The 57671-nt window shown below is 42.2% G+C and carries 52 protein-coding genes (1 of these 52 running past the window's edge); 46 read left to right on the top strand and 6 right to left on the bottom strand.

Going from position 1 to position 57671, the window contains the following annotated elements; all coding sequences use genetic code 11:
- From nifJ to glmM, 4 genes are all read left to right on the top strand, one after another.
- Positions 1–898, top strand: the 3' end of a protein-coding gene (gene nifJ, locus IGK63_RS08560; RefSeq protein ID WP_429972478.1) for a pyruvate:ferredoxin (flavodoxin) oxidoreductase. It extends 2786 nt beyond the left edge of the window; the window shows 898 of its 3684 coding nt (coding positions 2787–3684); the start codon falls outside the window, past its left edge; it ends in the stop codon at positions 896–898.
- Between the two features lie 270 nt (positions 899–1168).
- Positions 1169–2050 carry a diadenylate cyclase CdaA gene (gene cdaA, locus IGK63_RS08555; RefSeq protein WP_005235688.1) on the top strand — a complete coding sequence of 294 codons (882 nt, stop codon included), beginning with the start codon at positions 1169–1171 and terminating at the stop codon, positions 2048–2050.
- On the top strand, positions 2047–3138 hold the full coding sequence (locus IGK63_RS08550; RefSeq protein ID WP_005235690.1) for a CdaR family protein: 1092 nt from the start codon (positions 2047–2049) through the stop codon (positions 3136–3138). The genes cdaA and IGK63_RS08550 overlap by 4 nt, the downstream gene beginning before the upstream one ends.
- A gap of 39 nt (positions 3139–3177) precedes the next feature.
- A complete protein-coding gene (glmM, locus tag IGK63_RS08545; protein WP_008382200.1) occupies positions 3178–4533 on the top strand; it encodes a phosphoglucosamine mutase in 1356 nt (451 codons plus the stop codon).
- A gap of 289 nt (positions 4534–4822) precedes the next feature.
- On the opposite strand, the gene glmS is transcribed toward glmM, so the two are convergent.
- Positions 4823–6634 carry a glutamine--fructose-6-phosphate transaminase (isomerizing) gene (gene glmS / locus IGK63_RS08540; RefSeq protein ID WP_008382201.1) on the bottom strand — a complete coding sequence of 604 codons (1812 nt, stop codon included), beginning with the start codon at positions 6632–6634 and terminating at the stop codon, positions 4823–4825.
- Between the two features lie 446 nt (positions 6635–7080).
- Between glmS and IGK63_RS08535 the strand changes: the two genes are divergently transcribed.
- The 8 genes from IGK63_RS08535 (at position 7081) to IGK63_RS08500 (ending at position 14834) form a co-directional block, all read left to right on the top strand.
- Positions 7081–7371: a hypothetical protein gene (locus IGK63_RS08535; protein WP_429972477.1), complete on the top strand. Its 291-nt coding sequence runs from the start codon at positions 7081–7083 to the stop codon at positions 7369–7371.
- Positions 7372–7403: 32 nt separating this feature from the next.
- A complete protein-coding gene (gene sppA / locus IGK63_RS08530; protein ID WP_429972476.1) occupies positions 7404–8435 on the top strand; it encodes a signal peptide peptidase SppA in 1032 nt (343 codons plus the stop codon).
- Positions 8436–8437: 2 nt separating this feature from the next.
- The gene (locus tag IGK63_RS08525) at positions 8438–9268 is read left to right on the top strand and encodes an RDD family protein (RefSeq protein ID WP_016611869.1); all 831 of its coding nucleotides are present in this window, start codon (positions 8438–8440) and stop codon (positions 9266–9268) included.
- A gap of 37 nt (positions 9269–9305) precedes the next feature.
- Complete coding sequence (locus IGK63_RS08520; protein ID WP_016611867.1) at positions 9306–10253, top strand: hypothetical protein; 948 nt, start codon at positions 9306–9308, stop codon at positions 10251–10253.
- Between the two features lie 119 nt (positions 10254–10372).
- Positions 10373–11656: a trigger factor gene (gene tig / locus IGK63_RS08515; RefSeq protein WP_005235710.1), complete on the top strand. Its 1284-nt coding sequence runs from the start codon at positions 10373–10375 to the stop codon at positions 11654–11656.
- A 226-nt stretch (positions 11657–11882) separates the two neighbouring features.
- Entirely contained in the window at positions 11883–13127 is a 1245-nt protein-coding gene (clpX, locus tag IGK63_RS08510) for an ATP-dependent Clp protease ATP-binding subunit ClpX (RefSeq protein WP_005235713.1), read from the top strand.
- Between the two features lie 70 nt (positions 13128–13197).
- Positions 13198–13782, top strand: coding sequence for a ribosome biogenesis GTP-binding protein YihA/YsxC (yihA, locus tag IGK63_RS08505; protein WP_008382206.1), 585 nt, complete (start codon positions 13198–13200; stop codon positions 13780–13782).
- A gap of 170 nt (positions 13783–13952) precedes the next feature.
- A complete protein-coding gene (locus tag IGK63_RS08500) occupies positions 13953–14834 on the top strand; it encodes a helix-turn-helix transcriptional regulator (protein WP_016611866.1) in 882 nt (293 codons plus the stop codon).
- Positions 14835–14945: 111 nt separating this feature from the next.
- On the opposite strand, the gene IGK63_RS08495 is transcribed toward IGK63_RS08500, so the two are convergent.
- The gene (locus tag IGK63_RS08495; protein WP_008380128.1) at positions 14946–15125 is read right to left on the bottom strand and encodes an SPJ_0845 family protein; all 180 of its coding nucleotides are present in this window, start codon (positions 15123–15125) and stop codon (positions 14946–14948) included.
- 130 nt (positions 15126–15255) lie between these two features.
- On the opposite strand from IGK63_RS08495, the gene IGK63_RS08490 reads away from it, so the two are divergent.
- Positions 15256–16587 (top strand): hypothetical protein, encoded by a 1332-nt coding sequence (locus IGK63_RS08490; RefSeq protein ID WP_016611865.1) that lies wholly within the window; start codon positions 15256–15258, stop codon positions 16585–16587.
- Between the two features lie 42 nt (positions 16588–16629).
- Here the strand turns inward: IGK63_RS08490 and IGK63_RS08485 are convergent, their stop codons facing one another.
- Genes IGK63_RS08485 through IGK63_RS08475 form a run of 3 tightly spaced genes read right to left on the bottom strand, consistent with a single transcriptional unit; the run spans position 16630 to position 20238 of the window.
- Positions 16630–18555: a PTS fructose transporter subunit IIABC gene (locus IGK63_RS08485; RefSeq protein ID WP_034872678.1), complete on the bottom strand. Its 1926-nt coding sequence runs from the start codon at positions 18553–18555 to the stop codon at positions 16630–16632.
- Between the two features lie 13 nt (positions 18556–18568).
- A complete protein-coding gene (gene pfkB, locus IGK63_RS08480; RefSeq protein WP_008380122.1) occupies positions 18569–19486 on the bottom strand; it encodes a 1-phosphofructokinase in 918 nt (305 codons plus the stop codon).
- Positions 19483–20238 (bottom strand): DeoR/GlpR family DNA-binding transcription regulator, encoded by a 756-nt coding sequence (locus tag IGK63_RS08475; RefSeq protein ID WP_008380120.1) that lies wholly within the window; start codon positions 20236–20238, stop codon positions 19483–19485. The genes pfkB and IGK63_RS08475 overlap by 4 nt, the downstream gene beginning before the upstream one ends.
- A gap of 205 nt (positions 20239–20443) precedes the next feature.
- On the opposite strand from IGK63_RS08475, the gene IGK63_RS08470 reads away from it, so the two are divergent.
- The 27 genes from IGK63_RS08470 to coaE all read left to right on the top strand — a co-directional run bounded on the left by IGK63_RS08470 (position 20444) and on the right by coaE (position 51800).
- On the top strand, positions 20444–21910 hold the full coding sequence (locus tag IGK63_RS08470) for an alpha-amylase (RefSeq protein WP_016611862.1): 1467 nt from the start codon (positions 20444–20446) through the stop codon (positions 21908–21910).
- A gap of 214 nt (positions 21911–22124) precedes the next feature.
- Entirely contained in the window at positions 22125–24368 is a 2244-nt protein-coding gene (pcrA, locus tag IGK63_RS08465; protein WP_429972475.1) for a DNA helicase PcrA, read from the top strand.
- A 13-nt stretch (positions 24369–24381) separates the two neighbouring features.
- On the top strand, positions 24382–26412 hold the full coding sequence (ligA, locus tag IGK63_RS08460; protein ID WP_034872674.1) for an NAD-dependent DNA ligase LigA: 2031 nt from the start codon (positions 24382–24384) through the stop codon (positions 26410–26412).
- A gap of 215 nt (positions 26413–26627) precedes the next feature.
- The gene (gatC, locus tag IGK63_RS08455; RefSeq protein WP_005225977.1) at positions 26628–26933 is read left to right on the top strand and encodes an Asp-tRNA(Asn)/Glu-tRNA(Gln) amidotransferase subunit GatC; all 306 of its coding nucleotides are present in this window, start codon (positions 26628–26630) and stop codon (positions 26931–26933) included.
- Positions 26933–28405, top strand: a complete 1473-nt coding sequence (gene gatA / locus IGK63_RS08450) for an Asp-tRNA(Asn)/Glu-tRNA(Gln) amidotransferase subunit GatA (RefSeq protein WP_016611859.1) — start codon at positions 26933–26935, stop codon at positions 28403–28405. Before gatC ends, gatA begins: the two co-directional genes overlap by 1 nt.
- Complete coding sequence (gene gatB, locus IGK63_RS08445; protein ID WP_005225979.1) at positions 28402–29832, top strand: Asp-tRNA(Asn)/Glu-tRNA(Gln) amidotransferase subunit GatB; 1431 nt, start codon at positions 28402–28404, stop codon at positions 29830–29832. The genes gatA and gatB overlap by 4 nt, the downstream gene beginning before the upstream one ends.
- A gap of 10 nt (positions 29833–29842) precedes the next feature.
- On the top strand, positions 29843–30877 hold the full coding sequence (locus tag IGK63_RS08440) for a diacylglycerol kinase (RefSeq protein ID WP_005235735.1): 1035 nt from the start codon (positions 29843–29845) through the stop codon (positions 30875–30877).
- A 371-nt stretch (positions 30878–31248) separates the two neighbouring features.
- Complete coding sequence (locus IGK63_RS08435; protein ID WP_008380108.1) at positions 31249–31548, top strand: YlaN family protein; 300 nt, start codon at positions 31249–31251, stop codon at positions 31546–31548.
- A 2-nt stretch (positions 31549–31550) separates the two neighbouring features.
- A complete protein-coding gene (locus IGK63_RS08430) occupies positions 31551–32714 on the top strand; it encodes an FtsW/RodA/SpoVE family cell cycle protein (protein WP_005235746.1) in 1164 nt (387 codons plus the stop codon).
- A gap of 22 nt (positions 32715–32736) precedes the next feature.
- Positions 32737–36165: a pyruvate carboxylase gene (locus IGK63_RS08425; RefSeq protein ID WP_005235747.1), complete on the top strand. Its 3429-nt coding sequence runs from the start codon at positions 32737–32739 to the stop codon at positions 36163–36165.
- Between the two features lie 15 nt (positions 36166–36180).
- Positions 36181–37311, top strand: a complete 1131-nt coding sequence (locus tag IGK63_RS08420) for a CAP-associated domain-containing protein (RefSeq protein WP_005235750.1) — start codon at positions 36181–36183, stop codon at positions 37309–37311.
- Positions 37298–37726 carry a YlbF family regulator gene (locus tag IGK63_RS08415; protein ID WP_005235752.1) on the top strand — a complete coding sequence of 143 codons (429 nt, stop codon included), beginning with the start codon at positions 37298–37300 and terminating at the stop codon, positions 37724–37726. Before IGK63_RS08420 ends, IGK63_RS08415 begins: the two co-directional genes overlap by 14 nt.
- Complete coding sequence (locus IGK63_RS08410; RefSeq protein WP_005235753.1) at positions 37713–38057, top strand: YlbG family protein; 345 nt, start codon at positions 37713–37715, stop codon at positions 38055–38057. The genes IGK63_RS08415 and IGK63_RS08410 overlap by 14 nt, the downstream gene beginning before the upstream one ends.
- A gap of 100 nt (positions 38058–38157) precedes the next feature.
- The gene (gene rsmD / locus IGK63_RS08405) at positions 38158–38712 is read left to right on the top strand and encodes a 16S rRNA (guanine(966)-N(2))-methyltransferase RsmD (RefSeq protein ID WP_005235756.1); all 555 of its coding nucleotides are present in this window, start codon (positions 38158–38160) and stop codon (positions 38710–38712) included.
- A 1-nt stretch (position 38713) separates the two neighbouring features.
- Entirely contained in the window at positions 38714–39208 is a 495-nt protein-coding gene (coaD, locus tag IGK63_RS08400; RefSeq protein ID WP_005231326.1) for a pantetheine-phosphate adenylyltransferase, read from the top strand.
- Positions 39198–40250, top strand: coding sequence for a SepM family pheromone-processing serine protease (locus IGK63_RS08395; RefSeq protein WP_005235759.1), 1053 nt, complete (start codon positions 39198–39200; stop codon positions 40248–40250). The genes coaD and IGK63_RS08395 overlap by 11 nt, the downstream gene beginning before the upstream one ends.
- 92 nt (positions 40251–40342) lie before the next feature.
- Positions 40343–40756, top strand: coding sequence for a DUF1149 family protein (locus IGK63_RS08390; protein WP_008380094.1), 414 nt, complete (start codon positions 40343–40345; stop codon positions 40754–40756).
- Positions 40757–40778: 22 nt separating this feature from the next.
- Entirely contained in the window at positions 40779–41150 is a 372-nt protein-coding gene (locus tag IGK63_RS08385) for a VOC family protein (protein ID WP_034872671.1), read from the top strand.
- Between the two features lie 164 nt (positions 41151–41314).
- Positions 41315–42049 (top strand): metallophosphoesterase family protein, encoded by a 735-nt coding sequence (locus IGK63_RS08380; RefSeq protein ID WP_034872669.1) that lies wholly within the window; start codon positions 41315–41317, stop codon positions 42047–42049.
- Between the two features lie 135 nt (positions 42050–42184).
- Positions 42185–44371, top strand: coding sequence for a Tex family protein (locus IGK63_RS08375; RefSeq protein WP_016611851.1), 2187 nt, complete (start codon positions 42185–42187; stop codon positions 44369–44371).
- Positions 44368–44832: a SprT family protein gene (locus tag IGK63_RS08370; protein WP_008380085.1), complete on the top strand. Its 465-nt coding sequence runs from the start codon at positions 44368–44370 to the stop codon at positions 44830–44832. The genes IGK63_RS08375 and IGK63_RS08370 overlap by 4 nt, the downstream gene beginning before the upstream one ends.
- A 114-nt stretch (positions 44833–44946) precedes the next feature.
- A complete protein-coding gene (gene murC / locus IGK63_RS08365) occupies positions 44947–46281 on the top strand; it encodes a UDP-N-acetylmuramate--L-alanine ligase (RefSeq protein WP_005235767.1) in 1335 nt (444 codons plus the stop codon).
- A 141-nt stretch (positions 46282–46422) separates the two neighbouring features.
- Positions 46423–46896 (top strand): MaoC family dehydratase, encoded by a 474-nt coding sequence (locus tag IGK63_RS08360; protein WP_005235769.1) that lies wholly within the window; start codon positions 46423–46425, stop codon positions 46894–46896.
- A complete protein-coding gene (locus IGK63_RS08355; protein ID WP_005235771.1) occupies positions 46889–47581 on the top strand; it encodes a Bax inhibitor-1/YccA family protein in 693 nt (230 codons plus the stop codon). Before IGK63_RS08360 ends, IGK63_RS08355 begins: the two co-directional genes overlap by 8 nt.
- A gap of 125 nt (positions 47582–47706) precedes the next feature.
- Entirely contained in the window at positions 47707–50352 is a 2646-nt protein-coding gene (polA, locus tag IGK63_RS08350; RefSeq protein WP_016611849.1) for a DNA polymerase I, read from the top strand.
- A 15-nt stretch (positions 50353–50367) separates the two neighbouring features.
- Positions 50368–51210, top strand: a complete 843-nt coding sequence (gene mutM, locus IGK63_RS08345; RefSeq protein WP_016611848.1) for a DNA-formamidopyrimidine glycosylase — start codon at positions 50368–50370, stop codon at positions 51208–51210.
- Positions 51207–51800 (top strand): dephospho-CoA kinase, encoded by a 594-nt coding sequence (gene coaE, locus IGK63_RS08340; protein WP_016611847.1) that lies wholly within the window; start codon positions 51207–51209, stop codon positions 51798–51800. The genes mutM and coaE overlap by 4 nt, the downstream gene beginning before the upstream one ends.
- Positions 51801–51974: 174 nt before the next feature.
- Here coaE and IGK63_RS08335 read toward each other — a convergent pair whose 3' ends face one another.
- Entirely contained in the window at positions 51975–52754 is a 780-nt protein-coding gene (locus IGK63_RS08335) for an ABC transporter ATP-binding protein (protein WP_086332401.1), read from the bottom strand.
- 168 nt (positions 52755–52922) lie between these two features.
- Here IGK63_RS08335 and IGK63_RS08330 point away from each other — a divergent pair, with 168 nt between their 5' ends.
- From IGK63_RS08330 to IGK63_RS08305, 6 genes are all read left to right on the top strand, one after another.
- Entirely contained in the window at positions 52923–53261 is a 339-nt protein-coding gene (locus IGK63_RS08330) for a hypothetical protein (protein WP_016611845.1), read from the top strand.
- Positions 53262–53507: 246 nt separating this feature from the next.
- Positions 53508–54149 (top strand): FusB/FusC family EF-G-binding protein, encoded by a 642-nt coding sequence (locus IGK63_RS08325; protein ID WP_016611844.1) that lies wholly within the window; start codon positions 53508–53510, stop codon positions 54147–54149.
- 203 nt (positions 54150–54352) lie between these two features.
- Entirely contained in the window at positions 54353–54823 is a 471-nt protein-coding gene (nrdR, locus tag IGK63_RS08320; protein WP_005226004.1) for a transcriptional regulator NrdR, read from the top strand.
- Between the two features lie 13 nt (positions 54824–54836).
- On the top strand, positions 54837–56213 hold the full coding sequence (locus tag IGK63_RS08315) for a replication initiation and membrane attachment family protein (protein WP_016611843.1): 1377 nt from the start codon (positions 54837–54839) through the stop codon (positions 56211–56213).
- Positions 56213–57145, top strand: a complete 933-nt coding sequence (gene dnaI / locus IGK63_RS08310; protein WP_016611842.1) for a primosomal protein DnaI — start codon at positions 56213–56215, stop codon at positions 57143–57145. The genes IGK63_RS08315 and dnaI overlap by 1 nt, the downstream gene beginning before the upstream one ends.
- A 23-nt stretch (positions 57146–57168) precedes the next feature.
- Positions 57169–57627 (top strand): hypothetical protein, encoded by a 459-nt coding sequence (locus IGK63_RS08305; RefSeq protein WP_016611841.1) that lies wholly within the window; start codon positions 57169–57171, stop codon positions 57625–57627.
- Positions 57628–57671: the final 44 nt, after the last annotated feature.

The raw sequence follows: 57671 nt of genomic DNA, 5'->3' as shown, positions 1-57671 counted from the left end.
GATCGCCGCCTTAGAAGCTGAGGCTTCCACGACACCTCAGCTGAACAAAATCCTGCAGGAAAAAGATTTGTTTGTTAAGCCAAGCCAATGGATGATAGGTGGCGATGGCTGGGCATATGATATTGGGTTTGGCGGTATCGATCATGTTCTCGCTTCTGGTGCAGATGTCAATATTCTTGTGTTAGATAATGAAGTTTATTCCAATACGGGGGGGCAAGTCTCCAAAGCGACACCAACTTCGGCTATTGCTAAATTCGCTGCTAGTGGCAAGTTTGTTTCCAAAAAAGATTTAGGAATGATGGCGATGACCTACGGACATGTCTACGTCGCACAAATCGCATCTGGTGCTAATCAAATGCAAACGATCAAAGCCTTTGAAGAAGCCGAGCGGTTCCCGGGACCGTCAATCATCATTGCCTATACGCCATGTATCACTCACGGTCTTGCTGGCGGAATGCGTCAATCCTTGAAAGAAGCGCAAGAAGCAGTTGCATCAGGGTATTGGAGTCTCTACCGCTATAACCCGCTGTTGGCAGAAAATGGGAAACAGCCAATGACGCTCGATTTCAAAAAGCCAGCATTTGATCAAATGCCTGCCTTTATGCAGACCCAAGTCCGATTTGCTTCCTTGCAGTCTGCCAATCCCAATGCGGCGCAAGCCTTGTTTGAAAAAACCGTTTCAGATGCGAAAACTCGTTTCTATAACTATGCCCGCTTAGCAGGTCAAGAAGAAAAAATTCGAGCAAAGCTTGAAAAAAATGTAAGTACTGATACAGAACAACCAATGGCAGTAAAAACGGAGCGTGTGCGAAGAGAAAAACAGCCGTTAAGCGAAGAACAGCTCGCTGAAAGAGCAGCACGGCGTGCAGCGCGCGCAAAACGTCGTCAGCAAGAATAATCGCTAGCTGAGGAACGACCCTGGAAAAACGCTTTATCACGTTTTTTCAGGGTCGTTTGTTGTTTTTCCTATGAAATGCGTGCAAGAAGCTCTTTTAGATGAAATCTTCTAAGACCTTTGACAAACAATGATTTCATGATAATGGTAAACTAAATAAAAGAGCTGTTTATTTTTTCAAAACTTTTTCATAAATTTGTTTTTTTTCAAATCTTTGAAGAGGTCCTATGTTATACTATTATCTGAAGTCTTAAGAATAAAGGAAGGCTGTTTATGTTGATAAATTTCAGGGATTTTTTTAATTTAGATTATTGGAGAGAATTGCTCTCATTTGATATATTTTCTTGGTCTTTTTTAGTAAATGTTTTAGATGTGATCGTTGTTTGGTACTTGGTTTATAAGCTTATCCAGCTTGTGCGAGGGACAAAAGCGATCCAGTTGTTCAAAGGAGTCGGACTGTTCATTGTTCTAAGGTTTTTGGCTGGTATCGTAGGATTAAAGACGCTATCTTGGTTGATGGATCAAGTCATTACTTATGGGGTGATCGCCGCAATTGTTATTTTCCAACCAGAAATTCGACGGGGGCTAGAGCATCTTGGACGCAGCTCTTTCTTCAAGACTTCTAAAAACGAAAAACGGCGGGATGAAGTTTTGGTCCAAGCACTGGACAAAGCTGTTCAATATATGGCAAAACGAAAGATCGGTGCATTGATCACGATCGAGCGGACGACTGGTTTAGAAGAATACATCGAAACTGGGATTCCCTTAGATGCGGATGTGACGGGCGAACTACTGATCAATATTTTTATTCCTAATACACCGCTGCATGATGGTGCAGTCATTTTAAGAGATGATAAGATCGCTGTTGCTAGTGCCTACTTGCCATTGTCAGAAAGTCCACTGATTCCGAAAGAATTCGGGACACGTCATAGAGCAGCTGTTGGGATATCAGAAGTCAGTGACGCATTGACCATTATCGTCTCAGAAGAAACCGGCGACGTTAGTATTACGCTAAATAATCGCATGCTGACTGAACTTTCTCGCCAAGAGTATCTCGACGTGTTGAATCGCGAATTAGTTCCGGAAGAAAAACCTGGCAAACGCAACTTGCTGCAATCTTTCTTTGAAGGGGTCAACAAAGGAGGAAGAAAATGATCAAGAAAGAGCGTCGTCAAAACGTATTTTATGGTATACTAGCGCTGTTCTTTAGTCTGGTTTTGTTTTTCATCGCCAGCGGATCAAGCCTGCAAGTCAATCTTGCGGGAACATCAAATCCTTATGAGGAAGAGATCGAAAATGTACCGATTCAGACCACCTACGACACGGATGAATACTTCATCCAAGGATTTGAAACAACAGTGGATGTGACTTTATCTAGTCGAAATCGTGTACAATTGAATGCAGAACGTAGTGAGGAAACACGGAGCTTTCGAGTCGTAGCTGATTTGACTGGGCTCGATGAAGGAACCCATGAGGTCCCTTTAGAAGTAAAAAATCTTAGTTCAAGCGTCACAGCTGAAATCGAACCAAAAACAGTCACTGTGACGATCGAGAAAAAAGTGACCCAAACGTTTACCGTTGAACCCGTCATCTCCACTGACGGAGCAACGAGTGGTTACGGCGTCGATTCAATGAGTGTCGATCCGCAGAAAGTAGAAATCACAACTGGCGATCAAACATTAGCTGAAATCGACCGAGTGGTAGCGATCGTAAATCCAGATGATATCACTGGGGATTCGATCACTGTCAATGGAACCATCGAAGCCTGGGATAGCGACAACAATCCATTAGCGATCATCGCGGATCCTGATTCGGTAGATGTTGCATTGGTGATGGAGGCTCCAAGCAAAGAAATTGAATTGTTTGTTACACAACAAGGGACAACTCCAGACGGGATCTCCCATTACATTTATCGCATGAGCAGTATCAGTGCCGTTCTGACAGGACCACAAAGTATCTTGGATGAAACCCAACAGATCGGTGTGCCGGTGGACGTTAGTGAGATCACGACAACGACGGAACGGACAGTAACCATTCCAGTGCCTGAAGGGACAACAATCAATCCAACGGTCGTGACGATCCAAATCACACCGGTTGCAGAAGCTACTACGGAGAATCAATCAAACAATGATAGCAATGAAGCAGTGAATAGTGAGAATTCTCAAGACAACTCTTCAACAGTCGACACGACGAACGAACAAACAGAGAATTCCGCAAGCAGCACGACGACAAGTAGTTCTTAGTCGTTTGACTGTAGAGAATGAATAAGAGAGGTTATTAAAATGGGAAAATATTTTGGTACTGATGGTGTTAGAGGAGAAGCTAACAAGGAATTGACACCTGAGTTAGCATTTAAATTGGGGCGTTACGGCGGCTATGTACTAAGTCAACATGAAACCGGGGACCGTCGTCCTCGCGTATTGGTTGGGCGAGACACACGAATTTCTGGACAAATGCTAGAAAGCGCATTGATTGCTGGTTTGTTATCCGTTGGGATCGAGGTATTTCAATTAGGCGTTATTTCCACACCAGGAGTGGCATACTTGACGAAAGTACAAAAAGCAAGCGCAGGTGTGATGATCTCTGCCTCTCACAATCCTGCACAAGACAATGGGATCAAGTTCTTCGGAAATGATGGCTTTAAATTAGTCGATGAACAAGAAGCTGAAATTGAAGCATTGCTTGATGCGCCGGAAGATACACTTCCTCGACCTTCTGCCGATGGCTTAGGAACGGTGGATGAGTTCCCAGAAGGGTTATTGAAATACTCTCAATTTCTACGTCAAACGATTCCTGACGATTTAGAAGGGATCACGGTTTGTGTCGATGCAGCAAATGGCGCAACAGCTACAAGCGTTAATCGTTTGTTTGCCGATCTAGAAACAGAATTCTTCACAATGGGAACTTCCCCAGATGGGTTGAACATCAATGATGGTGTTGGTTCGACTCACCCCGAAACATTAGCCGAATTCGTCGTTGAAAAAGGGGCCGATGCTGGTCTTGCATTTGATGGAGATGGCGATCGGGTCATCGCAGTTGATGAACTAGGAAATATCGTTGATGGCGATAAGATCATGTATATCTGTGCAAAATATTTAGCAGAACAAAAACGCTTGAACCAAGGAACGATCGTTACAACAGTCATGAGCAATTTAGGGTTCCACAAAGCAGTGGAAGCAATTGGTCTGAAAGATGTGATCACACAAGTCGGTGACCGTTATGTCGTAGAAGAAATGCGTAAAAACGATTATAATTTCGGTGGCGAGCAATCAGGGCATATGATTTTCTTGGATTTCAATACGACAGGTGACGGTTTACTATCAGGAATTCAACTATTGAATATCATGAAACAAACGGGCAAGAAACTGTCGGAATTAGCAGGAGAGGTAACGATCTATCCACAAAAACTTGTCAACATTCGAGTGACAGATAAAAATGGTGCGATGGATGTTCCAGCTATCCGTAAAATCGTGGAAGAGACAGAAGCAGAAATGAACGGTGAAGGCCGGATCTTGGTTCGTCCTTCAGGAACAGAACCATTGCTTCGGGTGATGGCAGAAGCACCAACCATTGAAAAAGTCGATTACTATGTTGAAAAAATCGCAGCGGTCGTTCGAGAAGAAATCGGTGCGGAATAAATGAAGAAGTAAGACGATCAAAGATATTCTTTGGTCGTCTTTTTTGTCTACTTACCAGCAAGAAGCCAACTTGCGAACTAGAGAAACTTGTCAACGAATTTGTCGACAACGCTTAAAAGGGGACACGCCGTGGGCAAGCCTTGCGAAGTATAGTTGCTTTTAAAAGTCTTTTCGGATTTGTTGTGCATAAAACAAGAAAAAAGAACCCCTATGAACGATCGAGTCATCGAACGAGGAGTTCTTTTTATTAAACAGAAGATAACCAATTCGGTTTCAGTTTTTTAAAAAACTATTCAACGGTAACGGATTTTGCTAAGTTTCTTGGTTTATCAACATCGAATCCGCGTTGTAAAGTGGCAAAGTAAGCCAGCAGCTGTGTTGGAACGACTGCCACTAAGCTGGTTACCAATGGATGAACATTTGGCAAAATGATTTGATCAGTCGCTTTTGCTAACTCTTGACTAACGATCACAAGGGTGTGAGCCCCACGAGATTCGACTTCTTTCAAATTGCCTCGCGTATGAGAGCCAGTCACTTCTTCCGTGATCACACCGATCACTGGTGTACCTTCTTCGATCAACGCGATGGTGCCGTGTTTTAATTCACCAGCCGCAAAGCCTTCCGCTTGGATATAAGAAATTTCTTTTAATTTCAATGCCGCTTCCATTGATACATAGTAATCATTCCCACGACCAATGTAAAATGCATTACGGGTTTCGGAAAGAAAATCTTCAGCAAATTGACTGATAACAGCTTTTTCATCCACTAAAGCCTCCATTGCAGAAGCAACGATGCTTAGTTCATGGAACACGTCAAAATCCAATGCTTCAGGGACAGCTTTTTCATCACCAATGGCTTTTGCTAATAAGGTCATGACAGCGATCTGTCCGGTATATGCTTTTGTAGAGGCAACGGCGATTTCTGGACCAGCATGAAGCAATAAGGTATGGTTCGCTTCTCGAGAAAGAGTAGAACCAGCAACATTGGTAATCGTGAGACTAGGAAGACCTAACTGGTTGATCGTCACTAATACTTGACGGCTATCTGCCGTTTCACCACTTTGTGATAAGAACAAGAAGAAGGGTTTTGCTGACAACAATGGCATGTTGTAGCCAAACTCACTAGATAAGTGAACCTCAACAGGGATCTGTGTTAGCTTTTCTAAAATGGATTTTGCTGCCCAACCAGCATGATTACTGGTACCACATGCGATGATGTAGATTCGATCGCTCGCTAAAAGTTCGTTTTTTAACGCTGGATCGATTACTACTTCACCGGATTCTCCTTGATATTCTTGGATCAAGCGGCGCATCACGGTTGGTTGATCATCGATTTCTTTTAACATGTAGTAAGGGTACGTTCCTTTTTCGATGTCAGTCAGATCTAGTTGTGCTTCATAAGATTCACGGTACACAAGGTTTCCTTTTGGATCTTCGATTTCGATCGCATCGGCTGTTACGGTCACCATTTCGCCATCTTCGATCTCAACAAAATGAGTCGTTTGATCGAGCATTGCTAAGGCATCGCTGCAAATGACATTAAATCCATCTCCCAAACCGATCAATAAGGGACTTTTATTTTTAGCAACATAAATGGTTTCTGGATCTTTTTTTTCTACTAAAGCAAAGGCATAAGAGCCGCGAATCAAGGACAAAGCTTTTTTAAAGGCCGCTTTGGTCGTGCTGTTGTCTTGCTCTTTCAACACTTCAATCAAATGAACAACGATTTCGGTATCTGTTTGACCTTCAAACTGGTGGTTGCTTAAATATTCTTGATGAAGCTCTTCAAAGTTTTCGATCACACCATTATGAACCAAAACGAGTGCTTGGTTTGCCGAAGTGTGAGGATGAGCATTCATTTCTGATGGCTTGCCATGGGTCGCCCAACGGGTATGTCCGATACCGATCGTTCCTGTTACTTCAGAAGTCACTTTTTCTTCCAAGTTTTTGATTCTTCCTTGGGCTTTCACTAAATGATCCGAAGTCCGATCAGCGACATAAAGGCCTGCTGAGTCATAGCCCCGATACTCTAAGCGTTCCAATCCGTTTAAAATAATTCGTTCTGCATTTGATTTTCCTACGATTCCTACAATTCCACACATAATGATAATCCTACTTTCAAAAAAATTTAGTTTGGCATTATGTATTTCTATCTGCGCAGCAAGTCTTTGTCATCATCTTACGATGAGATTTGTTCTTGCCTGTAGAGTGCAGTCCCTAGAGTCATCCGCCGAATGTTTCGATAAACTCTTTCCTCGTCATCTGTTTCCAGATCAGGCGCTATCCATATTGGTCTATCTATCCTCCTTGTGAAATATTTTATAGAAATACAAGCAATATCATAATATTTATTCCTGTTTCTGTCAACTGTAAGTTATATGAAAATAATTGGTATAGTTATTGGTAAGGTTGATTTGAACCAGTCTAAAGGGAATCAAAATAGCTGACATAGCTTTGTCGAATAAGATTCCCAAGAAATTTCCTCATAAAGCTATGCTTTTTTTTTTAAGTTCGCTACAATAAAAAAGTAAGAAAGTGAGGGAATGAAATGCCAGAATTTGTAAATTGTATGACTTTTTCAGAGCTAAAGAAAATAGTAGCTGCGATAGAAAAAGATCCTAATGTCACAGATGAAACAAAGGTCATGTTGGATACGGGCTGGGACAGCTTGCAAGAAATTTTACCCGAATCAGTCACCGTGGAAACCGCGCAAACATTCAAAGTCCAGGATGAACTAACAAAGGAATTTTTTGGCGGCTACGTCTTAGCTGAAAAAAGCGAGAAATTTGATGCGGTTGGTGACGAAGAAGCAGTGATCGTCATCAAAAATCTATACTAAATTATGGGAAAGGCGAAAAGTTAGGTGGGAAAATGAATAAAAGAAGATGGATCGCAGCGGCGATCGCAGCAGGGTTATTTATCTGCTCGGGGGTTTTTTCAGTAATCACAAATCGTCCAGAGCAAGAGGAAACTCAAACGCTGCAAGGTTTAAATGCTTTGTTCTACGGAAGTAATGCGATCGAAGAGACAACGTTAGTTGCCGGAGATCAAGACAATCGCATTGTTCGCTTATCTTTAGAAGGAACGATCGCCAGCAGCTCCAGTGGCGGCTTATTCACAACAGAATCTTATGATCATCAGCGATTTTTAGAAGAACTACGGATGATCCAAGAAGATCCAACTATTGGGGGCATCTTGATGGAAGTCAATACCCCAGGAGGCGGCGTCTATGAAAGTGCCGAGATTACTCGTGAATTAGCAAAAATCAAAGAGTTAGGGATTCCGATGTATGTCAGTATGAAAAACATGGCAGCCAGTGGCGGTTATTATATTTCGGCAGGTGCTGATAAAATTTTCGCAACGGATGAAACGATTACCGGTTCGATCGGAGTGATCATGTCGGGGCTCAACTATGCCGGCTTATTCGAAAAGCTAGGGATCGAAGACAATACGTATAAAAGTGGTGCACTAAAAGATGTAGGTTCAGCAACGAGAGAGCCAACAGAAGCCGATAAAGAAGTCTTGCAGACCTATGTCGACAATGCTTATGGTCGGTTCGTTAAAATTGTGGCTGAAGGACGCGGCATGACAGAAGAAGCCGTTAGAAAGATCGCTGATGGCCGCATCTATGATGGTCAGCAAGCAGTGTCTGTTGGCTTAGTGGATGAAATCGGTTTTCCTGAAGATACATTAGCAGCAATGCAAGCAGATCTAGGCTTGGAAGATGCAGAGATTTTCAGCTATGACGTTTCATCTACTGGATTTGCTTCTACTTGGTTAGGTTCAAGTTTAGCCGAACTGCAAGGACTAAAAGAATCAAATACAGAACGAGTGATCCAATTGATGGAAAGCCTAGGAACAAGCGATGCCCCTAAACCTCTTTATTACTATGGAGGTGAATAACTATGACAGATAAAAACAAGTATTCCGCTGCCGCATCGTCAACAGATGACAATCACACAAGTACATCAATCGATCAAAGGGAACAGCGCGAAACCTCCACACCGTCAACCGGTCATACGGATGTACGAACTGAAGCGCAGGTTTCAGAAACAGCCGAACCAGTAAACGCCAGCAAAGCGATGAAGAACGCACAAGTAAACCATCCCGATGATTTTTATCAACAAGTCTTGACGTCTTTTCAAGAAGAAGAGTATAACCAAAGTGAGATCGAAGAAAGACAAAAAGCGTGGCAACATTTTGAAGAACCTGAAAAACAGACCGAAGACAAACGGTTCTTTAATGACTTTCCTAGCTACTTTTTTGCCGGTTTGTGGATTCGTCTGTTTGCTTTTTTAGTGGATCTTCTAGTGATCCGGGCAATCACGCAAATAACGATTGGCAGTATCTATAATCTAGCGAATCTAACGGCAACTAACCAGCGGTTTGGACTTTACAACGTCTGTGCCTTAGCGATCTATCTGGGCTATTTTGTTCTGATGACGAAGCTGAATCATGGCCAAACAATTGGGAAAATGCTCTTTGGCATCCGCGTTATTTCTTTTGTAGAAGAAGAACTCAGTTGGCAAACGGTCTTGATTCGCGAACTTTGCGGGCGCTATGTGCTGCAATTCAATGTTTTCTTTTATCTCGGTTATTTACCAATCGTCTTTAATAAAAATAAGCAGCAGGCTGCGGATTATTTTGCAGAAACAAGTGTGGTAACCATCAATTTGATCAAGGCCTTTAATAAACAGGTGGATGCCAATCACGTAATGATTGGTGCACAAAACTAACTAGCAGATCAAGCAATTAGTAAAGGAGGGGTCGTGAATGGGTGAGACGATTGATTTCCCGGGACCAAATGAGCGGCTTCGTCTGGCGGCAGAAAAAGCCTACCAGTCAAAAGAGTTTTTGCAGGCTTATCGTTTGTACAATGAACTTTATCAAAAAAACGCCAGTTTTGAGATCAATCAATGGCTCGTGGAATGCTTGCAACAGCTGAATGATTTTGCCAAAGCGTTAGATCTTGCGGAAGACTATCTAGATGATTATTTGAAACAAACTGATGGTTTTTTACAAATTGGTCATCTGCTGATCTTGGATGGTCAATACTTAAAAACTCGGCGCTGGCTTACATTAGGTCAGAAAACAAAAATTCCAAAACGCTATCAGGAACAGTTGGCTAGTGAACTAGCTAAAGTAGAAGAAGTACAACAAATTTTAGGATTGGAAGATTTTCATGGGAAACGCAAGCATTTACGCGCATTAGATGAAGCCAATCAACCGGTGAGTGCAACAGAGTGGCACGTTTTTACCCAAGCAATTACCAAATCACAATTTATCTCGCTGATGCATGACACGTTGGCTTCCATCAAAAATCCGTATTTGCTACCTAAATTAGTGGATGAGCTCGTGCGTCTTGAAGTGGACGAACCTTTTGACCTAATCGATTACCTTGGGAATATGCAGCAAATCGTTCCGAAAGAATTGAAACTTTTACAGGAGGATGACGCTGTTAAAGCGATCCATAAAGCGATCGAAGAAACGATCGCCCAAGAGGACCCGATTTTAGCGGAAAGTGTCTCAGCAGAAATCGATGATCATTTAGCGATAAGTTACCCGTTTTTACCGGCAAAAGAAGAGGCAAACGCATGGATGGCAAGCTACATTGAAGATTATCGCGGGTTATTTGAAGAAAAAGAACAGCCAAAAGCAGACAATGAAATAGAAGAACGCAAACGACACTTGCGCAATATCCTACGTTTGAGCATTCGCTGAAAGAAAAATTCGCAACTTTCATGGTAAAATGTTTACAATTAAACAACGTTAGTGTACTATTTAAAGGTATGCATGAAGCTATTTCATATGTAAATCAATTAATATTCGGAGGGAAATAAATGACTGCAAAATGGGAAAAAACAGGCACCAATGATGGTGTTTTGACATTTACGATCGCTCAAGCGGAAATCCAAAAAGGCTTGACGACTGCATTCAATAAAGTGAAAGGCAATCTTAACGTACCTGGCTTCCGTAAAGGGAAAGTTTCACGCCAAGTATTTAACCGTATGTACGGCGAAGAAGCGTTGTATGAAGATGCATTGAACGCTGTTCTTCCAGAAGCTTATGAAGCTGCTGTAAAAGAAGCAGGGATCGATCCTGTTTCGCAACCAAAAATCGACGTTGACAGCATGGAAAAAGGTCAAGACTGGGTAATCAAAGCAGAAGTTACTGTAAAACCTGAAGTAAAACTTGGTGATTACAAAGATTTAACTGTTGAAAAACAAGACCGTGAAGTAACAGAAGAAGATGTTGATGCACGCATCAAACGCGAACAAGAAGCACAAGCTGAATTAGTTATCAAAGAAGACGAAGCAGCTGAAAATGGCGACACAGTCGTTATCGACTTTGAAGGCTTCTTAGGAGAAGAAACATTTGAAGGCGGCAAAGGTGAAAACTACTCACTTGAACTTGGCTCAAACTCATTCATCCCTGGTTTTGAAGAACAATTAGTAGGAACAAAAGCTGGCGATAGCAAAGACGTTACCGTGACTTTCCCAGAAGATTATCAAGCAGAAGATTTAGCTGGTAAAGAAGCAGTCTTCAAAGTAACGGTTCACGAAGTAAAAGCAAAAGAACTTCCTGAATTAGATGATGAATTCGCAAAAGACGTTGATGACAGCGTTGAATCATTAGCTGAATTAAAAGAAAAATATCGTGCTGAATTGACTGAAACAAAAGAAAAAGCAGCAGAAGATGCAAAAGATGAAGCTGCGATCCGTCAAGCAGTTGAAAACGCAGAAATCGTTGAATTACCACATTCAATGGTACATGATGAAGTACACCGTTCAATGGATGAGTTCTTGAACAATATGCAACGTCAAGGAATCTCACCAGAAATGTATTATCAATTAACTGGTTCAACTGAAGCAGATCTTCACACACAATTTGAAGGCGAAGCAGAAACACGCGTGAAAACAAACCTTGTCATTGAAGCAATCGCTAAAGAAGAAGGTTTGGAAGCAACAGAAGAAGATATCGAAAAAGAAATCAAAGAACTTTCTGAAGCTTACAATATGCCAGTAGATCAAATCAAACGCGTCTTAACAGAAGACATGTTGAAACATGATATTACAATGAAAAAAGCAGTTGAACTTGTAACAGGCACTGCAAAAGAAGCGTAGGCAAAACTCTTAAAAACGGCGAACATCTAGTGGTGTTGGCCGTTTTTTCATGGGAGTAAATAGGGGATATTTCGGAATTACTAACAAATGATAAGAAAACGTTAGGCAAAGTAAAAATGACTTTTTCTTTCAAAAAAGTTATGATATGATTGTTTAAGACTGCAAAGTTAGTAAACCAAATTCCACTCCTTTAAATAGGTTGGAAAATTTTCAAGGGGTGAACAGTATGTACGATAATACAAACGGTAATGAAGCTGTTCGTTGTTCTTTTTGCGGAAAAACGCAAGAAGAGGTGAAAAAGATCGTTGCAGGGCCTGGGGTCTATATCTGTAATGAGTGCATTGATTTGTGCAAAGAAATCATTGATGAAGAGTTTTACGAAGAAGCAGTTCGGGAGTTTACCGAAGTGCCGAAACCGCAAGAACTATTGAATGTCCTCAATGAATATGTGATTGGACAAGATCGTGCCAAACGAACATTGGCTGTAGCGGTTTATAATCACTACAAACGCGTCAATGTAGAAACGACAGCTGAAGATGTGGAGTTACAGAAAAGCAATATTTGCTTGATCGGACCAACAGGTTCAGGTAAAACATTTTTGGCACAAACGCTAGCACGTTCACTGAATGTGCCTTTTGCAATCGCTGATGCAACCAGTTTAACAGAAGCCGGCTATGTCGGTGAAGATGTGGAAAATATTCTTTTGAAGCTTTTACAAGCTGCTGATTATAATGTAGAAATGGCTGAAAAAGGGATTATCTATATTGATGAGATCGATAAAATCGCCCGTAAGAGTGAAAATGTATCGATTACTCGTGATGTCTCCGGTGAAGGTGTTCAGCAAGCTTTGCTGAAAATCCTAGAAGGAACCACTGCTAGTGTGCCGCCTCAAGGGGGACGGAAACATCCGCATCAAGAGATGATCCAAATCGATACGACCAATATTCTCTTTATTGTTGGTGGGGCGTTTGACGGGATCGAAACAATTGTTAAAAACCGCTTAGGTGAAAAAACCATTGGGTTTGGTACAAACAACAAACGTCTTGAAGAAGGCGAGAGCGTGATGCAACAGATCATTCCTGAAGATTTGCTTAAATTCGGTTTGATCCCTGAATTTATCGGCCGTTTGCCAGTGATGGCTGCTTTAGAGAAATTGACGGTAGATGATTTAGTGCATATTTTGACTGAACCAAAAAATGCCCTTGTCAAACAATATCAAAAATTGATGGCATTAGATGACACAGAACTCGAATTTGAGCCAGAGGCTTTACGTGCGATTGCTGCGCAAGCAATTGAGCGAAACACCGGTGCTCGTGGATTACGTTCGATCATCGAAAATATCATGATGGAAGTCATGTTCAATGTTCCTTCTGATGAGTCGATTCAAAAAGTCACTATTACGGAAGAAGCTGCGAAAGGACTTGGCGAACCAAAAATCATTTACAATGAAGAGACAAAAAAAGCAGTCTAATCGAGACCAAGTCGGATAGTTTCATTGCTATCCGGCTTTCTTTTTGAAAAAAATGAAAAGGAGCGATCCAATGAAAGTACATGAAGCTGAGATCGTCATTAGTGCTGTTTCACCAGCACAATACCCAGATACACCCTTACCGGAGATTGCCTTAGCAGGGCGCTCCAATGTCGGTAAATCTTCCTTTATCAATACATTGATTAACCGTAAAAACTTAGCCCGAACCTCGTCAAAACCGGGGAAAACCCAAACATTGAATTTTTATTTGATTGAAAATACGCTGCATTTTGTCGATGTCCCTGGCTATGGCTATGCAAAAGTATCAAAAACCGAGCGAGCAAAATGGGGAAAAATGATTGAAACGTACCTCGAACAAAGAGAGCAGCTGCGAGCAGTAGTATCTTTGGTAGATTTGCGCCATGCACCTTCCCAAGAAGATGTTCAGATGTATGAATTTTTAAAGTATTATGAGATCCCTGTGATCGTTGTTGCCACCAAAGCAGACAAAATCCCTCGTGGGAAATGGAATAAGCATGAAAGTATGATCAAAAAAGCGTTGTCCTTTGATCCAGCTGATACGTTCATTCTTTTTTCTTCCATTACCAAACAAGGAAAAGAAGAAGCATGGAAAGCCATCGAAGCAGCAATCAAATAATTTTGAATAAAGAAACGAAGCGAGCAAGTCGCTCCCTTCGTTTTTTTGCTTTTTAAAAGTAAAAATTGGGGATTTAGGCTATTCTACGGAGCGTAGAGTGCCAAATTTGCCCAATTTCAGCGAAAATCTCCTTAATATTTGTTAAACTTGTAACAAGGAGGTGTGGTCGAATGCATGAAACATTAAGTAAAAAATTAAAAGACTATCGATCAAGACATAACTTAACCCAGAAGGAATTAGCTGCGAGGTTATTTGTTTCTGATAAGGCCATTTCAAAATGGGAACGAGGAAATGGGTTGCCAGACATCGAGACATTGGTTCGTCTCGCCGATTTATTAGGCACTCCAGTGGAAGAGCTATTAAAAGAAAAGAAAGAAACCTACTATTATGAATACAAAAGTGAACGGAGGGTTCTACGGCTTCCGTTAATGCACATTTTGATTCCCAATTTATTCTTATTACTGAATCAAGTGACGAGCGTTCGAGAGTTTTTTGTTCTGATGAAAGAGGTACCAACTGCCAGCGGCTGGTTTAGTCTTGGTGTCAAAGCCAAAGGGGTCATTGCTATGGGGCTTATCAGTTTGGGACTGCTATCGATCGGTGTTATGTCCTTTGGCGCGTTGGCAATCGGGACCATCAGCATCGGCGCGTTCGCTTTTGGTCATTTCTGTTTTGCCTTGCTCGTTGGTATAGGAAATATCGCCGTTGGATCGGTTGTTGTTGGAAATGTTGGTATCGGATTACTTGCGTTAGGAAATGTTGCTGTTGCATGGATTGGAGTTGCAAATTATGGTGTAGGGAGTTTTATGGCTGTTTTGCCATCGAGTGCAACGGCAAAGGATTTCAATCAAGCGATTCAGCAACTGCTAGCGACAGACATCCCGGATTTGATCAAAACCACTTTTTTTGAACCAATGATTCGCTTTACTCAATCCCCAATCGTGGTAGCTGGCTTTGTGGTTACGATCCTAGCAGGCGTCGTTTTCATTCTTTGTCTGGTGATTATCGGCTTGATTCGCTTACGGCAAAGTGTTTTATATGAAGAGTTGTAATGTGAGAAGGAGGATCAGATTCTAATTCTCCCAGATAAGTTGATTTGGTCGCTCATTTCTTAGCTAAAAAGGTAAAAAAGGCAAGGACCTCACAGTCCTGTGCCTTTTTTGTTAGTCTGCTTTTTTTATATTATTTGCTTTTTTTTGCTCTTTTTCATCATCAGGTTCGTTTTTTAAGAAACGCTCAATGTCCTTTTCCTGCTTTTTATTGTCTTTGTCGTTATCGGGAAGAAAGGCAAAATCATCAAACATTTTATCTAGCGAGTCTTCTCGTTGGAATTTTAAGCCCATAAGGTTCACCTCCAAGCGCCTTTAGTTTACCACGAACGGTCGTAGATTTCACCAAAAAAAAGCGAAATAGTGTTCAATCGTTTCTCCCTTTACTATAATTAAAGAAAGGGGATAGAAAAGAGGGATAGCGATGATCAAAACTGAAAAAATTTACGGCTTTCTACAATCGACACAAATGGAAGCATCACAGTTGCGTTTGTTGATTGAAAATTGGTTCGCTTTGGTTCGTCTTAGCTATCAGCCGACGGAATACTATTACAATCAGCAAGAAAAGAAACCTTATGATTTTGATGAGGTCAGTCAACTGCTGCATAGCGCCCCTGAAGAAATCAATACTGAATTGATTGTGACGGACGGCCAAAATGAGTCCAGTATCCATATCATTCAAGAGGCTGTTTTACAACGGCACCTGTTTACGAAAGACGTATTTTCCACACAGAAAACAGTGATTTTAAGTTACTTCGATGAAACGATGCAAAGAGATGGAATGTTTGGCTATTTGCGTTCATATGATGAGTACCTGATGCATAACGTCGAGCGAATCGAGAAAAGACAAAATTTTCAATCGATTGCTGAAATCAACGCGTTACCGAAGCGGAAAAATTTTGAACAAGAGATCGTTATTGATTGCAATCAATTTGCTGGGTACGATGTTTTTTACAATGGCTACACACTGACCTCTTGTTGGCGAATGTACTTTTCGGTATTCTATGCTCGTATTATTCCTCAGGTGATCATTACGGATGCGCAACAAGTCGAGCAGGTCCAAGTTAGAGATCAGGGAATCGTGATGGTGGAATTGTATCGCGATCCGTTTCAGTGGGATCACGAGTTGAATCTTTCATACCAGCGTTTGTTTCGCGATCAAACTGGGATCGATCAATTGACATGGGATAATGGCGTCGGTATTTTGAGGGAACCATATATTGAGTACGCCTTTGGCGACCAATTGATCCAAACCATCCAGTACCAAAATGATCGGCTGCAGCCGACGACTAAGCGTAACGCGACACATTTCGTCACTCGAAGCTTCGATTTGGTGAACGAAGAGTACCAGGAGCGACGGGTGAAAGGTTACTTGAATGCACAAGCGTATTTTCCTTGGATCGACCAAGATCGGTTGCGCATGATGGATTATATTGTATTAAAACCGGAATTGACTGTAGATGATGGGGTCGAGGCATATGCCTTTTATATTCGGAATCACCTCGAAATTGATTACTCAGAGGATCGCTTTAAAGACTACACAGCTTGCTTACAATTTTATTTACCAGAAACAGCCTTGAAGGAGCTGCCGATAGACGGATTGAAAGCAGCGATGCCGGATGTTCATTTTGGGTATTTGCACCGCACGCGCAAATATACGTGGGTCAATCTAAAAAAGAATGGCAAGAAACTTCGAGTGTATTTTATGAATACCCAAAAGCTAGTCGAACAGCAGCTCTTTACCAATCAAGAATGAAAAAGACCCGCAAGATCACGAGGATCTTGCGGGTCTTTTCAATTAGGCAGCTTGTTCAGGCGCTTTTTTCAACAAACCGAATACAACGCCAGAAACGATCGCACCGATTAAGATGAATAGCAAGAACAAAATTGGTTTAGATAATAATAGAACAACGAAGATCCCACCATGTGGTGCCATTAATTGGATATCAAAGGCACCGACAAGCGCACCAGTCAGTGCAGAACCAACGATAAAGCTTGGGATCGCCCGCAATGGATCTGCTGCTGCAAATGGGATCGCACCTTCTGTGACGAAGGATAGCCCCATGACGATGTTTGTTAAACCAGCTTCTTTTTGGTCTTTGGTGAATTTATTTTTGAACAATAACGTTGCGACAAAGATTGCCAATGGAGGAACCATTCCGCCCGCCATTACAGATGCCATCACGACGCTACCACCTTCAGCAACGGTCGTTGCCAATGTTGCAGTACCGAAAACATAAGCGGCTTTGTTGATTGGGCCACCTAGATCGGCTGCCATCATTGCTGCTAACAAAGCACCAAGTAAAGCGGCGTTGGTACCACTTAAGCCAGTCAAGAAGCTATTCAAACCGTCATTGATGGCTTTCATTGGCACGTTGATCAGTAACATCAAGAAGCCAGTGATCAATAGGCCGAAAACAGGGTAGAAAAGGATCGTTTTGATTCCTTCTAATGATTTTGGTAAACCTTTGAATAATGAACGCAAGAACTTGATGACATAACCAGCTAAGAAACCGCCAATCAATGCTCCTAAGAATCCAGCACCACCCGTATTTGCTAGGGCACCTGCTGCGAAACCGACGATCAATCCAGGTCGGTCACTGATACTTGAAGCGATGAAACCAGCTAAGACAGGTAACATAAAACCAAATGCCGCGCTACCGATTTGATTGAACCAAGAAGCGGCTTGGTTGTAGTTTCCTAATTGACTCAAGGCATCTTGAGGGACACCCATGAACTGGTCCACCATGAAGGAAATAGCGATCATGATTCCACCGGCAATAACAAATGGTAACATGTGAGAAACACCATTCATCAAATCTTTATAGATTCGTTGACCGACTGAACCATCAGCAGAAGCGTCCTCTTTATCAGAAGCTTGGCCACTACCGTGAAAAACAGGAGCAGTTCCGCTCAATGCTTCATTGATTAATTGCTCGGTTTTACGGATACCATCGCTCACAGGACGGTTTACTAAATGTTTGCCGTCAAAGCGATCCATTTCAACTTTTTTATCGGCAGCTACGATCACACCAGCAGCTCGGGCGATATCAGCTTCTGTTAAACGATTTTTGATTCCTTCTGAACCATTTGTTTCGACTTTGATGTCAACACCAAGCTCTTTGGCTTTCTTTTTCAAAGCATCTTCTGCCATGTAGGTGTGGGCGATCCCTGTCGGGCAAGCTGTAACTGCGACGATATAGGGACGTTCGCTAGCAGGTGCTGCTTCTTGGTTTGCCGCTTCTTCTGCTAAAGCATCGGCTTCTTGCTGTGCCTCAGCTTCTGAGAAAAGTTGTTGTACTTGATCAGCAGTTGTCGCTGTTTTTAGTTTAGCAACGAAATCTGGATCGATCAATAAGCGAGATAGAGCTGCTAACGCTTGTAAATGAGTATCATTTGCTCCTTCTGGTGCTGCGATCATAAAGAAGAGGTACGTTGGTTGTCCATCTAACGCCTCATAGTCGACACCCGTTTTACTCTTTGCGAATAAAACCGTCGCTTCTTTGACTGCACTGTTTTTGGCATGGGGCATTGCGATGCCGTCACCTAACCCTGTTGAGGTTTGGGCTTCTCGAGCAAGAATTCCTTCTTTGTAGATTTCGACATCTGAAATCCGTCCGACAGCATATAATTTTGCTACCATTTCATCAATGGCACCTTTTTTGTCTGTTGCTTGCAAGTCCATGATCATGGCATCTTTCAGCATCAACTCATTGATTTTCATTTTTTCCATCCTCCTATAGATTCACTTGTTCAATAATGACTTCCGGTAGTAATTCTTCGATAAATGACGCCTCAGCTAAATCATCTGAGAACGCAGTGGCACTGCCACAAGCGACCCCCCATTTGAATGCTTCAACCACATCTTTGGTCTTTGCGTAACGCCCAATGAATCCAGCAATCATGGAATCTCCAGCGCCAACTGAATTTTTCAAAGGTCGTTTCAACACATTGGAGCGATAGATCTCATTGCCAGTAAAGAGCAGGGCACCATCACCACCTAGAGAGACGATGACATTTTTAGCGCCATCCTTTAGCATTCTTTGGCCATAAGGCAAGATATCTTCGATCGTTGAAAAAGAAGTCTCATAAAGTTCCGCTAATTCATGATTATTTGGTTTGATCAGCAAAGGCTGATCGGATAAGGCATCAAATAGTTCCGCACCAGTCGTATCAATGACAAATTCTGCACCAGCTTCTTTAACGATTTTGATCAATTCTTTATAAAAGTCGGCTGGAAGACCAGCTGGTTTACTTCCTGATAGGATGACGATGTCTTCGGCAGAAAGAGCGGCTAATTGGTGTTTCAATTCAGCGATTTCTTGCTCTTGAATGACTGGACCAAGGCCGTTGATTTCTGTTTCTTCGCCGGATTTTAATTTGATATTGATCCGGGTATCGGCAGCGACTTGCGTAAAATTGCTGTTGATTTCCTCTTTGGTCAGCCACTCTTCAATAAAACGACCAGTAAATCCGCCAACAAAACCAAGGGCAGTCGAGGAGATGCCAATTCGCTTCAAAATACGTGAGACATTGATTCCTTTGCCACCAGGTAGTTTAAAGTCTTGTTTCATTCGATTAAGGGCACCGATCTCCAAATGATCGACGTGGACGATAAAGTCGATCGATGGATTGAGTGTTACTGTGTAAATCATTGTATTACCTCCATAATGGTTGTTTTTGCTCTGAATTTCGCTAAATAGTTTTTTGGGCAATAATCGGTGATGATCGTTGCACCTTCAATAAAAGCAACTTGAGCAAAAGTTGTTTGCTGAAACTTGGAATGGTCTAGCAAGACATAGCCTTGTTGGCTATGTTCCAGAGCGATCTGCTTGATCAGCGCTTCTTCTGGATCGGGTGTGGTGAAACCAGCTTCCGAATGAGCACCGTTCATGCCCATAAAACAGCGGTTAAAGCGCAATTTACGCAACTGTTCACCGGCATTGATCCCTAACACAGCGTTGGTAGCTATCTTGATGGTTCCCCCTAAAATCATGGTGTCGATCCCGTGATCAATCAGTAGGGAAGCGTGCTTGACGGAGTTCGTGACAACTTTCAGCGCTGTGATGGTCGATAAGAAAGGAATCATTTCAAGGGTCGTTGTTCCTGCGTCTAGATAAATGACTTCACCATTTTTGATCGTTTGTGCGGCTGCGCGAGCAATTTTTTGTTTTTCTGTTTGAAACTTCGCTTTTTTTTCAGACATGTTGGGTTCAAAACCTAATTGCTGGCTTTTTTTGGCCCCGCCGTGAATTCTAACTAGAAACCCTTTATCTTCCAGTTCTTGGAGATCTCTGCGGATTGTTGACTCTGAAGCATCCAGCAGTTGGATCAGTTCACTGACTTTGACGATTTCCTCTTGCTCTAATCGTGCCAAAATCGCTTGATGCCGCTCCTCTGTAAGCATTTACATCACCTCTTCACCTGCCATAGTAACATATGATTCATTCAAAATCAATCATAAACAGTAAAAAACATTCATAATGAAAGCGTGAATAATAGAAATCGGTCACAAACGGTCATGCTAACCTTCATTTTCCTGAGATTGCTGTCCTTATATTTGACAATTTTTACTATTATTTGGCTTAATTGAATTAAGGGGGGATAAATAAATGAATAACAAAGTCATTTTACAAGGGTTCGAATGGGACCTGCCGGCAGATAGCCAACACTGGAACAAATTGAAAGAAATGAGTAAAGAAATCAAAGAGTATGGATTTACCGCAATTTGGCTGCCGCCTGCCTATAAAGGGACAGCTGGGTCCGAAGACGTTGGGTATGGTGTCTATGATTATTATGATCTAGGCGAATTCGATCAAAAGGGGTCGGTGCCAACAAAATATGGAACCAAGGATGAGTATTTGGAAGCCATCAAAGCACTACAAGAACAAGGAGTTGAGGTTTATGCCGATATCGTCTTTAATCACTTGATCGGCGCCGATGAAAAGGAGGTCGTTCCGGCGGTTAAATACAATACCGAAAACCGCAATGAACCGATCAGTGATGAAGAAGAGATCGAAGCTTGGACTAAATTCACTTTCCCAGGACGTAAAGGAACTTACAATGACTATGTCTGGACCTGGCATAATTTTTCTGGTGTCGATTATGATGATCGCAATAAAGACCACGGGATTTTTAACTTCGCTGATAAGGGCTGGGAAAACCAAGTGGATGATGAAATGGGTAATTACGACTATTTAATGGGTTGTGATCTGGACATGGAAAATCCTGAAACGGTGGAACAGCTCAATAAATGGGGGCAATGGTACCAAGAGCTGACTGGTGTTGATGGCTATCGCTTAGATGCGGTGAAACACATTGAGTTCAACTATTACGCAGATTGGATCTTGAATCGTCGGGAAGAAAAAGGCAAACCACTATTTGTTGTCGGAGAATATTGGTCAGGGGATCTGCCAAAATTAGAAGAGTATTTAGATTCTTCAGGAAATCTGATTTATTTATTCGATGTGCCTTTGCACTATAATTTATATGAAGCATCTCACTCGAATGGCGAATATGATATGAGTCAAATTTTTGCCGGTACACTGACTGCCGCGCGCGAAGATTATGCCGTGACTTTTGTAGACAATCATGATACGCAAGTCGGACAAAGTTTACAATCTTGGATAGACGGATGGTTTAAAGTCCATGCTTATTCATTGATCCTTTTACGAAAAGCGGGTGTACCGGTTGTTTTCTGGGGTGACTTATTCGGAATCCCAGCGCAAGAAATCGCTCCTGTTGGTGATGCTTTGATCCATATGTTAAAACTTCGAGAGAAGCTTGCATTTGGGAATCAAGTCGATTATTTCGATGATCCTAATTGTATTGGCTGGGTATTAACTGGCGATTATGAACATGAGCTTTCTGGATTGGCGGTCGTGATGACCAATGCTCAAGGTGCGGAAAAAGAAATGACCATCAGCGCGATCCATGGTGGAGAGACCTTCGTGGATATATTGAGAAATAATGAAGCGAAAGTTGTTTTAGATGATACCGGAAAAGGTGTTTTCCCGGTCAATGATGGGCAAGTGTCAATCTATGTGAATGAAAAGCTAGTAGAGAAATACTTTAGCTGATCTCTTTCAATAGTCATAATAAGAGGCTGGTGAGTTTACAGCCTTTTTATTATGTAAACAAACAACGGACTGACTTTTTTCTTTCAAAACTGATGGCATCGTGAGTACTAAAATCAAAGCGCTTTTAATTAAAAGTTTTCAAAGCGTTCGGTTTTCCCCTTTCCCGGATAATGCTATAATTGAGAAGATTGAGAAAGAAAGGATGTTTAAAATCATGTCATCCAAAAGTGAATTACTTGAACGCATGAATCCACGGCAAAAAGAAGCCGTTATGCATACGGAAGGACCGTTGCTGCTGATGGCAGGGGCAGGAAGCGGGAAGACCCGTGTCCTAACCCACCGAATCGCCTATTTAATAGAAGAAAAAAATGTAAATCCATGGAACATTTTAGCCATCACTTTTACCAATAAAGCGGCGCGGGAAATGAAGGAACGGGTAAGCCAATTATTAGGTTCCGGTGGAGAAGACGTTTGGGTCTCGACCTTCCACTCGATGTGTGTCAGAATCTTGCGCAGAGATGTTGATCGAATCGGTTATTCGAAGAATTTTACTATCATTGATTCTTCTGAACAAAATACCCTGATGAAACGGGTATTAAAAGAATTGAATATCGATCCCAAAAAATATGATCCTCGTTCCATTTTGGGAACGATCTCTCATGCAAAGAACGAGCTATTGACACCTGAAGCTTACCAAGCCATGGAAGGTAGTCTATTTGAGCAGATCGTGGGTCGTTGTTATGAAAAATATCAAAAAGAGCTGCGCAATAATCAATGCATGGACTTCGATGATTTAATCATGAATACGATCCGCCTCTTCCAAGACAATGAAGATGCGCTGCAATTTTACCAACGGAAATTCCACTATATCCATGTCGATGAATACCAAGATACCAACCACGCCCAATACACGCTGGTCAATTTATTGGCCGCTCGTTTTCGAAATCTTTGTGTTGTTGGGGATGCGGACCAAAGTATTTACGGTTGGCGTGGTGCCAACATGCAAAATATTTTAGACTTTGAAAAAGACTATCCGGATGCCGCAACGATATTGTTAGAGCAAAACTATCGTTCAACGCAAACGATTTTAAATGCGGCAAACCAAGTAATCAAAAATAACCGCAACCGCCCAGACAAAAATCTGTGGACAGAAAATCGTGATGGGGAAAAAATCACTTATTATCGCGGGGATAGTGAACGAGATGAGGCGCGATTTATCGTCAGTGAAATGCAGAAACAAATTGCAGAAAAGAACCGTAAATTCGGTGATTTTGCGATTTTGTATCGGACCAACGCCCAGTCACGGATCATTGAAGAAATGCTTTTAAAAGCCAACGTTCCTTATACGATGGTCGGCGGCAGAAAGTTCTATGACCGCAAAGAAATCCGTGATATTTTGGCTTATTTATCGGCGATCGCCAATCCTCGTGATTCCATCAGCTTGGAACGAATCATCAATGTACCAAAACGTGGGATCGGTGCGACATCCGTCGAAAAACTACGAGATTTTGCGAATCTTCATGAGTGGTCATTGCTAGAAGCAGCCATGAACGTCGAGTTGGCGAATATTTCTGGAAAGGCCGGCAAAGAATTAGGAAGCTTTGGGATGATGATGGATGACTTCGCCCAAATGGTTCCTTACCTCTCAGTAACTGAACTGACGAAAGAAATATTAGAAAAGACGGGTTATCGTCAAGAGTTAGTCAACCAGAATAATTTAGAAGCACAAGCTAGACTTGAAAACCTGGAAGAATTTTTATCGGTTACCCAAGAATTCGATAAACGATTTGAGGCGCAAAACGAAGACGATGCAGATGCACCAGATGAGAAGTTGAGTGTTTTCTTAAATGACTTAGCTTTATTGTCAGACGTCGATAGTTATGAAGAAGAAAGTAGTCAAGTGACGTTGATGACCTTGCATGCTGCAAAAGGACTGGAGTTTCCAGTGGTATTCTTGATTGGTTTGGAAGAGAATATCTTCCCGCTTTCTCGGGCTTTAATGGAAGAAAGCGAACTCGAAGAAGAACGGCGCCTTGCTTATGTGGGAATCACTCGTGCTGAGGAAGAGCTCTTTATGACCAACGCTTTTTCCAGAACATTATACGGTCGTACCCAATACAATCGTCCGTCACGGTTTATCGAGGAGATTGAACAAGATCTGCTGCAATCATTAGGCGAGCGTTCACAACCGAAAGCTGCTGCACCGTTTCAACCAAAAGTCTTTAAACCGAGCTATACACAGCCGCGTCAAACGACCGTCGCTTCTAAGCAACAGACCTCTGCAGCTGGTAATACATGGCAAGTAGGCGAGAAAGTTCAACATAAAAAATGGGGAATCGGTACGGTCGTTCGGGCGACTGGCAGCGCGCAAGACATCGAATTAGATGTGGCGTTCCCACAACAAGGCGTCAAACGATTGTTGGCGGCCTTTGCGCCGATTGAAAAAGTTGAAAAATAAGGAGGATATTAGGATGGATGTCCCTTCAAAAGAAATCCAATCACGAGCAGAAGAGCTGCGTACGCAATTAAATCAGTACGCGTACGAATACTATGTAAAAGATCAACCTTCTGTTGAAGATTATCTCTATGATCAGCTGTATGCAGAACTGGTTGAAATTGAAACCAATTATCCGCAGCTAATAACCGAAGACTCGCCCACCCAACGAGTAGGCGGCATCATTTTACCTGGCTTTGAAAAAGTCACCCATGATATCCCACTTTATAGCCTGAACGATGTCTTTGACAAAGAAGGAATCGTGGCTTTTGATGCTCGTGTTCAAAAAGCATTGGGGAAAGCGGTAGATTATGTCTGCGAGTTAAAGATCGATGGATTGTCAATTTCCTTGAAATATGAAGAAGGGCGCTTTGTTCGGGGAGCGACTCGAGGAGATGGTACGGTAGGTGAAAACATTACAGAAAACCTAAAGACTGTCAAATCGATCCCACTGAAATTAAAAGAACCGATCTCGTTGGAAGTTCGTGGCGAATGCTATATGCCAAAGGCTTCGTTTTTGAAATTGAATCAACAGCGAGAAGAAGAAGGGGTGGAGGTTTTTGCCAATCCGAGAAACGCAGCTGCTGGAAGCTTACGTCAATTAGACACTCGGATCGCAGCCCAAAGAAACTTGAGCACCTTTTTATACACACTAGCTGACTTTGGTCCAATTGAAGCTAATGATCAATTTTCAGCATTGAATGAACTGGATCAATTAGGCTTTCGTACAAATCACGAACGCAGAGTGTGCCACACCATCGATGAAGTGTGGGCATATATCGAAGAGTTTCATGACAAGCGCAGTGAGCTCCCGTATGAGATTGACGGCGTAGTCATCAAAGTCAATAATTTTAAAGATCAAGATGCGTTAGGCTTTACCGTAAAAGCACCCCGATGGGCGGCGGCATATAAGTTTCCACCGGAAGAAGCGGAAACAGTGATCGAAACGATCGAATGGACCGTGGGACGGACGGGTGTTGTGACACCGACCGCTGTTATGACTCCTGTTCGTGTTGCTGGAACGACGGTCAGCCGTGCTAGTCTCCATAATGTAGATTTCATTAAAATGAAAGACATTCGCATTGGCGATTCGGTCATCATCTATAAGGCGGGGGACATTATTCCAGAGGTTGCGAAAGTCTTGGAAGAAAAACGCACGGAAACAAGTGAACCCTTTGAAGCGCCTACACATTGTCCCGAATGTGGGAGTGAGCTGATCCATTTAGATGAAGAAGTTGCCTTGCGTTGTATCAATCCGAAGTGTCCAGCGCAGATTAAAGAGGGCTTAAGCCACTTTGTTTCCCGAAATGCTATGAATATTGATGGTTTAGGGCCACGTGTTTTAGAGCAAATGTTCGATAAATCCTTAGTCAAAGATGTGGCCGACTTGTACTTTTTAACAGAAGAACAATTGCTGACCCTCGATAAAATCAAAGAGAAATCAGCTAATAACCTTTTGCGTGCCATCCATCAAAGCAAAGAAAATTCAGTTGAGCGCTTGATTTTCGGGCTAGGCATCCGTCATGTTGGTGCCAAAGCGGCTCGGATTTTAGCGGAACATTTTGGTGACCTTCGGACCCTTAGCAAAGCCAAAGAAGAAGAGATCATTTCGTTGGAAACCATTGGTGCTACAATTGCAGAAAGTGTCGTTACGTATTTTGACAATCAAGAAGTTCACGACCTTTTAGATGAACTTGAAAAAGCGGGTGTTAACTTTGCTTATCTAGGGCTGAGAACGGATCAATTGGAAGAAGTGGAGTCGCCATTTAAAGAGAAAACAGTCGTTTTGACAGGGAAATTGAGTCATTTCACCCGCGAAGAAGCCAAAGAAAGAATCGAAAACCTTGGTGGAAAAGTCACCGGAAGTGTGTCGAAAAAGACTGATATCGTTGTTGCCGGGGAAGAGGCTGGCAGTAAACTGACCAAAGCCCAGTCCCTAGGCGTTACCGTTTGGGATGAAGCTCAAATGGTGGCTGCGATCGAAGGCAGTCATTCGGCAGAACAATAACTGTTAAGTATTGTCACAGACGAGAAGCAGTTGTTTCTTCTTGTCTAATTGAAATCATTTCTTCCCTGCAATACGAGGAAAGAAATGATTTCTGCTTTTATTTGCAATTATATTTGATAATTTTCAAATTCTATTTCATGATTTGTTAAAAAAATGATACAATACATTGGAAAAACGTAAACGTAGATTACGGATACGAGAAAGAGGAGGATTTTATGGCGATCAGCGAAGAACAAGTCAAACACGTTGCCAAACTAGCAAAACTTTCATTCTCAGACGATGAATTACATGAGTTTACCTCTCAGCTAGGAAAAATTATTGATATGGTTGAAACACTTGAAGAAGTGGACACCACAGGAGTACCATTCACATCGAATGTCGCAGAAACGATCAATGTGATGCGTGAAGATGTAACGACCGGTGGCTGGGACCGTGATGAATTAATGAAAAATGTTCCAGAATCTGAAGAAGGCTTTATTAAAGTGCCTGCAATCATTGACAATGGGGAGGCGGGTGCCTAATGACTGAACTATATAATAAAAGCTTAGAAGAATTGCATAGCTTATTAGTATTAAAAGAAATCACTGCGACAGATCTAACGAGCGAAACCTTTGCTCGCATTAAAGAAACAGAGCCAAAAGTCGATGCGTTTCTTGCATTGAACGAAGAAAAAGCCCATGCGTTAGCGCAAGCTATCGATCAAAAAGGTATCACTGAAAGCAATGTGTTGGCAGGGATTCCCATTGGGATCAAAGATAACATTGTTACCAAAGATCTACGCACAACAGCTGCTTCTAAAATTTTAGGCAACTTTGACCCAATCTACGATGCAACCGTCATGGACAAAGTTTACCAAGCAGACATGATTCCAGTAGGTAAGTTAAACATGGATGAATTTGCGATGGGGGCGAGTACGGAAACGTCGTTCTTTAAGAAAACAAAAAACGCTTGGGACGAGACAAAAGTACCTGGTGGTTCATCAGGTGGCTCGGCGGCTGCCGTTGCAGCGGGACAAATCCCCTTATCATTAGGTAGCGATACGGGTGGTTCGATTCGCCAACCAGCAGCTTTCAATGGAATCGTCGGGTTGAAGCCAACATACGGACGGGTTTCTCGTTTTGGTTTGATCGCGTTTGCATCTTCGTTAGATCAAATTGGTCCAATGACCCGTGGTGTGAAAGACAATGCCATCGCATTAAATGCCATCAGTGGGTTTGATGCAAAAGATAGTACGTCAGCCGGGGCAGCTGTTCCTGATTTTACAGCAGGTCTGACTGGTGATATCAAAGGCATGAAAGTTGCTTTGCCAAAAGAATACTTAGGCGAAGGAATTCAAGCGGGCGTCCGAGAAGCGATCTTAAAAGCTGCAGACACTTTCCGTGCGTTAGGAGCGACCGTGGAAGAAGTCAGCTTGCCACATTCAAAGTATGGGGTAGCTGTTTACTATATCATCGCTTCTTCAGAAGCAAGTTCTAATTTGCAACGTTTTGACGGCATCCGTTACGGTTTCCGTTCAGAAAATGTCAGCAATTTAGAAGATGTCTATGTTAATTCGCGCAGTGAAGGATTCGGGGAAGAAGTAAAACGTCGGATCATGTTAGGTACGTTTTCACTAAGTGCTGGCTACTACGATGCCTACTTCAAAAAAGCCGGTCAAGTACGAACGTTGATCAAACAAGATTTCGATAAGGTCTTCAGCCAATACGACTTGATCATTGGCCCAGCTTCCCCAACGGTAGCATTTGGTATTGGAGAAAATATCAATGATCCGATCACTATGTACTTGAATGATATTTTAACCATTCCTGTGAACTTAGCAGGACTGCCAGGGATGTCGATTCCAGCAGGTTTTTCTGAAGGACTGCCTGTCGGCTTGCAGATCATTGGGAAACATTTTGATGAAGCAACCATGTATAAAGCGGCTTATGCCTTTGAACAAGCAACTGATTTCCACACGAAAAAACCAGTGATTTTAGGAGGGGATAAGGCATGAACTTCGAAACAGTCATTGGGCTTGAAGTCCACGTAGAATTAAAAACAGAATCAAAGATTTTTTCTCCAGCACCTGCTCACTTTGGCGCTGAACCAAATAGCAACACGAATGTGATCGACTGGGGCTATCCAGGTGTTTTACCAGTAATGAACAAAGCGGCTATCGAATTTGGGATGAAAGCTGCGCTTGCGTTGAATTGTGAAATCTCAAAAGAAACACATTTCGACCGCAAAAACTATTTCTATCCTGATAATCCAAAAGCCTATCAAATTTCACAATTCGATCAACCGATAGGTCATGATGGGTGGATTGAAATCGAAGTGGAAGGTAAAAAGAAAAAAATCCGCATTGAGCGAGTTCATTTGGAAGAAGATGCCGGGAAAAACATGCACGGCAAAGGCGGTTATTCTTATGTTGATCTAAATCGTCAAGGAACCCCTTTGATCGAGATCGTTTCCGAAGCAGATATGCGTTCACCAGAAGAAGCATATGCGTATCTAGAAGCATTGCGCTCAATCATCTTGTTTACAGAAGTATCTGATGTGAAGATGGAAGAAGGTTCCATGCGTTGCGACGCCAATATTTCGTTGCGACCTTACGGCCAAGAACAATTCGGAACAAAAACAGAATTGAAAAACTTAAACTCTATGTCCTTCGTGAAAAAAGGTTTAGCATTTGAAGAAAAACGCCAAGCCAAAGTATTGCTTTCTGGAGGCGAGATCCAACAAGAAACTCGTCGTTTTGATGAAGCAACCAGCAAAACTTTATTGATGCGTGTCAAAGAAGGTTCTTCTGATTATCGTTACTTCCCAGAACCAGATATCCCACGATTTGTGATCGATGATGAATGGATCGAACGGGTACGTCAAAGCTTGCCAGAAATGCCGCAAAAACGTCGTGCCCGTTACATCTCTGAATTGGGCTTACCAGAATACGATGCAATGGTCTTGACTTTATCAAAAGAAATGTCCGATTTCTTTGAAAAAACCATTGATGCCGGTGCTGATCCCAAACAAGCTTCTAACTGGTTGATGGGGGAAGTTTCAGCGTATCTGAACAGTGAAAAATTGGAACTGCCAGAAACAAAATTAACCCCAGACAATTTAGCGGGAATGATTCGTTTGATCGCCGATGGCACCATCAGTTCGAAGATTGCGAAAAAAGTCTTCAAAGAATTGATCACAAACGGCGGCGACGCTGAAGAAGTCGTAAAAGCCAAAGGATTGATCCAATTATCAGATCCTGCGCAATTACTACCAATGATCAATGAAGTATTAGATAACAACCAACAATCCGTCGATGACTTCAAAAACGGAAAAGACCGCGCAGTTGGTTTCTTAGTTGGTCAAATCATGAAAGCAACCAAAGGACAAGCGAATCCAGGCGTTGTGAACAAGCTGTTGCAAGAAGAACTAGCAAAGCGATAAGAGGCAAGCGATGAAAAGAGCAAGAGTAATCTATAACCCGACATCTGGGAAAGAATTGATTCGAAAAAATTTAGCAGATATTTTAGATGTTTTGGAAAGAGGCGGTTATGAGGCGAGTGCGTTTGCCACGACCGCTGCACCATTTTCCGCCCGTGATGAAGCAAGAAGAGCTGGCGAAGCTGGTTTTGATTTGGTGGTAGCTGCCGGTGGTGATGGCACGATCAATGAAGTCGTCAATGGGATCGCTCCTTTAGAAAAGCGACCAAAAATGGCGATCATTCCTGGAGGAACCACCAATGACTACGCACGTGCACTAAAGATTCCTCGGACCGATATCAAAGCAGCTGCGGAAGTGATTTTGAAGCAGCAAACGGTGAAGATGGATGTTGGAAAAACACCTAACACGTATTTTATCAACATCGCTGCTGGCGGACACTTAACAGAACTGACCTATGATGTTCCTTCTGAGTTGAAAAGTGTTTTTGGCTACTTAGCTTATCTAGCAAAAGGAGCGGAATTACTCCCTCGTGTCAAACCGATCAAAATGCATCTAAAGTATGAAGACGGAGAATACATTGGCGGAGCGTCGATGTTCTTTTTAGGGCTGACGAATTCAGTGGGAGGCTTTGAACAGATCGCGCCTGATGCAAAGCTTGACGATGGGAAATTTTCGTTGATCATTGTCAAAACGGCCAATATTTTTGAGATTGTCCACTTAGTTGCTTTAATGATGAATGGTGGCAAGCACATCAACGATCGTCGTCTGATTTATACGAAAACATCTTTTCTTGAAGTAGACGCGCCAGAGCAGGTCAATCGATTAATGATCAACCTTGATGGTGAATACGGCGGAGATGCTCCTATGCGCTTTGAAAATCTACACAATCATATTGAGTTTTTTGCGAATGTCGATCAAATTCCTGATGATGCGGTCGTTGGTGAGCAGAACTATCAAGAGATGAGCGAAGGTTTTATTAAAGAAGTCGAACGTCTTTCCGATGAGGACATCAATGGCGATGGCAAGATCGGCGACGAAACAAGGTAAACGATTTTTCTTTTCATGCAAAGTGAAAGAACAGGGACTTTTGGACCTGTTCTTTTTTTAAAAAATAAATTGTGGAAAAAGTAACAGGAATATTTTTAAGAAAAGTTGATAGAACAGCTTTTCTTAAATTTTAGTAAAGGACGTTTTTTGCGTTATGTTCCACAGCGGACGTTTGTTTCACGGATGTTAGCGTGATTCATGAAGATAAAACGAATGAAAAATTGGAAAAACGAACGATCTTCGCTAAAAAACGAACTTTTTGAAAATATACTCGTTAAAGTTCGTCATTTACGTATTTCTATGCAATCTAATGATGCAAAAGCCAGAGAGAATATGCTATAATGGTGAAACGAAGAAATGGGGGGACCGGAATGGAGCACATCGATTCTACAAAAGCGCTAGATCTGCTTAGAGATGACGCAGAACGAATCAAAAAGCTGATCCGAAACCAAGAAAATAGTTTATGTATCGCACAATGCAAAGCATTTGAAGAAGTGGTTGATACCCAAATGTATGGTCTATCACGGCAAGTGGCATTTGCGATCCGCTTGGGGATCGTCGATAATCAAACAGGACAACAATTGATGGCGGATCTCGAAAAAGATCTGAACCAATTGTACAGCGAGGTCTATGAAGACCAGCGGACACCTGAAATTGGCAAGGAGGCATAAACTTGCCAGAAAAAGTAAAGAAAAGACATTTATTAGATTATAGTATTTTACTGCCTTATATAGTGATGTGTGTTACGGGTTTGATGATGGTCTACAGCTCCACATCCTATGTTGCGATGACCGCCACACAACCGACCACAGCTGCTTCTTACGTCATCAATCAAGCAATATTCTGGTTGTTGAGTCTAGTAGCAATCACTGTCATGTATAAAATGAAAACGGATGTTTTTCGGAACAAAAAATTTGTCCAGATCGCCATGATCGTCATTTTGTTTTTATTGATCGCTGCCTTCTTTTTCCCAAGAAGAAACGGGGCACATGGTTGGTTAACGATTGCGGGCTTTTCCATTCAACCAGCTGAGTACTTGAAATTTATTGTCATCTGGTTTTTATCTGTGACTCTTTCCTATCGTCAAAAAGGTATCCAACAAGAGTTTTGGAAAACGGTTTGGCGTCCAATCGGAATCGTCTTCGTCTACACCGGGATCATGGCCTTTTATCCCGACTTCGGGAATGCTGTGATCGTCATGCTACTGGCTTTTGTCGTTTTATTATCTAGTGGTCTGAATTACCTGTATACCCTGATATTAGGTGTGGCAGGAATCGTAGGCAGTACATTGATCGTCTTCTTGGTAAATTTAACTGGTGGAAAGCTTTTACCTGATTATGTCTATAGTCGCTTCTCATCATTTTTAAACCCATTTGCGGATGAATACAATACAGGTCATCAAATGGTTAATGGGTATTACGCAATGTTCAACGGTGGGCTTTTCGGACGCGGACTTGGAAATAGTATCCAAAAACGTGGCTTCTTAAACGAAGCGCACACCGATTATATATTTTCGATCGTTATGGAAGAATTAGGCTTGATCCCATCGATCATTATCTTAGGTGTTTTGTTCTATATGGTGGGACGGATCTTTCTTGTCGGTATCCGTTCAAGAGATCCCTTTAATTCCATGATGTGTATCGGCATAGGGACATTATTTATGTCTCAGATTTTCATCAACTTAGGGGGGATCACTGGTTTGATCCCATTGACGGGAATCACTTTTCCGTTTTTAAGTCAGGGTGGGTCAAGTTTGCTGATGCTGTCGATTTGTATTGGTTTTGTATTAAATATCAGTGCCGAAGAAAAGAGGAAACAATATTATTTGAATTATTGATCAATTGAATGGAGTGGATTAGATGAAGAAAATTCTTGTTGCCAATCGTGGAGAAATCGCGATCCGTGTCTTCCGCGCATGTGCGGAGTTAGGAATCAAAACAGTCGGTATTTATGCTGCAGAGGATGAATACTCTGTCCATCGCTTTAAAGCAGACGAAGCGTATTTAGTGGGGAAAGGCAAACGACCGATCGATGCGTATTTAGACATTGAAGATATTATTCGCACAGCGAAAAAAGCCGGGGCCGAAGGGATTCATCCAGGGTACGGCTTTTTATCAGAAAACCTGGGCTTTGCTCAGCGCTGTGAAGAAGAAGGTTTGATTTTCATCGGACCATCCACTCACCACTTAGATATTTTTGGCGACAAGATCAAAGCAAAAGCAGCGGCAATCGAGGCGGGGATTCAATCCATTCCCGGATCTGACGGTCCAGTGGCATCGATTGACGACGTTTTAGCATTCGCTGACGAACATGACTATCCTATCATGATCAAAGCAGCTCTTGGCGGCGGTGGTCGAGGTATGCGTGTCGCTCATGACGAAAAAGAAGCACGTGATGGCTACGAACGTGCCAAAAGTGAAGCGAAAGCGGCATTTGGTAGTGACGAAGTTTACGTTGAAAAATATATTAGTAATCCAAAACATATTGAAGTGCAAATTCTAGGGGATACGCACGGAAATGTCGTCCATCTATTTGAACGTGACTGCTCCGTTCAGCGCCGTCATCAAAAAGTAGTCGAAGTGGCACCTTGTGTGTCAATGACGACTGAACAACGGGAAAAAATTTGTCAAGCTGCCGTTCAATTAATGAAGCATGTTGGCTATATCAATGCCGGAACAGTGGAATTTTTAGTTGAAGGCGATAAATTTTACTTTATCGAAGTGAACCCTCGGGTCCAAGTGGAACATACAATCACTGAAATGATCACCAATTTAGATATCGTGACGACACAAATACTAATTGCACAAGGCAAGGATCTGCATAAAGAAATCGGGATTCCTGAACAAAAAGATATTCGCTTTGAGGGTGTTGCGATCCAATGTCGCGTGACGACAGAAGACCCAGCGAATAATTTTATGCCGGATACTGGTAAGATCGATACCTACCGCTCTCCGGGTGGGTTTGGGGTTCGTTTAGATGTTGGAAATGCTTACGCCGGTGCGGTAGTAACCCCGTATTTCGACTCACTGCTTGTAAAAGTCTGTACACATGCGGCAACCTTTGATCAAGCGATTCAGAAAATGATGCGCTGTTTGAAAGAATTTCGTGTACGTGGGGTAAAAACAAACATTCTCTTCATGCGAAATGTCGTTTCTCATCCAGCCTTTCGTTCGGGTGAAGCCAAAACCACCTTTATCGACAATACGCCGGAACTATTCAATTTCCCTCGGATTCGTGATCGTGGAAACAAAACCATGAAGTATATCGGGGAAATTACCATCAATGGATTTCCGGGGATCGAAAAACAAAAGAAACCATTTTATAATGAGCCACGGATGCCACAACACATCCAAGCAACGCCTGATTTTGTCAGCGCCAAAAATATTTTAGATACGAAAGGTGCCGAGGGTGTCGTTGAATGGATCGGTCAACAAAACAATGTCTTACTGACGGATACAACCTTCCGAGATGCCCATCAAAGTTTGTTGGCAACTCGTGTAAGAACCCATGACTTTAAGAAAATTGCCGCGATGACGGAAGCTGGTCTGCCACAATTGTTCTCAAGTGAAATGTGGGGTGGAGCAACGTTCGACGTTGCCTACCGTTTCTTAACAGAAGATCCATGGGAAAGATTGCGGATGTTCCGGAAAAAAATGCCGAATACTTTGTTGCAAATGTTGTTTAGAGGCTCCAATGCTGTGGGATATTCCAATTATCCAGACAATGTATTGGAAGAATTCATCAAAGAATCTGCAGCGCAAGGAATTGATGTGTTCCGAATCTTTGATAGTTTAAACTGGGTTCCACAAATGGAGAAAAGTATTCAAGCCGTTCGCGATACAGGAAAAATTGCAGAAGCAACGATTTGTTATACCGGGGATATCAATGATCCGACCCGTCAAAAATATTCAGTACAATACTACAAAGATATGGCGAAAGAATTGCAAAACCTTGGTGCCCATATCATTGCTATCAAGGATATGGCTGGATTATTAAAACCGCAAGCGGCTTATCGTTTGATCAGTGAGCTAAAGGATACGATCGATGTGCCGATTCATCTGCATACCCATGATACGAGTGGAAATGGGATCATTACTTACTCAGCAGCTACTAAAGCCGGTGTTGACATCGTGGATGTCGCTATGTCAGCGGTCAGTGGCGCAACGAGTCAACCAAGTATGAGTAGTTTGTATTATGCACTATTGAACGGCGAACGCTGCCCAGAAATCAATGTAGACAATATCCAACAGTTGAACCACTACTGGGAAGATGTCCGCATGTACTACCATTCCTTTGAAAATGGCTTGAACGCACCTCAAACGGAAGTGTACAAGCATGAAATGCCGGGGGGACAATATACCAATCTCCAGCAGCAAGCCAAAGCCGTTGGTTTAGGCGAAAAATGGGATGAAATCAAAGAAATGTATCATGAAGTCAATATGATGTTTGGAGACATCGTGAAAGTGACGCCTTCTTCGAAAGTCGTTGGGGACATGGCACTCTTTATGGTTCAAAATGGCTTGTCTGAGAAAGATGTTTTTGAAAAAGGCGATACATTAAGCTTCCCTGAGTCAGTAATCACATTCTTCCAAGGTGAGTTAGGTCAGCCAGTTGGTGGATTCCCGAAAGAATTACAGCGCATTATCTTGAAAGGACGCCCAGCCTTTACCGAACGTCCTGGAACATTCGCGAAGCCAGTTGATTTTGCTGATGTGAAGCAAGAACTAGCGGAGAAAATCGGCTATGAACCAAAACATGAAGAAGTCTTGAGCTACTTGATGTATCCGCAAGTCTTCCTTGATTATCGAAAAGCTTATGAACAGTTTGCAGATGTGAAAGTTCTTGATACTCCAACTTTCTTTAACGGCATGCGCTTAGGTGAAACGATCAATGTTGAATTAGAAAAAGGCAAAATCTTGATCATTCGTCTAGATGAGATCGGTGAGCCAGATATTGAAGGCAACCGAACACTCTTCTTTAACTTGAACGGACAACGCCGAGAAATCGTCGTTAAGGACAACTCAATCATCAGCTCTGTTCAAACGAAACGTAAAGCAGAGCCAACGAACAAAGAACAGATCGGTGCTTCGATGAGTGGCTCAGTTTTAGAAGTATTAGTCAAAAAAGGCGACCGGGTGGCACGTGGACAAACCTTGATGGTCACGGAAGCGATGAAAATGGAAACTTCGGTTGAAGCCCGCTTCTCAGGCGTAGTTGAACATGTGTATGTAACCGATGGGGAACCAATTCAGTCAGGAGATCTTTTGATTGAAGTCAAAGAGAAGTAAGGAGTCGATCCACAGATGAAGCGAAGAGGATTATTGTTTTGCGGCTTATTTGTCCTAGCCCTAATAATCGTGTATTTGCAGCCAGTTTTCATGCAAAACGCTTCAGATTCAAGAGTGACGATCGAAAACCCAATCAAAGCACCAACAAACATGAATTACGAACCAATCGCAGCTCAAGGATTAGCTGAATTGATCGGGGAACCTGTTTCGGATTTCGAAGAAGTCTATGGTCTTCCAGTTCAAACATATCGATCAGGTTACGAGTTTGAAATTCGGGTCTACAATCAATTAGACGATCAACAGTATGTTGAGATCAATACCGATGGTGAAAGTGTGCAAGCAATCAAAGTAATCGGCGCCGGGGGCTCTTCCCTGGCACCTTTTACGATGGGCATGACCTTGACTGACTTGACGGAGTTGACCATGATCTATCCTAACTTTACCTTGACACAAAATGATCGTGCGATCAGTTTCGAATTGATGGAAGAAGATATGAACTACCGTCCATTAGTGGCTTTTGACAACGGGACATTTGCTGTTTTGTTCTTTGATCAGGAGACTGCCCAACTGCAAGCCGTCACTTACTTAGATCAGACCACATTACTTAAACTGGCACCTTATCCCTTGACGGAAGGGCAGCGACCGCTGTTTCAAGTTTCGCAAACAATTGACCAAGCCCAAGCCAACCTTGAAAAAGAGACCCTGGCGTTTGTTATCATCGATAAAATTCGCCAGCAAATCGGCTTAGACAGCTTCTCACAGGATACCCAAACACATCAAGAAGCAGCTGGACTTTTATTTAATTTGACGAATAACCTATCAGACTATTTGACTTCTCAACGAATCCATTCTTATCAACGAGCACTTTCTTCGGAAAAGACAAGTAATTTTGTCTTATCGAATGACGAATGGCGAGAGTTGTTAGCGGAAAAGGAATTGGAAGCATCTGCTTCAATCTTCGAAGCGCCTGTTTATGATCCAACTTTTACGATTTTATCTTGGTTCAGTAATCCAAGATTTACTGAGCGCCTGACCCATGAACAATCAGAAAAGATAGGAATTGCTTTTTCTGAAGCAAATATGGTAGTCTTAGTGCAAGAAGATGTGGAAGGGACCGAGGATAGTACGTCAGATGATTTACGATGAAGCCTTTTTTGAGATTGAAGATCAAATTGAAGCACTTGTGAAGGCAATCAAAGCAAGTGAAACGTGTAAAACCTATCAAAAAGCGAAACAGGTCATGCATCAAGACCCTGATGTTCAGACATTGATGCGATCGTTTTTAGAAAAAAAACTAGATTTTGAAAGAATTGAAGCTTACGGTGAGTATGCGCCTGATTTCAAAGAAAAAAAACGGGCGTTGCGCACAGCCAAGCGGCAGTTGGATCTTAATGAACAAGTAAGTGAGTATCGCTGGAGTGAAACACAACTGCAGCGTTTGCTGGATGAACTGACTGTGGCGATCTCTACTTGTTTTTCTCCCTCTGTCAAAGTGGACGCTGGGAGTCCCTTTTTTCAATCAAAATCAAGTTGTGGAGGAAATTGTCATGCACGAGGATAAAGAGCCTTTTACGATGCAAAAGCGTCGAGGATTGATCGTATGGGTTTACAGCCTACGTCAACTAAAGAATTTGCGCCGTTTTGGTTTTGTTCATTATGTGTCACGCAAGATGAAATACGTGGTCATGTATTTGAACGAAGAAGAATACGAAAGCAAAAAAACAAAAATCGAGCAGTTTCACTTTGTTCGACAAGTTGAAGCTTCCTATCGACCAGATGTCGAAATGGATTTTGCTGAAAAAATTGGTACGTCAGCAGCCTATCCAGTGAAAGATGAAGGGTTTGATATCGAAGAAAAAAATACGATGATTCGATTGGCAGAAAACGTGTAATAAAAAAGTGGGGGTGCCTTGAGTCACCGCCATTTTTTTATTGCTATTTATAGAAACAGTGCTATATTTGTATTTACGAAGATCTTGGAGGGAAAAAAGCATGCGTGTAGTAGCCGGAGAATATGGTGGCCGCAGATTAAAAAGTCTCGCTGGAGACAACACTCGCCCCACGACAGACAAAGTAAAAGGGGCGATTTTTAACATGTTAGGGCAATATTTAGATGGAGGTGTTGTACTGGATTTATTCAGCGGAAGCGGGGGCTTAGCTATCGAAGCGGTCTCTCGGGGAGCTGATCATGCGGTTTGTGTCGACCGTAGTTTTCCAGCAACCAAAGTGATCCGCGAAAATATTGCTATAACCAAAGAACCCGAAAAGTTCACGGTGCTAAAAATGGATGCGAATCAAGCTTTACGGCAGTTTGCAGCTGAGGGACAAAGTTTTGACTATCTCTTTTTAGATCCACCTTACGCAAAGCAAGAGATTGTGCAACAAGTGGAATCAATGTTGATAGACGGATTGATCCGCCCCTTTGCTTACGTAGTTTGCGAAACAGACAAGTCCATCGTCTTACCAGAACAAATCGGCTCGTTGCATTTGGTCCGTGCCCAAACCTATGGCATATCGGCAGTGACGATCTATAGAAATGAGGGATAACGTGAAAAAGATTGCTTTATTTCCAGGGAGTTTTGACCCATTGACATCCGGTCATGTTGATCTGATCGAGCGAGGAGCCACGCTTTTCGATGAATTGATCGTCGGCGTTTTTACAAACACCAATAAAAAAAGTTTTTTTACGAGTGAAGAAAAAGTTCATTTGATCGAAGAAGCCCTCGCCCATATTCCTAACGTCAAAATTCTGGCACAAGAAACAGAGCTAACAGTCACGATTGCGAAAAAATTAGGTGCCCAGTTTCTGCTTAGAGGCATTCGCAGTGTGAAAGACTATGAATATGAGCGGGACATTATGGAAATGAACCATCACCTAGAACCCTCATTAGAGACCGTCTTTCTTTTAGCAGACGCAAAACATAGTTTCATCAGTTCCAGTTTGTTGAAAGAGATCTTAACCTTTAACGGCGATGTTGCCGAATATTTACCTCAAAATATCTACGATGCTATAGTAAAGAAGCGTGATACCAATGAATCTTAAATCAACGATCAAATATGTTCTCTTGTTTGTTTTAGCGCTGATCATCGCCGCTTGTGCCTTTTTGCCGATTCCCTATTATATCGAGCAACCAGGAGCAACGATCGATTTAAAAGAGCTGATTACCGTCAATCAAAAAGAAGACACATCAGCCGGCTCCTTTTCTTTGACCAGTGTTGGAATTCGACAAGCTACCGTGTTCACAGCGATTGGAACGAAATTCAATGAATTCCAAGACTTGATCAGTGAGGAAGAACTTTTAGGCGGTGCGACAGATGAGGAGTACAACCGCATTCAACGCTACTATATGGAATCCTCGCAAAATAGTGCGATTGAGCAAGCATTAAAGCTAGCAGACTTACCTTATGAAATGACCTATAAAGGGGTCTATGTCATGGGGATCGATCCAAATTCCAGCTTTGCTGGGAAAATATCCGTTGGAGATACCGTCACCGCAGTCAATGGTAAAGAATTTAAAAGCAGTCAAGATTTTATCGACTACGTCCAAAGTCAAACCATTGGTGATGAAATCACCGTGACTTACTTGCAAGATGGCGAAGAAAAAGAAGCAACGGGCAAACTAATTGAACTGGAGAGCAATCAAAAAGCCGGTATCGGCATCTCCCTCGTCGATCATACAGAGATCACTTCTGATGAAGAGATCGTGATCGATTCTGGCAATATCGGAGGACCTTCCGCTGGTTTGATGTTCACCCTTGAAATCTATGAACAGTTGACCGGAGATAACCTACGTAAAGGCCACAACATAGCTGGGACAGGAACGATCTCAGCTGACGGAACCGTTGGTCGAATCGGTGGGATCGATAAAAAAGTAGCGAGTGCCAGTGAAAGTGGTGCAGAAATCTTCTTTGCCCCAGATGATGAAATCACTGACGAAGAGCGTGAAATAGATCCTTCCATCAAAACAAATTATGAAGAGGCAGTGGCAGCAGCGAAGAAGTTAGACACGGATATGAAAATCGTTCCGATCGCCAATGTCCAAGATGCCTTGGATTATCTAGCAACACTAAAAGAAGCAAATTAAAACGGCGCTCGCCGTTTTTTTTATTGTCTAAAGAATACAGTAGGCTCAAAGAAAAGGTTATGCTATACTTTTAGATAAGGAGTGTGAATCTAGTGGAATTAAAAAGACAACAACCGATCGTTGAAGCATATCATTTCGATATGAAACCGAAAGACAAAGAAATGGAAACCAAATTGAATGTCGGCTTTGCGCCGTTAAAAGTCAAAGATGAAGAATATATGGAAAAAAACAGTATTATTGGCGCCCGGCTAGAATTTCAATTAGTGTTCCCTGATTATGTTTTGTCAGGACGTGTCGGACAGGTCAATCATATTTTGAATCGTAAAGTCAATTCTGGAGAAGATCTAACAAAAGCTGAAACTGATCGTTTGGTTGAGCCATTGTTTGATATCGTCAAACGCCTGACGTATGAGGTGACAGAAATCGTGACCGACAAACCAGGACTCCAACTGAACTTCAATACCAACTCGAACCCCACACAAGAATCGACCGAAGAAGAAAAATAAGTTGAAATAGGAGGGTTTTCCATTGTTTTCCAACCAAATGCAAGTGATGCTCTACGTTGATGATGTGACGAAAGCTGTCGAATTTTGGCAAGAATTAGGCTTTGTGATCGTTGAACAGCAAACGATCGATGGAACATCCGTTGTCGAAATCGCTCCTTCAAAAGAGGCAGAGGTTCATTTTGTCTTATATGACCGTGAGTTCATCGAAACGCACTCACCTGAAGTCGCATTAAATTCCCCATCGATCATGTTTTTTGCTGAGGATATTACAGCTCTCTATAAAAAACTTTTAGAGATGGAAGCAGAAGTCGGCGAATTGATTCAGATGGAAGAACAGCTGGTTTTCAATTTTGCCGATCCGGATGGCAATTATTTTGCTGTTTCAGGAAAATAGGTTTTACCGATCGTAATCAATCATTCGTCTTTATGAACCCGACTCTATGCTGTCGAACCGTTCAAGACGAATGATTGTTTTTTGATTTTAATGCAAGACATTTTGCAGCCAAAGGGCTAAAATTGATAATAAGAGACTCAATTGCCTTTAAGGAGGGAATGACTATGCAAAACTATCTTTATGCAATCAGTGATATTCATGGAATGGCCGATCTTTTTAAAAGTCTTCTTGCGGAATATGATCCGAAAATCCATCAGTTGCTTTTGATTGGTGATCTAAATGACCGAGGACCAAAGTCCAAAGAGTGTTTAATGCTCGGAAAGAAATTAGTTGAAGAACATCAAGCGATTTATTTACGTGGCAATCACGAAGAGTATTTTCTGCAATTTCTAAATGCCCCAGAGGATTGGTTCGCCGCCTACGTACGCAATGGCGGCAAAGAAACGATTGAAAGTCTTTTACATTCAGGAGCTACTGAAGAGTATTCGCCAACGGAAATTGCCTTGATGATCCGAAGTAGATATGGAGACTTAATAGGGTTTTTGATGGAGCGGCCGCTTTATTACGAATGGGGGAAGTATCTTTTTGTCCATGCGGGCGTGGATTTAAGTAAAAAAGATTGGCGGAAGACCGCCGACCACGATTTTATCTGGATTCGCGAGCCATTTCATAAAGGAAAAAACCGTACAGGAAAAACGATCGTTTTTGGTCATACCATCACGCCAATGCTGCATGGAGATATGCAGACGACGGATCTTTGGCAACAAGACGACAAAATCGGCATCGATGGCGGGGCAGTATTTGGTGGATCGGTGCATGGCGTGATTTTTGATGACAAAGGGGTCCTTCAGGATATCGAATATCAAAATTTAGCAGGACCTTGGCAACCAGACTTTTAAAAGTCTTTTCTAAAAAGAGAAAAGCAGCCATTACAAGAGCCCCGAAGCAATGTTCCTTTCGTGCCTTCTTGTTTCCTCAATGGCTGACTTTTTTATGTTAAAATAGCAAAAGCAACAAAGGAAAGGTGAGAACGAATGGCAGAAATGAATCAAGAGGTACTTGATTTAGTGAAACAAGAACTAACCGCTTTTACCCAAAAACAAATCAGTACGGTGTTACAATTATTGCAAGAAGGAAATACCGTTCCGTTTATTGCCCGCTACCGTAAAGAAATGACGAATGGACTTGACGAAGTTCAGATTCGAGAAATCGAAGAGCGGTATCAGTACTTAGAAAACCTAGAGAAACGCAAGCAAGAAGTTTTGCGCTTGATAGAAGAACAAGAAAAGCTAACGCCTGAACTATCACAGGCGATTTTAGCTGCGACAAAAATGCAGGCCGTCGAAGACCTGTATCGTCCTTACAAACAAAAACGACGCACCAAAGCGACGATCGCCAAAGAAAATGGCTTGGAACCATTTGCTCAGTGGCTGTTAAGCTTCTCAAAAACAGGTGATGTACAAGAAAAAGCGGCCGAATTTATGAGTGATGCTGTTCCTACTGTAGAAGATGTCTTGGCTGGCGCCCATGAGATCATTGCAGAAGGCGTTGGTGATACTGCTGAATTTCGAAGTTGGATTCGGAGCTATTATTCTAACAAAGGACTGTATAAGAGCACGGTCAAAAATGCTGAAAAAGATGAAAAAGGCGTTTATGAAATGTATTACGATTTCCAACATCCTATCAATAAGATGGTTTCCCACCGGGTTTTAGCCACCAATCGTGGAGAAAAAGAAGACATTTTGAAGGTAACGCTTGTGGCAGATGAAGAAAAAATCATGGAGTACCTACGTCGGAAATTGATCACAAATAGTGATTCACCCGCAGCCAGTTTTGTCCAAACTGCTGCTGCTGACGCCTTGAAACGTTTTATCTTACCAGCGATCGAACGAGAGATCCGCAATGAGTTGACAGAAAAAGCCGACGAACAAGCAATTGCGATTTTTGGAGAAAATCTTCGCAATCTGCTGCTGCAGCCGCCATTGAAGGGGAAAGTCGTTTTAGGGTTTGATCCAGCGTATCGAACGGGCTGTAAATTGGCCGTCGTTGATGAGACAGGAAAAGTATTAGCGATCGAAGTGATCTATCCCCATAAACCGGCGCCGATGAATAAACGAGAAGCGGCTGGACCAGCGTTTCGTCGCTTATTGCAAACCTATAAAGTTGAAATGGTCGCAATCGGTAATGGGACGGCGAGTCGAGAGTCAGAGCAATTCGTCGCTGAACAATTAAAATTGATCGATCAAGAGGTATATTATGTGATCGTGAATGAGGCAGGCGCTTCTGTTTATTCGGCCAGTCCGATCGCCCGGCATGAATTCCCTGATCTGCAAGTGGAAGAACGAAGTGCCATCAGTATTGGTCGCCGTCTCCAAGATCCCTTGGCAGAATTAGTTAAAATCGATCCACAATCGGTGGGCGTCGGGCAATACCAACATGACGTTTCGCAAAAGCGCTTAGCCGAACAATTGGATTTTGTCGTGGAAACGGTCGTCAACCAAGTAGGCGTTGATGTCAATACCGCAAGTGCGGCACTTTTACAGCACGTGGCGGGCTTAAATAAAACGACTGCCCAAAATATCGTGACCTATCGAGAAGAAAACGGGGTATTTACGCAGCGCAATCAACTGAAAAAAGTCCCTCGCTTAGGGCCAAAGGCCTATGAACAGGCGATCGGTTTTATGCGGATTCCTGGCGGAAAAGTCATTTTGGACAATACCGGGATTCATCCAGAAAGTTATGACACTGCCAAAGAAATTTTGGCGCTCGCGGATATTTCTCTAGCGGAGCTTGGGAAAGAACAATCGGAAGAAAATAAAGTGAAGTTGGCGCAAATGCGTCCAGCAGAACTTTCTGCTAAATTGTCTGTCGGGAAAGAAACCATCACAGATATCTTAAAAGCGTTAATGCAGCCAGGACGTGATATGCGGGATGAAATGCCAGCCCCATTATTGCGCAAAGATGTGTTGAGTATGGAGGATCTAAAACCGGGAATGGAATTGAAAGGAACTGTTCGAAATGTGATCGACTTTGGTGCTTTCGTCGATATCGGTGTCAAACAAGATGGACTGGTTCATTTGTCGAAGCTGAGCCGTTCGTTTGTAAAACATCCGAAAGACGTTGTTTCCGTTGGTGACGTCGTAACCGTTTGGATCGAGCAAGTAGATGTCAAAAAAGGCCGTATCAGTTTAACCATGATCGATCCAGGAAATGCTAAATGACCCAACAAGAATTGCAGCGTTTGGTGGAAGAGCTTTCGCTGTCTGTTTTCAATAAACCATTTACGCATCGAGCGGTATTTAATTCTCGCTTAAAAACAACCGGTGGCCGTTACCATCTAAGTGATCACCACTTGGATTTCAATCCAGTGATGCTCACAGAACACGGGATGGAGGTTTTTATCGGCATTATCAAGCATGAATTATGTCACTATCATTTGCATTTAGCAGGTCTTGGTCATCGTCACCAAGATCCTGCTTTTAAAGCATTGCTGGCAAAAACGGGAGGCCTGCGGTATGCACCTCCTGCCAAAAGGACAGCGAAACATCGCTATCGATGTCAAAATTGCGGCTGCGAGATTCGGCGGCAGCGGCGTGTGGATATCAAAAAATATGTTTGTGGAAAATGTCGTGGACGTTTGCTAGAAATAGGAAATGATGAGAAAAGTCAAGTCGAAAAATAAAACTCGTTGCTATTTTTTTCATTTTGTATGATAATGTAGGTCGTGTGACAACCTGATATTTGTCAATACACGCGTTTTTTTACGACGCGGATTTGAGAAAAGAGGATTATAATAATGGAAAATCAAAACAAAATACATCATTTTGTTGGAATCAAAGGTTCCGGTATGAGTTCATTGGCTTTGATTCTGCACGAAAAAGGCTACCAAGTACAAGGCTCTGATGTGGAAGAATATTTCTTCACTCAACGTGATCTAGAAAAAGCAGCAATCAAATTGTTGCCTTTCGATAAAGCAAACATTCAACCAGAAATGGTCATTATCCAAGGGAATGCTTTCCCTGACACCCACGAAGAAATCATACGGGCCAAAGAACTTGGTTTAGAAGTCACTCGTTATCATGACTTTATTGGCCAATTCATTCAGCCCTATACGAGTATTGCTGTGACTGGTTCTCACGGAAAAACCAGTACGACAGGATTGCTTTCTCATGTTTTAAGCGGCATCCGGCCAACAAGTTTCTTGATTGGCGATGGTACCGGTCATGGAGAGCCCGATGCGGAATTCTTCTCGTTTGAAGCTTGTGAATACCGCCGTCATTTCTTAGCTTATTCACCGGACTATGCAATTATGACCAACATCGATTTTGATCATCCGGACTATTTCCACTCGATTGACGATGTCTTCTCAGCCTTTCAATCGATGGCAAGTCAAGTAAAAAAAGGCATTTTTGCTTTTGGTGATGACGAGTACCTGCGTAAACTTGAAGCAGATGTCCCGATCTACTATTACGGCGTCAACGATAACGACGATGTTCAAGCAAAAAACATTGAACGCACCACCCAAGGTTCAGAGTTCGACGTCTTTATCCATGGTGAAAATATTGGCCATTTTGTCTTGCCAGCGTTTGGTCAACACAACATCAACAACGCACTCAGTGTGATCGCTGTGGCTTACAAAGAAGGATTGGACATGAAAGAAGTTGCCGCTGAGATGCTCTCATTCCCTGGAGTGAAACGTCGCTTCAGCGAAAAAATCGTAGCGGATATGACGATCGTAGACGACTACGCCCATCATCCTGCAGAAATCAAAGCAACGATTGATGGCGCTCGTCAAAAATATCCGGATAAAGAGATTATTGCTGTCTTCCAACCTCATACCTTTACCCGTACGATCGCTTTAATGGATGAATTTGCGGAAGCGTTAGATCTTGCAGACCATGTGTATCTATGTGACATTTTTGGATCTGCCCGTGAATCTCGAGGGGATGTTAAGATTGAAGATCTGGGCAATAAAATTCAAAGAGGCGGAACTGTGATCAAAGAAGAGAACGTTTCTCCGCTACTAGATCATCAAAATGCTGTCGTGATTTTCATGGGAGCAGGAGATGTGCAAAAATTTGAAACAGCCTATGAAAAACTACTAAGCAATACAACTCGTAACGTATTGTAATCAAAGACTCTTGTGGCGTGTTTGCTGCAAGAGTTTTTTACATCTGAAGTTTTTGCAAAAGCAGCACCGCGAACTTGCACTTTTGTCGGCATCTGATAGAATATACTCAGATGAAACTATTCTTTTTGGAGGAATTAAATTTTGAATATAGGAAAACCGCGAAAAATAGGGAAAAGTATTGAAGATATCGAGGAAGGCGATTCGTTATCCTTAACAGAATCGATCGAAGACAATCAACTGTTGTTATATTTAGGACTTACTAATGATGCAAACCCTTTGTATATTCAACATGACTACACGCAAAATACTGAGTATCAGCGTCCAATCGTCCCATCCATCATGTTGATGGGGATCATCACCAGTGCCGTATCGAAACATTTGCCTGGTCCTGGCTCTCATGTAGTCAATTTTTCGGTGAACTTTATTGAACCTGTATATCATTATGAAACATTGACCTTTGAATTCGAAGTGATCAAAGTGGATAAAATGAAAGACGTGGTAACTATTTCGGTTGAAGCGATCAACACAGAAGATCATCGTATTTTAGATGCTGTGGTCATGGTCCAGCCGCCAAAAGCAGTAGCAGTAAATGAGGAGGAACAACAAGATGAATAATTTAAACAATGAAACCGTCCAAGCCCAAGGCTTAAATCGCTTTTATTCAAAAGTGTATTTATTCTTCGGCGTTGGGCTTGCGATCAGTGCGATTTCAGCCTATATTTTTGGGGAAGTCTTCAAAGCGCAAACCCTGCAATTTATCGACAATTTTCCGCTAGGATTTACCGGTCTTTGGATCTTACAGATCATTCTAGTTATTGTATTAGGGGTGAAGGCGCAGAAAAATCCGTCCTTGACCGTTGCTGGCTTTTTAGTCTATTCGCTCTTGAATGGATTGACCTTGTCTGTGACATTGATGATCTATGACTTTGGATCGATCGTGGGAGCATTTGTTTCAGCAGCCGTCACTTTTGGTGTCATGTCAGCATTTGGGATCATGACCAAACGTGATCTAAGTGTGGTTGGTCGTATCGGCTATGGTCTGTTGATCGGGATCATCATCTCAACGCTCTTGAATGTATTTATTTTACGCAGTCAACCGGTTGACTTTTTCTTATCGATCGTGACCGTCTTTGTCTTTATGGGAATCACCGCTTATGACAATCAGCAAATCCGCAATGTATACTTCGCAACGAATGGTGGCGCAAATACTGGAGTGGCCGTTTTCATGGCATTACAACTGTATTTAGACTTCATCAACTTATTCCTAGCGTTATTGCGAATCTTTGGCAAAAACAACTAAAAAAAGTGCGAGGAAACTCGCCTTTTTTTTTGTATAAAATGAGAGAGAAAACAAAGCAATTCATCGCTTTTGTGCCCGTTCTTTGATAGAATAAAGAGGAACTTTTTGAGAAAAGGAGTAATCAAATGCCAAAAAATAAATTACTACTCGTTGATGGGAATAGTGTGGCTTTTCGCGCGTTTTTTGCGTTGCATAATTCATTAGAACGGTTTAAAAATGCCAACGGGCTGCACACAAATGCCATCTATGCGTTTCATACTATGTTTGAAAATGTGATGGCAAAAGAACAGCCAACACATGTTTTAGTGGCTTTTGATGCTGGAAAAACCACCTTCAGGACAGCGATGTATGAAGATTATAAAGGTGGGCGTTCAAAAACCCCTGGGGAATTTAAAGAACAAATGCCTTACATTCGCGAATTGATCAACGCGTTAGGTGTTCAATACTACGAATTAGATAACTATGAAGCCGATGATATCATTGGCACATTGGCAAATAAAGTCGATAAAGAGCTATTTGATGTCGTCGTTTTATCTGGCGATCGCGATTTGACCCAGCTGGCAACGGAGCACGTGAAAGTTGACATTACGGTCAAAGGCGTTAGCGAAATTGAAAGTTATACGCCCGCTCATGTGGCTGAAAAATATGACGGCCTAACACCCTTACAAATCATCGACATGAAAGGACTAGCTGGCGATGCTTCCGATAATATTCCCGGCGTCACCAAAATTGGTGAGAAGACAGCCATTAAGCTTTTAAAGGAATATGGCTCCGTTGAGGGAATCTATGAACACATCGATGAAATGAAAAAAAGCAAGATGAAAGAAAACTTGATCAATGACCGTGAGATCGCCTTTCTTTCAAAACAATTAGCAACCATCGATGTGGATGCGCCCATTGAGGTCGATGTCGACAAACTGAAATATGAAGGCAAAGATTTAGAGAAATTGGTGCCATTCTACCAAGAAATGAACTTTAATAGCTTCTTAGATAAGCTGCAAATTACAGCTGAACCAGTTGAGATGGCAGACATTTTGTTTTCGGTCGTTGAAGAAGTAACGGAAGATATGTTCCAGGGAGACACAGCATTGTATGTCGAGATGATGGGGGATAACTATCATTTGGAAGACATTGTCGGTGTTGCTTGGGGCAATCAAGAAAAAATTTATGTCAGCAATCGTGAAGAATTGTTTGAAAGTCCAGCCTTTACCGATTGGTTAAAAGACGAGAAACGTAAAAAATTCGTCTATGATGCCAAACGCACGTACGTGGCGTTAAACCGGTACACGACAGCACCAAAAGGAATCGCTTTTGATGTTTTATTGGCAGCTTATCTTTTAGACACGAATGATACAAATAATGACATCGCAGGTGTTGCCGCTCACTATGGCTATGATGCGATCCAATCGGATGAAGCGATTTATGGAAAAGGAGCGAAAAAAGGGCTGCCGGCGGATGAGGAAGACTTCTTTGCTCATTTAGCCCGTAAAGTAGCGGCGATTACAAACCTAACCCCAAAACTTACGGAAGAATTGGCAGCGAAGAATCAAACAGCGCTCTTTGAAGAAATGGAATTGCCTTTATCAATGATTTTAGCTGAGATGGAGATTACCGGTATCAAAGTTGATGCGTCTCGCTTGCATCAGATGAAGGGCGAATTTGCACAACGGTTGCATGAAATTGAAGAAAAAATCTACGCCGAAGCTGGAGAAACCTTCAACTTAAACTCGCCGAAACAATTAGGTGTGATTTTATTTGAAAAAATGGGCTTACCAGTTATCAAAAAAACCAAAACTGGCTATTCGACAGCAGTCGATGTGTTAGAACAACTAAAAGAGCAAGCACCAATCGTTGAAGACATTTTGACTTATCGTCAAATCGCTAAGATCCAATCAACCTATGTAGAAGGCTTATTAAAAGTGATCCAAGGAGATGGCAAAGTCCATACGCGATATGTACAAACCTTGACCCAAACTGGTCGTTTAAGTTCTATCGATCCAAACTTACAAAACATTCCGATTCGTTTAGAAGAAGGTCGAAAGATCCGCGAAGCCTTTGTGCCACGAGAAACTGATTGGGTGATCTATTCCTCTGACTACTCTCAAATCGAACTACGGGTGTTGGCACATATTTCAGATGATACCCATTTGAAAGAAGCCTTTATCGAAGGTCAGGATATCCACTCAAGTACAGCGATGCGAGTCTTTGGTATCGAAAAAGCAGAAGATGTGACACCAAATATGCGTCGTCAAGCCAAAGCGGTCAACTTCGGTATCGTTTATGGGATTTCTGATTATGGATTATCACAGAATCTAGGAATCACCAGAAAAGCCGCCCAACAATACATCGATACGTATTTTGAAAAATATCCTGGTGTGAAAACGTATATGGAGGATGTGGTTCGTGAGGCGAAGGACAAAGGGTACGTTGAAACCTTGTATCATCGCCGTCGTTACCTACCTGATATCAATTCTCGCAATTTCAATATTCGAACTTTTGCCGAAAGAACCGCCATCAATACACCGATTCAAGGCAGTGCGGCGGATATCTTAAAAATTGCCATGATCGATTTGGCGAAACGTTTGAAAGAAGAAAAATTAGCAGCAACGATGCTGCTGCAAGTACACGATGAACTAGTCTTTGAAGTACCTGAATCTGAATTGCCTCGTCTTGACGCTTTAGTGAAAGAAGTGATGGAGCAAGCCGTTGCATTGCATGTCCCTTTACTGACAGACAGCAATTGGGGCAAAACATGGTACGATGCAAAATAAATGAGGTGAACAGAGGTGCCGGAATTACCAGAAGTTGAAACGGTCCGTAAAGGACTTGAAAAACTTGTTTTGAATAAAACGATCGAATCGGTCGAGATCCTGTGGCCGCGAATCATTGAAAGTCCTGAAGTACCGATCTTTTCGGCGCTTTTGAAAGGGCAACGTTTTGAAAAATTTGAACGACGTGGAAAATTTTTGATTTTTAAATTGACAGATTATGATCTGATCTCTCATCTACGAATGGAAGGCAAGTACGAGTATTTTGAGTCAGACCCGATTGTCGATAAACATACACATGTCATTTTCCATTTTACGGATGGCAGTCAGTTAAATTACCATGATGTAAGAAAATTTGGACGTATGACCTTAGTGGATAAAGACCAAAGCGCAGCCTATAAAGGCATCATGCAATTAGGTCCTGAGCCTAAGCCTGAATTGTTTTTATTAGAGGCATTTGAACAAGGATTGAAGCGTTCGAAAAAAGCCATCAAACCGTTATTGCTTGACCAAAAGCTCGTTACTGGTTTGGGCAATATTTATGTAGATGAGGCGCTGTGGCAAGCAAAAATCCATCCAGAGCAACCAGCGGATTCATTAATGCCAACTGAAGTAGATGTGCTGCATAAAGCAATCATCGATGTCTTAGAACGAGCTGTTGAAGCAGGCGGAACTACCATTCGGACCTATCTCAATGCACTAGGAGAAGCCGGGAAATTCCAAATGTCATTAAATGTCTATGGCCAGACAGGCAATCCTTGTGGCCGATGTGGCACACCAATCGTCAAGATCAAAGTTGCCCAACGGGGGACGCATTTTTGTCCTCAGTGTCAAAAACTGCATGTGAGGTCCAACAAATGAGTTTTGTTTTAGGCGTCACTGGGGGAATCGCCACTGGAAAAAGTACTGCAGTCGCGCATTTTCGATCACTGGGTTTACCGATTATTGATGCCGATATCATCGCAAGAGAAGTCGTTGAACCGAATACGGAGGGCTTGCAGGCGGTGACGCAAGCCTTTGGTCCGCAGATTTTGACAGATGATGGGCACCTAGATCGACAAACCCTCGGTGCTTTGATTTTTAACGATCCAGAAAAACGCCGCATGCTGAATCAGACGTTATCTCCTTTTATTCGACAAGAGATTTTGTCTCAGATCGAAGAAAAAAAACAGGAAGTGCCCTTGTTGATCGTTGACATTCCTTTGCTTTATGAAGCCGACTACGACCAATACATGGATCAAACCGCAGTCGTTTATGTGCCAGAAGCGCTTCAAAAAGAGCGGTTGATGGCACGTAATCAACTGAGTGAGCAAGAAGCGCAACAACGAATCGACAGTCAGCTTTCCATTGAGAAAAAGAAACAACGGGCAGATATTGTCTTTGATAATCAAGGAACGATCGCCCAACTCAATCAGCAGATCGATGATTGGTTAGCATCCTTAAACAAATAGATAAGACAGCAGGTTCCCTTCAGTAAAAGGGAACCTGCTATTTTATCTTTCAATAGCAAACCTAGCCCTATCATTTCCAAAAACAACTGGCGCTGAAACATGTCGGAAACTGTTTGGTTTGGAAAGTAAGACGATCGTGTATGAATGGTTAAATATCAAAGTACCAGCCCTGATTTATTTTGGGGTCACGATCACGCGATTGCTGGAAAAGGGGTGAAGAATGATCGGCTGATCATAAAAAGAGGTGAGAACCTCCTCAGTAAAAATCGTCTCTCGTTGACCAGCGGCGTGGACTTTGCCGTTTTTTAACATCAGCAAATGAGTGAAAATCGGTAGTAGCTCTTCCGTATGATGGGTAACGTAAAGAAGAGTCGGCGTATTCGGCAGATGTGAAAAAGCCTCCAGACGGGTTAGCAGTTCTTCTCGCGCAAATAGATCAAGGCCCGTACAAGGTTCGTCCAAAATCAGGATCTCTGGTTGTGCCATCATGGCCCGTGCGATCATGACAAATTGTTTTTCCCCTTGAGAAAGGACGTGATAGGAACGATTGATCAAATGCGACAAACCTAAGTCAGTCAAAAGCGCTTTTGCTTGGATCAGCTGCTCTTCTTCATAGGACTCATAAAGACCAATACTGGAATAAAGCCCCGAAAGAACGATCTCTTCGGCAAGATCGCGACCATAAAACTTGCTTTGCAGCGCTGAACTGACCCAACCAATGCGCCGTTGAAGATCGGGCACAGACGTTTTTCCGTAACGCTCACCTAAGACCGTTCGTTGACCAGAAGAAGGCCATAAACTTCCCGTGATCATTTGGAGTAATAAACTTTTGCCAGCACCATTCAGACCTAAAATCACCCAATGCTCATTTTTTTTCACTTGCCAATTGATCGCTTTTAATAAATAGTTCTTGTCGCGAACGAATGAAACCTGTTGGAAATCGAGGATTGTCATCTATTGTCGAACCTTAAACAGGTTCTTCACCTCCAGTTGTAAGAATATTCAGAAAATAATCGCTCATATTATAGCATAAAGAAAAACATTTTGCTGACTGTTTGGTATCGCATTCATATCTTTTGTCAGAATTCAGAATGCTTGTTATGATGAAACTATACAGGAGGGATGATAACTATGGGTACTTTTAAAGACGAAAAAAATGTGATCGTTGGCAAGGCTAAAGAAAAAATCGGTGAGTGGACCAATAATGAAGAACTTGCCCATTCTGGGAAAGAACAAGCACACGAAGGTCAGATCAAGAAAGAGCACGATCAAAAAAGAGTCAATGAATTAGAAGATCAAAATGACGAGCGCGATGCCCGCAATGATCGAACTACCCCAGAAAATGTCAGCAGTGAAGAATTGTTGCGAGCTGAAAATCCTGATGCCAATAAAATTTCTTCTGCCGATCGTCGAGATGCAGACCAGCTGAAGCATTATACTGGAATTGAAGATAAATTATAACTGAACACGGATGCCTTCGTCTTCTAGACGAGGCATTTTTTTGTTAACCAGAGTGGATGAAGAGTCAAGAGACTACTGCTCAGTTGACAATTGCTCAACATCTCATTATAATCCATTAAGATCGCATAGAGAGAAGCAAAGAAATTGGGAGGTGGTCATCAAATGCTTATTTATGCATTGTGTACGACTGTCAAGAAAGTAGAACAGCCGCAATAGGAAACGGAAAATTAGAAAGAAGGCTTTTTTATGATCGAACCTTACCAATTTCATTCAATTAAATATCAAGTATACCAATTAGTTCGAACCTATCAATCGGTGAATGATCCTCGAACGATCAAAACGGTTGAAACGATGACCAAAGACGCCATAGAACATTTTTTTCCTGAAGAAGAAACAGCACCACGTGAAATTTTAGCTGCTTTCTTTCAACAGGGGATGACGATCAGTCGCAGCAATGAGCTGTTAACAGAACTAAAAGAGTACGTCCGACCCTTTCAGCTGCCGACAACAAAACAAATTGAAAAAATGTTTCGGAAAGTAAAAAAACTGAAAATACCTGATTTTGCTTCCGTTGATTTAAAAGAGACCACTTATCTTGCTTGGGATGATATCGGTAGTCAAAGCAAGTTTATGATCATAGCCACTGAGCAGGGATTTACAGGACTTCACGGTCATGTGTCAACCGAGGTCAAAAAAGGGATCTGTCCCTTGTGCCAGCATGAAGGAAATGTGTCGATGTTTCTTTCTTTGACCAAGAGCAACGGCGATGGAACATATACGAAACGCGGGAATTATATTTGCCGTGATAGCCAAAGGTGCAATCAGCAGTTGGAACAGCCAGCAAATTTGCATGATTTTGTTTCTTTGCTGCAAATGAAAGATAAATAACGAAATGAAACGGCAGAAATCTTTCTGCCGTTTTTTCTCATTGAAAAAAACAACAGTTATAGCATTATTTAAATTTTGTATTAAATGAACAGAATAAACCACTTTGGCTATTGTACCAATGGATTTCATGTTATAATTAATCATAGAAACCGATGACTTTACGTGAAAACGTAAGCGCATAAGAGAGAAAATGAGGTGGAACTATGCAATGTCCAAAATGTCATCATAACAATTCGAGGGTAGTTGATAGTCGACAAGCCGATGATGGACGTGTGATTCGCCGTCGTCGTGAGTGCGAAAATTGCGGCTATCGCTTTACAACATTTGAACGTATTGAAGAGGCACCCTTGCTTGTGATCAAGAAAAATGGTGCCCGTGAAGAATTCAACCGAGAAAAAATTTTACGGGGCTTGATTCGTTCTGCTGAAAAACGACCAGTGACAATGGATCAGATGGAAACAATCGTCGATCATGTGGAAAGTCGTGTCCGTGCTCTTGGTGAAAATGAAATATCTACGACACAAATTGGTGAGTATGTGATGGAAGATCTAGTTGATTTAGACGAGATCGCTTATATCCGTTTTGCCAGTGTATACCGCCAGTTTAAAGACATGTCAGTTTTCTTAAAAGAACTACAAGACATCGTCGAAAAAGCGAAAGAACCACAAGAATAGAGGGGGACAACAAGTGGGCAATAGTTTACCGAATCAATCGTACAAAGTGTTCAAAAGCCGTCCACTTACAACGGAAGGGAAAGACGCCCTCATTTATTTGTATCAACCAATTATTGAAAGTGATGCTTTAGCGTTGTATTTGACACTAGCAAGCGATGTCCAAGCCCAAAGCATTTCTGGCGAGGAGTCGATGACGACCGTGCATCTAGATATCTTGAATGCCATGAATGTCGGAATGTCTCGCTTCATAAAAGCCAAGCAAAACCTAGAAGGTATCGGCTTGCTGAAATCATATGAAAAAGCAGATTTGCAAAACGGATCCTCCTATCTGTATTGGCTGCAAGAACCGGTTCATCCGGCAGCGTTTTTTCAAGATGAATTGTATACCTATCTTTTGTTGGAAAGAGTCGGGGAGCGTAAATTTAATCAGCTGGTCAAGCTGTATCAACCAAAGAAATGTTCTTTAACCGATTATCAGGAAGTGACCCAATCCTTCTCAGTTGCCTATGGGTTAAATACTGCTCGTTTCGCCTCTCATGAAGAAACGTTACAGGCAGTCAGTAATTCTTTTCAAGAATCCAATGCAAACTTGGTGCTTGACGAAAAGCAATTGGATTGGGACTTTCTTTTATATGAAGCGCAACGTCGGTATATCCGTGCCGCTAATTTCACGCCGAGTTTTCGACAAAAGTTAGTTCTATATCATTCCTTATATGGCTATGATGTGTTGGAATTGTTGGATTTGATGGCGGACAATGTTTCTTTGACAACAGGCGAGGTCGACCAGAAAAAGCTGGAACAAGCCATCATGAAGAAATCACGACAAACATTCACAAAAACATCAAAAAGAGAAGATCCTCAAGCAGAAAGCCAGTTGCGGCGCTTCAATACATTGAAGCAGAATGGTTTTTCAGAAAATGATGTATTATTGATTCAAGAAAGTGAAAATAATGCGCCGATCGCCTTTCTAAAAGCGATCAAAGCGGAGAAAAACAGTTTTATGACCGATTCAGAACAATGGTTGATCAAAAGCCTTGTCGAACGATCACCATTGCCGAATAGTGTGATCAATGTTCTGGTTCATTACGTTTTAGTAGTCCAAAACAATGCCGCTTTATCCGGAAATTATGTAAATAATATTGCCGCCCAGTGGTCAGAATTAAAAATCGGTACGGCAGAAGATGCGATCAAGCATGTTCGGAGCCTTGTTCGAAGTGCCAAGGAAAAACGCAGCCGACCACAAACAAGCGGCAAAAAAATCATTCGCGAAGAAAAGCTGCCTTCTTGGGCTGAAAAACCAGTGGAAGAGACAGCATTAACGCCAGAGCGACAAGCAGAATTAGATAAAAAACTGCAAAACTACTTGCATAAGAAAGCTGGTGACAAGTAATGGAAGATGTTGGAAAAAACTTAGGGAAATTATTGGATAAACGCAATTACCGTGATCAGTTTTCATCAATGATGGCAGAAGTTTTGCAAGATCCTGATGTGAAAGCGTTTATTGCCGAAAATGAAGAAGCATTGACCGAAGCGGATATTCAAAAAAGCTATGCGAAACTGTATGAGTTCGTTCAAGAAAAGCGGAAATTCCGCATCAATGATCCATCCATGATCGCACCGGGCTATGAACCACGCTTAGCGTTAAATTTTCATTTTATTGATGTCACCTATGTGCCAACCAAAGAGTTACTGGCTTACCAGAAACAAGAAGAGATCCGCAGTCGTATCAAAGCGATGGATATGCCTAAAGATATTCAAGAAGCGAGCTTTGCAGATTATCAGCAAACGCCTGGACGCATGGAGGCTATCGCAGCCGCCGTTGATTTTATTAGTGAGTTGACAGCGAATCCGCAAGAATTTCATAAAGGCCTTTACTTTGTAGGAAGTTTTGGGATTGGCAAGACTTACCTGCTTGGAGCAATCGCCAGAGATTTAGCAGAGGCGGGGTATACAACGACACTTGTCCACTTTCCAACATTTGCGGTAGAGATGAAACAAGCAATCGGCAAAGATCAAGTGGGGGACAAGCTGAATGCAGTGAAAAAAGCCCCAATTTTGATGATGGATGATATCGGTGCTGATGCGATGAGCAGCTGGATTCGCGACGAAGTCTTCGGTGTCATATTGCAATACCGCATGCAAGAACAACTGCCGACCTTCTTTACTTCGAATTTTACTATGCATGAGTTGGAACAGCATCTTTCGGTGACGCAACGAGGTGAATCCGAACCATTAAAAGCCAAGCGCATTATGGAACGTATCCGTTATTTGACACAAGAAATTCAAATGACTGGTAAAAACCGACGAAATGATGGCCAATAACTGACTATTACTGGAGGAAGAAGATGATGACAAAACAGGTAATAATAGGATTATCCTTTGCAGCAATGCTGCTTTTAACAGCTTGCGGCAATCAGGGAAACAGCGCTGCAAATGGGGAGACTGGAACTTCTGAAACCAGCGAGCAGACCAGTTCCGTATCAAATAGTGCATCAGAAACGGAAACAACCGCAATTTTTACTGGTGTTATCCAAGAAGATGCGATAGCAGGATCGGATGATACCTTTTCACTCTTTTTGAAAGAGGTGGCGGCAGTGGAAGATGACGATCAAGTCGTCCAAAGTTTTCAAAATGATGGGGTCATCCTACATGTCCCAGTCGAGGCTTATTCAGGAGATCTGGAGGAATTGACGGAAGGTGCTACCGTCCAGGTGACGTTGCAAGGCATACCGATCATGACGATGTCGATCCCGCCGCAAATTCCGGGCAACTCGATCCAAAAGGTTGAATTAGTAGAAGATTAATGCAATGTGCGCCTTGGCAATGGCACCACAGTCAAGACGCACAT

It is taken from the genome of Enterococcus sp. AZ040 (assembly GCF_050499185.1).
Taxonomy (GTDB): Bacteria; Bacillota; Bacilli; order Lactobacillales; family Enterococcaceae; genus Enterococcus_D; species Enterococcus_D entomosocium.
Note: the sequence above shows the minus strand (reverse complement) of the source record. Positions and strands in the feature narration are given on the sequence as shown.

Coding starts and splice junctions, on each gene's coding strand:
- gatC (WP_005225977.1), top strand. CDS start 26,628: ATGGCGATCAGCGAAGAACAAGTCAAACACGTTGCCAAACTAGCAAAA.
- IGK63_RS08335 (WP_086332401.1), bottom strand. CDS start 52,754: ATGACAATCCTCGATTTCCAACAGGTTTCATTCGTTCGCGACAAGAAC.
- rsmD (WP_005235756.1), top strand. CDS start 38,158: ATGCGTGTAGTAGCCGGAGAATATGGTGGCCGCAGATTAAAAAGTCTC.
- IGK63_RS08550 (WP_005235690.1), top strand. CDS start 2,047: ATGATCAAGAAAGAGCGTCGTCAAAACGTATTTTATGGTATACTAGCG.
- clpX (WP_005235713.1), top strand. CDS start 11,883: ATGTACGATAATACAAACGGTAATGAAGCTGTTCGTTGTTCTTTTTGC.
- murC (WP_005235767.1), top strand. CDS start 44,947: ATGGAAAATCAAAACAAAATACATCATTTTGTTGGAATCAAAGGTTCC.
- IGK63_RS08395 (WP_005235759.1), top strand. CDS start 39,198: ATGAATCTTAAATCAACGATCAAATATGTTCTCTTGTTTGTTTTAGCG.
- sppA (WP_429972476.1), top strand. CDS start 7,404: ATGAATAAAAGAAGATGGATCGCAGCGGCGATCGCAGCAGGGTTATTT.
- IGK63_RS08435 (WP_008380108.1), top strand. CDS start 31,249: ATGGAGCACATCGATTCTACAAAAGCGCTAGATCTGCTTAGAGATGAC.
- IGK63_RS08425 (WP_005235747.1), top strand. CDS start 32,737: ATGAAGAAAATTCTTGTTGCCAATCGTGGAGAAATCGCGATCCGTGTC.
- glmS (WP_008382201.1), bottom strand. CDS start 6,634: ATGTGTGGAATTGTAGGAATCGTAGGAAAATCAAATGCAGAACGAATT.
- glmM (WP_008382200.1), top strand. CDS start 3,178: ATGGGAAAATATTTTGGTACTGATGGTGTTAGAGGAGAAGCTAACAAG.
- polA (WP_016611849.1), top strand. CDS start 47,707: ATGCCAAAAAATAAATTACTACTCGTTGATGGGAATAGTGTGGCTTTT.
- IGK63_RS08440 (WP_005235735.1), top strand. CDS start 29,843: ATGAAAAGAGCAAGAGTAATCTATAACCCGACATCTGGGAAAGAATTG.
- IGK63_RS08370 (WP_008380085.1), top strand. CDS start 44,368: ATGACCCAACAAGAATTGCAGCGTTTGGTGGAAGAGCTTTCGCTGTCT.
- IGK63_RS08485 (WP_034872678.1), bottom strand. CDS start 18,555: ATGAAAATCAATGAGTTGATGCTGAAAGATGCCATGATCATGGACTTG.
- ligA (WP_034872674.1), top strand. CDS start 24,382: ATGGATGTCCCTTCAAAAGAAATCCAATCACGAGCAGAAGAGCTGCGT.
- IGK63_RS08305 (WP_016611841.1), top strand. CDS start 57,169: ATGATGACAAAACAGGTAATAATAGGATTATCCTTTGCAGCAATGCTG.
- nrdR (WP_005226004.1), top strand. CDS start 54,353: ATGCAATGTCCAAAATGTCATCATAACAATTCGAGGGTAGTTGATAGT.
- gatB (WP_005225979.1), top strand. CDS start 28,402: ATGAACTTCGAAACAGTCATTGGGCTTGAAGTCCACGTAGAATTAAAA.
- IGK63_RS08355 (WP_005235771.1), top strand. CDS start 46,889: ATGAATAATTTAAACAATGAAACCGTCCAAGCCCAAGGCTTAAATCGC.
- IGK63_RS08420 (WP_005235750.1), top strand. CDS start 36,181: ATGAAGCGAAGAGGATTATTGTTTTGCGGCTTATTTGTCCTAGCCCTA.
- IGK63_RS08535 (WP_429972477.1), top strand. CDS start 7,081: ATGCCAGAATTTGTAAATTGTATGACTTTTTCAGAGCTAAAGAAAATA.
- IGK63_RS08500 (WP_016611866.1), top strand. CDS start 13,953: ATGCATGAAACATTAAGTAAAAAATTAAAAGACTATCGATCAAGACAT.
- IGK63_RS08490 (WP_016611865.1), top strand. CDS start 15,256: ATGATCAAAACTGAAAAAATTTACGGCTTTCTACAATCGACACAAATG.
- IGK63_RS08525 (WP_016611869.1), top strand. CDS start 8,438: ATGACAGATAAAAACAAGTATTCCGCTGCCGCATCGTCAACAGATGAC.
- tig (WP_005235710.1), top strand. CDS start 10,373: ATGACTGCAAAATGGGAAAAAACAGGCACCAATGATGGTGTTTTGACA.
- gatA (WP_016611859.1), top strand. CDS start 26,933: ATGACTGAACTATATAATAAAAGCTTAGAAGAATTGCATAGCTTATTA.
- IGK63_RS08495 (WP_008380128.1), bottom strand. CDS start 15,125: ATGGGCTTAAAATTCCAACGAGAAGACTCGCTAGATAAAATGTTTGAT.
- IGK63_RS08470 (WP_016611862.1), top strand. CDS start 20,444: ATGAATAACAAAGTCATTTTACAAGGGTTCGAATGGGACCTGCCGGCA.
- yihA (WP_008382206.1), top strand. CDS start 13,198: ATGAAAGTACATGAAGCTGAGATCGTCATTAGTGCTGTTTCACCAGCA.
- dnaI (WP_016611842.1), top strand. CDS start 56,213: ATGGAAGATGTTGGAAAAAACTTAGGGAAATTATTGGATAAACGCAAT.
- IGK63_RS08380 (WP_034872669.1), top strand. CDS start 41,315: ATGCAAAACTATCTTTATGCAATCAGTGATATTCATGGAATGGCCGAT.
- pcrA (WP_429972475.1), top strand. CDS start 22,125: ATGTCATCCAAAAGTGAATTACTTGAACGCATGAATCCACGGCAAAAA.
- pfkB (WP_008380122.1), bottom strand. CDS start 19,486: ATGATTTACACAGTAACACTCAATCCATCGATCGACTTTATCGTCCAC.
- IGK63_RS08475 (WP_008380120.1), bottom strand. CDS start 20,238: ATGCTTACAGAGGAGCGGCATCAAGCGATTTTGGCACGATTAGAGCAA.
- IGK63_RS08410 (WP_005235753.1), top strand. CDS start 37,713: ATGCACGAGGATAAAGAGCCTTTTACGATGCAAAAGCGTCGAGGATTG.
- IGK63_RS08375 (WP_016611851.1), top strand. CDS start 42,185: ATGGCAGAAATGAATCAAGAGGTACTTGATTTAGTGAAACAAGAACTA.
- IGK63_RS08325 (WP_016611844.1), top strand. CDS start 53,508: ATGATCGAACCTTACCAATTTCATTCAATTAAATATCAAGTATACCAA.
- cdaA (WP_005235688.1), top strand. CDS start 1,169: ATGTTGATAAATTTCAGGGATTTTTTTAATTTAGATTATTGGAGAGAA.
- IGK63_RS08330 (WP_016611845.1), top strand. CDS start 52,923: ATGATAACTATGGGTACTTTTAAAGACGAAAAAAATGTGATCGTTGGC.
- IGK63_RS08520 (WP_016611867.1), top strand. CDS start 9,306: ATGGGTGAGACGATTGATTTCCCGGGACCAAATGAGCGGCTTCGTCTG.
- coaE (WP_016611847.1), top strand. CDS start 51,207: ATGAGTTTTGTTTTAGGCGTCACTGGGGGAATCGCCACTGGAAAAAGT.
- IGK63_RS08415 (WP_005235752.1), top strand. CDS start 37,298: ATGATTTACGATGAAGCCTTTTTTGAGATTGAAGATCAAATTGAAGCA.